We start from the raw sequence: 57671 nt of genomic DNA, 5'->3' as shown, positions 1-57671 counted from the left end.
GCTGAAAGTGCTGGGCTGCTATCCCGGTGAAAATGTAGTTCCGGTTGAACCCCGTATATAAGCAGAAAGGGCACCGCTAAAGGTGCCCTTTTTTTATTGCCGGCTATCGTTAGCCGAGCGTAACAGGCTGCGGCTCTCAACCAGAAAACGCTGAGCGTGATCGCCAAACCACTGTTCCACGCGTTCAAAGCTGCTGATAAACGCCTGCTTATTGCTCTGCTCCAGCAGCGAGATAGCTTCACCAAACCGCTGGTGGTAACGCTTTATCAGCGCCAGGTTACTTTCTGAAGACATAATGATATCGGCATAGAGCTGCGGATCCTGCGCAAACAGCCGCCCCACCATGGCCAGCTCCAGCCGGTAGATAGGCGAAGAGAGCGCCAGCAGCTGATCCAGATTAACATTCTCTTCGGCCAGGTGCAGACCATAAGCGAAGGTCGTAAAATGGCGCAGCGCCTGAATAAAAGCCATGTTCTGATCGTGTTCTGTGGCACTGATGCAGTGCAGCCGTGCGCCCCAGACCTGAATCTGTTCCAGAAACCACTGATACGCTTCCGGTTGCCGACCGTCACACCAGACTACCACCTGTTTTGCCAGACTGCCGCTGTCAGGCCCAAACATCGGATGCAGGCCCAGTACCGGCCCGGTGTGCGCGGCAAGCATGGCCTGTAGCGGCCTGTTTTTCACCGATGCAAGATCCACCAGAATGCAATCGTCCGGCAACGCAGGCAGATCGGCAATGATCTTCTCAGTGAGATGGATTGGTACACTGATGATCACCATGCCCGCATCCTGCAGGAGTTGATCGGCGCGATCCCAGTCCTGCTTGTCCAGAATACGCACCTGATAACCGGACAGCGTCAGCATCTTTTCAAACAGACGCCCCATCTTGCCGCTGCCACCGACGATCACTACCGGACGCAGTGAAGGACAGAGCGTTTTAAACCCTTTGTCATTTTCATGCGTATAGGATTCCCGCATCAGGCGACGCAGTACATCTTCAATCAGATCGGGAGAAACGCCGAGCGCTTCCGCTTCCTGCCGGCGCGACGCCAGCATACTTGCTTCACGCTCGGGTACATAAATCGGCAGGCCATAACGGCTTTTTACTTCGCCAACCTGGGCCACCAGCTCCAGTCGTTTTGCCAGCAGCCCAAGCAGCGCCTGATCGACTTCATCAATTTGATCGCGTAATGCGGTCAGTTCAGCCACCATGACTCTTTATACCTCGTGTGACAGACGCGCCGGCAGCACTCCCTGCAGATCCTGATGGATAGTGCGCAGCAGCGTTTCGGTGGTGTTCCAGTCAATACAGGCATCGGTTACCGAAACACCATATTTCATTTCGCTGCGCGGCTGCTCTGAAGGCTGATTGCCTTCATGAATATTGCTCTCCAGCATCAGGCCGATAATAGAGCGGTTTCCATCTTTAATCTGCGCAATAGCCGATTCGGCTACCCCAGGCTGACGACGATAGTCTTTGTTAGAATTGCCATGGCTGCAATCTATCATTAAGGCCGGGCGCAGTCCTGCTTTCAGCATCTCTTTTTCACACTGCGCGACATCATCCGGGCCGTAGTTAGGCGCTTTACCACCACGCAGAATAACGTGCCCGTCCGGGTTGCCCTGTGTCTGCAGCAGGCAGACCTGCCCAGCCTGGTTAATCCCGACAAACCGGTGTGGCATCGCTGCCGCACGCATGGCATTAATCGCCGTGCCAAGACTGCCATCGGTGCCGTTTTTGAAACCCACCGGCATAGAGAGGCCTGATGCCATCTCACGGTGCGTCTGCGATTCCGTTGTGCGCGCACCAATCGCTGACCAGCTGAAAAGATCGCCGAGGTATTGCGGGCTATTGGGATCCAGCGCTTCTGTCGCCAGCGGCAGCCCCATTTCAACCAGATTTACCAGCAGCTGACGCGCAATGTGCAGCCCGGCTTCCATATCAAACGAGTTGTTCATGTAAGGATCGTTGATCAGCCCCTTCCAGCCTACGGTAGTGCGGGGTTTCTCAAAATAGACGCGCATGACGATATACAGCTGATCCTTCAGCTGCACAGAGAGATCTTTCAACTGACGGGCGTACACCAGGGCTGCTTCCGGATCGTGGATTGAGCAGGGACCGCAGACCACCAGCAGGCGCGGATCGCGTCCGGCAATAATATCTGCAATGGTGTTACGTGAAGCCGCAATCTGCGCCTCCTGCTCTGCCGTCAGAGGAAAGCGTGCTTTCAGCTCCTGCGGCGTAATCAAAATCTGTTCGTCAGCGATATGTACGTTGTTCAGCGCGTCTTTCTGCATGATGGCGATCCTTTTTACTCGTCTGTGCGGTTTGGATCCTCAGTGAGGATGACGCTTACTTTATCACAGGCTGTATCACATGCAATCCATGCATGTACACTATTTTTACCACCTATATTTAATTCAGCTTAAATAACCAATAAATATCATATATATCATGTAATTATATTTATATTGCAACCAAAACCGAACCAGTTATTCGTAAACTAATATTTACATCACGCGCATTCTGTATCTTTTTCGTTGCAGGCTGGCAGCATGGGCTGATTATGCTGCCGGACAAGCCAGCCAATGCAGCGGTTTATCGCTTAAAACGCCCATAAAAAAAGGGGTCAGCCTGTGGCCAACCCCTTGTTTGCTATTAACTTTAGGATGTCGCTTACGCGCCAAGACGCTCTTTGATACGAGCTGACTTACCGGTGCGCTCACGCAGGTAGTACAGTTTGGCTTTACGCACAGCACCACGACGTTTGACAGTAATGCTGTCAATTACCGGAGAGTGAGTCTGGAAGACACGCTCAACGCCTTCGCCGTTGGAAATTTTGCGAACAGTGAATGCAGAGTGCAGACCGCGGTTACGAATAGCGATAACCACGCCCTCGAATGCCTGCAGACGTTTTTTAGAACCTTCAACGACCCATACTTTCACTTCCACGGAATCACCCGGACGGAATGAAGGTACATCCTGTTTCAGCTGTTCTTGTTCAATTTGCTTGATAATGTTGCTCATAATTAAATCTCATATCCTGGGTAAACTGATAGTCAGGGAAGATTACTCTTCCGCTTCATCGTTTTGTTGCTGCTGCTGTTCCCGCTGGAACTCAGTCAGCAACCTTGCTTGCTCTTCAGTCAGAGCCAGGTTTTCCAGAAGTTCAGGTCTTCTTAGCCAGGTACGGCCTAGCGACTGTTTCAGGCGCCAGCGGCGAATATCGGCATGGTTGCCCGACAGCAGAACTGACGGTACTTCCATCCCCTCTAACACTTCAGGCCGGGTATAGTGCGGGCAATCCAGCAAACCATCCGAAAATGAGTCTTCATCGGCGGACGCCTGCTTGCCCAGTACGCCGGGAATAAACCGGGCGACGGAGTCAATCAGCGTCATGGCTGGCAGCTCACCACCACTGAGAACGTAATCGCCGATTGACCACTCTTCGTCAATCTCTGTATGGATCACGCGCTCATCAATACCTTCGTAGCGACCACAAACCAGAATCAGCTTCTGGTTAGTCGCCAGTTCGCAAACGCCCTGTTGGTCAAGTTTGCGTCCCTGAGGTGACAGATAAATCACCTTAGCACCTTCTCCCGCCGCTGCTTTCGCTGCGTGGATCGCATCCCGTAAGGGTTGCACCATCATCAACATTCCCGGTCCGCCGCCGTAAGGACGATCGTCCACGGTACGGTGCCGGTCGTGCGTGAAGTTACGAGGACTCCAGCTCTCAATGTTGAGCAGGCCATTTTTAACTGCCCGGCCAGTTACCCCGTACTCGGTAATAGCGCGAAACATCTCTGGAAACAGGCTGATAACACCAATCCACATCGCGTTCGCCGTTACGTTACCGGATTGTCCGGAGATCAAAAACCAGGATCCCAGTCTACTTCAATAGTGCCAGTAGCGAGATCGACTTTCTTGATAACCTGTTCATCGAGAAACGGTATTAACCGCTCCTGTACACCGAATGCATCTTTCAGGTTCGCCTTAACGACGAGTACGTCGTTTGAGCCGGTTTCCATCAAATCAATGACTTTGCCCATCTCATAGCCGTCGAGGTTCACTACTTTGCAACCCATAAGGTCTTTCCAGTAGTAATCACCCTCTCCCAGCGCAGGCAGCTGCGTGGAGTCAACCGTGATTTCACAATTGGTCAACTGCGCCGCCGCGTCCCGATCGTCAATGCCGTTGACTTTGATAATCAGGTCCTGATTGTGGTGCTTCCAACCTTCCAGTTCTACCTGCTGCCATTTACCGGCGCGCTGGATAAACCAGGGTTGATAGTCGAAGATGCTTTCAGCGTCTTCAGTGGAGGAAAACACTTTGAGCCAGCCCCGAATTCCGTAAGCGGCACCCATTTTACCCAAAACGATGGGATTAACAGGAGGCTGTGCGGCAGGTTTACTGGTCATGCTCACCACCGTGACAGATTAAGCTGCTTTTTTTGCTTCTTTGATCAGCGCGTTAACGCGATCGGAAAGCGTTGCGCCCTGGCCAACCCAGTGCTCAATACGGTCCAGGTCCAGACGCAGACCTTCAGCCTGACCAGATGCGATCGGGTTGAAGAAACCAACGCGCTCAATGAAGCGACCGTTGCGTGCATTGCGGCTGTCAGTGACGACGACCTGGTAGAACGGACGCTTTTTCGCGCCGTGACGTGCCAAACGAATTGTTACCATAACATCCTCTTTAGTTAATAAAACAACCGGACCCCATCGAGGAACGGGGTCCGGGTGCAATATAAAAAGCCCGAAAATTTTACTCATTTTGGCGCAAAAAGCAACCGCAGTAGCATACTTTTCTGGCTGTGTAGTGATCTCTTAACGGCTCGGGAACCCTGGCGGCATCATACCCTTCATGCCACGCATCATTTTGGCCATGCCGCCTTTCTTCATCTTTTTCATCATGCGCTGCATATCATCGAACTGCTTCAGCAGCCGATTGACATCCTGCACCTGCATGCCGGCGCCAGTTGCGATGCGACGCTTACGCGAGCCCTTGATGATTTCAGGCTTTTCACGCTCTTTGCGCGTCATGGAGTTGATGATGGCTTCCATACGCACCAGCACCTTGTCGTCCATTTGCGATTTGACGTTATCCGGTAGCTGCCCCATTCCCGGCAGTTTACCCATCAGGCTGGCCATGCCGCCCATATTGCGCATCTGCTTGAGCTGCTCAAGGAAGTCATTGAGATCGAAACCGTCACCGGTTTTCAGCTTTTTCGCCAGCTTTTCCGCCTGATCGCGGTCAACCTTGCTCTCAATATCTTCAATCAGCGACAGGACATCGCCCATGCCCAGAATGCGCGAAGCGATACGGTCGGGATAAAATGCTTCCAGCGCCTCGGTTTTTTCACCCATCCCCATAAACTTGATCGGTTTACCGGTGATGTGACGAATCGAGAGCGCGGCACCGCCGCGTGCATCACCATCAACCTTGGTCAGGATCACCCCGGTCAGCGGCAGCGCTTCATTAAAGGCTTTCGCCGTGTTCGCGGCATCCTGACCGGTCATGGCATCGACAACAAACAGCGTTTCCACCGGATTAATCGCGGCGTGCACCTGTTTGATTTCGTCCATCATCGCTTCGTCTACGTGCAGACGACCTGCGGTATCGACCAGCAGCACGTCGTAGAACTTCAGCTTCGCCTCTTTCAGCGCATGCTTAACGATATCGACCGGCTTCTGGCTGAGATCGGAGGGACAGAAATCCACGCCCACCTGCTGCGCCAGCGTCTCCAGCTGTTTAATCGCCGCCGGGCGATAAACGTCAGCCGAGACCACCAGCACCTTTTTCTTGTGCTTTTCGCGCAAAAATTTACCGAGTTTACCCACGCTGGTGGTTTTACCGGCACCCTGCAGACCCGCCATCAGCACCACGGCTGGCGGCTGAGCATTGAGGTTCAGGGTGTTATTTTCAGCACCCATGGCCGCAATCAGTTCGTTGCGGACAATCTTGATAAACTCCTGACCCGGCGTCAGGCTTTTATTGACGTCGTGTCCGACCGCTGCTTCTTTTACGCGGTTAATAAATTCACGTACCACCGGCAGCGCAACGTCCGCCTCCAGCAGCGCCATGCGCACTTCGCGCAGGGTATCTTTGATGTTCTCTTCGGTCAGCCTTCCGCGGCCGCTGATGTTGCGCAGGGTTTGCGACAAACGATCGGTTAAATTATCAAACATGCTCTCTCACTTAATACCGTAGCGAGGCCGCCTGAGCGACACAATGCGCCGGATTATAACACGAAGCCTCAGCGATCTCTGCAATTGACCGTGAGATCGTTTGGAGCATACTGCCGCTGACGCTATACTGCTTTTTTCCTTATCTCATCATTCTCAGAAAGGATCTATGTTCGTTTTCGCGATCGTGGCGCTGTTCGCCTACTCCCTCAGTCTTGCCCTTATCATCCCCAGCTTACTGAAACGTAACAGCGGCTGGCGGCGATTTGCTGTTCTCTCAGCCTGCGTTGCGCTGATTGCGCACGCTGTCGCGCTGCAGCAGCGGATATTTGCTATTGATAGCGGGCAGAATCTCAGCTTACTTAATATTGGATCGCTGGTAAGCCTGCTGATTTGCGCCATCATGACTATTGTCGCTTCACGCAACCGTGGCTGGCTGCTGCTGCCGGTAGTGTATAGCTTTGCGTTAATTAACCTGGCTTTTGCCACGTTTGTTCCGAATGCCTTTATTACGCATCTGGAGACCACGCCGGGCATGATGGTGCATATCGGTCTGTCGCTGTTTGCTTATGCCACGCTGATTATTGCCGCGCTCTATGCGCTGCAGCTGGCGTGGATAGATTATCAGCTGAAAAATAAAAAACTCGCTTTCACGCAGGACATGCCGCCGCTATTAAGCATTGAGCGCAAAATGTTTCATATCACGCAGATTGGCGTGGTGCTGCTGACGCTGGTGCTCTGCACCGGGCTTTTCTTCATGGATAACCTGTTCAGTGCAGAAAATATTGATAAGGCAGTGCTCTCTATTCTCGCGTGGTTTGTCTATATCGTGCTGCTCTGGGGGCACTACCGTGAAGGGTGGCGCGGACGGCGCGTGGTGTGGTTTAACTGCGGCGGTGCGCTGCTGCTGACCATGGCCTACTTCGGCAGTCGCGTACTGCAGCATCTTCTCACTTCCCATTAAGGAATTTCTCGTTGGAACATGTTTCAACCACCACGATGATCATCATCCTTGTCATCATGGTGCTGGTCTCAGCGTACTTCTCCGGATCTGAGACCGGCATGATGACGCTCAACCGCTACAAGCTGCGGCACAAAGCCAAAAGCGGTAACCGTGCAGCGCGACGCGTTGAGAAACTGCTGCGCCGGCCAGATCGCCTGATTAGCCTGGTTTTAATCGGCAATAACCTGGTCAATATTCTCGCCTCCGCGCTGGGCACGATTGTAGGGATGCGCCTGTATGGTGATGCCGGCGTCGCTATCGCCACTGGCGTGCTGACCTTCGTTGTTCTGGTTTTTGCCGAAGTTCTGCCTAAAACCATCGCGGCGCTCTACCCTGAAAAAGTGGCCTATCCCAGCAGCGTTTTGCTGGCCCCGCTGCAGTATGTGATGCTGCCGCTGGTCTGGCTGCTCAATACCATTACGCGCATGCTGATGCGTATGGTGGGGATCAAAGCAGAAGGCTCCGTAAGCTCCGCGTTAAGCAAAGAGGAGCTGCGTACCATTGTCTACGAATCGCGCTCGCTGATGTCTCGCCGTAATCAGGATATGCTGCTGTCCGTGCTCGATCTGGAAAAAGTCAGCGTGGATGACATCATGGTGCCGCGCAATGAAATTGTTGGCATCAATATCAATGACGACTGGAAATCGATTGAGCGCCAGCTGAGTAACTCACCGCATGGCCGTATTGTGCTGTTTCGTGACTCCCTTGACGATACCGTAGGCATGCTGCGCGTGCGCGAAGCCTGGCGCATGATGACAGAGAAAAAAGAATTCAATAAGGAACGCCTGCTGCGCGCGGCAGATGAGATCTACTATGTTCCGGAGGGTACACCGCTGAATGTGCAGCTGGTTAAATTCCAGCGTAATAAGAAAAAAGCGGGTCTGGTGGTGGATGAGTATGGCGATATCAAGGGTCTTATCACCATCGAAGATATTCTGGAAGAGATAGTCGGCGACTTTACCACTTCGATGTCCCCTTCTCTGGCTGAAGAGGTGATGCCGCAGAATGATGGCTCGGTGCTGATTGAAGGCAGTGCTAACGTGCGCGAAATCAATAAGGCGTTCAACTGGACGCTGCCGGAAGAGGAAGCGCGCACCATTAATGGCATGCTGCTCGAGGTGCTGGAGGAGATCCCGCAGACCGAAACGCGGGTACAGGTCGGCAGCTATGACATCGATATTCTTGATGTGCAGGACAACATGGTGAAGCAGGTGCGGGTTACACCGCAGCAGCCGCTGAAAAGCTCAGTGGGTTCGTGATATAAAAAACGCCGCAGACTATGCGGCGTTTTTACAGAAAGACCTAATCAGATATGCAGTTCTTTCAGCTTTTCCGCTGGCAGCTTCAGATCGTCGTTACGATTAACGCCAATCTCATGTGACAGAACATTACGCGCAATCTGCTGCGCTTCATCCAGAGAGTGCAGCTTATAGCTGCCACACTGATACTCATTAAGCTCCGGGATCTGATTCTGATCTTTCACTTTCAGAACATCTTCCATCGCCCCTTTCCACGCCTGCGCCACGCGCTGCTCATCTGGCGTGCCAATCAGGCTCATGTAGAAGCCGGTACGGCATCCCATTGGAGAGATGTCCACGATTTCCACACCGTCACCGTTGAGGTGATCGCGCATAAAACCGGCAAACAGATGCTCCAGCGTATGGATCCCGCGCTCGGTCAGAATGTCGATATTTGGCCGGCAAAAACGCAGATCGAAAACGGTGATCGTATCGCCATGCGGCGTTTTCATGGTCTTTGCCACGCGTACTGCCGGCGCGGCCATGATGGTGTGATCAACGGTAAAACTGTCCAGTAGTGGCATACGTCACCTCCTGTTTAAAAATTTTTTTCTGAACGATGAAACTTTTCTCGTCGTTCTGCGTCTGAATATATGAAAGACGCGCATTTGTTATCATCATCCCTGACAACAGAGATGTTAATTTTGGCCACAGTGATGTGGCCATTTTCTTTTTCAGCCTTCCCGACCTGCCAGATAATCTTCAAAACTTGTGCTATCACTCGCTTCCAGCGCCTGCTGTGCAGCAACAGACTCCTGCGCCTGCTGAGTGAAATCCGCTTCGGTCAGAATTTCCAGCGGCTCTGCGCAGAGCATCTGTCGGTATTGCTCCGCCAGCGCGACACCGGCTCCGGTCAGGCCGTTCTCTTTAATAGCGTGAAGAATGCGCGCCGAGTAGGTTAGCTCAGGATCGTCAAAAGAAGCTACCAGTTGATCGCATACCTGCTGATATTGCGTGCTGCCTTCATTGCTATCCAGCACTTCCGCGACGCGACGCAGATCGGCGAAGAGCGCTTTACCTACATCAACCAGCGGATGTTCTGTGTCACTGCAGCCAACGCCAATAACCTGCCCTGGCTTGCGTCCTTCCATTACCACACGGTTCCAGTTTTTACGGCTGCAGAGCAGCTCGCTGGCGCTCAGTTCAGGCGCATCGGCCAGCGTACACCAAATCAGGAAGAGATCGAGGAAGCGCGCCTGGTCAGCGTCCACACCCACCGGTGAGAACGGATTGATATCAAGTGAGCGAACTTCAATATATTCAATGCCGCCGCGCAGCAGTGCGTCAGAAGGGGCTTCACCGGAACGGGTAACGCGTTTCGGACGGATAGGCGCATACAGCTCATTTTCAATCTGCAGCACGTTAGTATTGAGCTGCAGCCAGTTACCTTCAGCGTCTTTAACCCCCATGGCAGCATACTCTTCAGAAGGCGTCTTAATCGCGGCTTTCAGCGCGTTAACATACCCTTCCAGCGAGTTAAAGGTGATGCCGAGATTACTTTGCGACTTATTGGTATAGCCCAGGTCGCTCAGGCGCAGAGAGGTCGCATACGGCAGCCACAGCGTATCTTTACCGTCGGTTTCAAACGGCAGCTGGCTTTCACGGCCCTGCAGAAATGAGGAGCTGATCGCCGGGGAGGCGCCAAACAGATAAGGGATCACCCAGCCAAAACGATAATAGTTGCGGATCAGGCGCAGATAGCCCGCAGAGATAGTCTCTTTACCGCTCTCAGCATCTTTCACATCCGCCCACTCCTGCCAGAAAGAGAGCGGCAGTGAGAAGTTATAGTGCACGCCAGAGATAATCTGCATCAGCGCGCTGTAGCGGTTTTTTAATCCCTGCCGGTAGAGGGTCTTCATCCGGCCCACGTTTGAACTGCCATACTGCGCCAGCTCAATTTTATCGGTATCGTCAACATGACCAGGCATACTGAAGGGCCACATACGCTCTTCACCCAGCTGCTTAGCCACATGGCGATGGATATCGCGCAGGAAGGTAAGCGAACGATCGATATTTTTATCAACCGGCGTGATGAACTCCAGCAGCGTTTCCGCAAAATCCGTGGTGATCCAGTCATGCTTCAGCGCCGAGCCAAGCGATGCCGGATGGCCGGTAGTTGCCAGATGACCATCAGGCCCGACGCGCAATGTTTCGCGTTCGATGCCACGGCCGATACCCTTTAACGCGTCGGGATGCGCTTCCAGCCAGGAGAGCGCTTTTGATACGTCCGGGATCACATTAACCTCCCGCTGTGAGAATAATTTATTTTTGTTCAGCATAATGTTAACCGTAGCCTCGAATCTGTGCGAATCAATGCCACCACTCCATACCCTGTATTGTGGCGATCGCGATAAAGATATAACGCAGCGTTTTACCGAGAGCGAGAAACAGCACGCAAGGCAGCCAGCTGAAGCGCAACCAGCCTGCGAGAACGCAAAGCAGATCGCCAGCGACCGGCAGCCAGCTAAAGATCAATGCCGCAGGGCCCCATCGGTGTAACCACGTCAATGCTGTGTCATGCCATCGCCCCTGCCCGTTTTGCGGCATCAGGCGACCAAGAAAAATGTTGGTCAGGCCACCCAGCGTGTTTCCCACTGATGCAGCCAGCAGTAAGCCATACACCGATCCTTTCTGAGCAATCAGCAGCGCTATCAGTACGGCCTCGGAACTGCCCGGAAGCAGAGTGGCGCTCAGAAAGCTGCTGCCCAGTAGCGAGCCATAAATCAGGAAATCATTCACGGTAATGGCATATCGCACGTACGACAAAATGAGCCATTACTTTAGCTTAATGCGCTCAGGTTGTCGCCAGGCAGGCTTAACCGCAAATGCTTTGAAAGCATTAGCAATTTTCGTTTTCAGAAAAAGGTCAGGGACTAAAACCGGGGATAAATGGCGGTAAATGCAGCATTTTTCATATCAGCGTACAAAAGAGAGTCAGCATTCTTATTAACGCCTGTGAACTCTGACAGTGGAAAAATCACTGAATTGAGATCGGCTTATCGCAAAAGCTGCTGGTACTGCCGGAGAGATTTAAGGGATATAACACGGTACTAAAGCTGTCTGTCACAGACTCACTGAAGCATACGGAAACAGAAACAGAGAATGGTGCATCCAGGAGGATTCGAACCTCCGACCGCTCGGTTCGTAGCCGAGTACTCTATCCAGCTGAGCTATGGATGCATTGAGACGTAGCCTGCTAACAAGCGACGCTGATAAAACTGAGAGGGTATGAAGAATGGTGCATCCAGGAGGATTCGAACCTCCGACCGCTCGGTTCGTAGCCGAGTACTCTATCCAGCTGAGCTATGGATGCATTGAGGTATTTCTTACGATGGACTGACTGCAACAAGCCTGAAATGATACAAAGAATGGTGCATCCAGGAGGATTCGAACCTCCGACCGCTCGGTTCGTAGCCGAGTACTCTATCCAGCTGAGCTATGGATGCATTGAGGTAATTCTTGTATTACGCAGGGTGCTAACAACTCACCATGAAAGGAACTGCTCGTTCACTCTTTAACTTTTTCCGCTACCATCTGAAAGATGGTGCATCCAGGAGGATTCGAACCTCCGACCGCTCGGTTCGTAGCCGAGTACTCTATCCAGCTGAGCTATGGATGCATCGGAAATGGCGGTGAGGCGGGGATTCGAACCCCGGATGCAGCTTTTGACCGCATACTCCCTTAGCAGGGGAGCGCCTTCAGCCTCTCGGCCACCTCACCTTACGCGTTCTTCCGAACCGTGCTTCTGAACTTGTTTCTGCTCATCGGCACTGCGTGGCGCACATATTACTTTCCCGGACTTATAAGTCAAACAATTTCTCCCGACTTTTTTCACTCACGCGTCTGATTGCACAAATGACGCACAATTCGGCTGATTTAGCGGCGAAAAGAGTGATTTATCAACAGCAAAAGCCAGGAGAGCAATGAAAAAACAGAGACGGGTAAAACAGAAATAAATGAGCGGAGGAAGCAGAAAGGTAGCGTCTCGCCCATGAGCGAGACGCTGAAAACGTTAGTAACCCGTGGTTTGCGTTTTTTCAGCCTGAATACGCTGATAAATCTCTTCACGATGTACTGATACTTCTTTTGGCGCATTAACACCAATGCGGACCTGGTTACCTTTAACACCCAGCACCGTTACAGTCACCTCATCGCCAATCATGAGGGTTTCACCAACTCGACGAGTTAGAATAAGCATTCTTTGCTCCTTGAAAGATTAAAAGAGTCGGGCCTGTTCGGGTTCCCGGCCATATCCATCATATACCGCTGAACAATGCCTATGACAAATACACCATTGCGATTTGTCACGCCAATACATTCTGCTGATAATTAGTTTAGCCGAAATACACTACATCGACCGGACTTTGTCATTACCTGGTGTCCATTGCACTAAAAAGCGCCGGAACAGACGTTCCCGGCGCTATACAACGCTTAATTTTAATTGTTACAGCCGGCTGCTTACCCACTCCTGTACGCCTGCCAGCGCGCCTGCCAGCGCCTGCGGATTGGTTCCACCCGCCTGCGCCATGTCAGGACGTCCACCGCCTTTACCGCCCACCTGAACGGCCAGTTCGCCAATCAGCTCGCCTGCCTTCACGCGATCGGTCAGATCTTTGGTTACGCCCGCAATCAGCGAAACCTTACCTTCTGCGACCGTTGCCAGTACGATAACGGCAGACCCAAGCTGATTTTTGAGGTCATCCATAATCGTACGCAACATTTTAGGCTCAGTGTTGCTCAGCTCACTCACCAGCAGCTTAGCACCTTTGATTTCGATGGCGTTGCTGCTCAGCGATGCGCTCTCCTGTGCCGCCTGCTGATCGCGTAGCTGCTGCAGCTCTTTCTCCAGCGCACGGACGTTATCAACCAGACCGCGCACCTTCTCATTGAGATTGCTGCTGTTGGCTTTTACAACCTGGGCAATATCAGCCAGCTGATCGCTCTGCGCATGCAGCTGCGCAATAGCAGCCTCGCCGGTCAGTGCTTCAATACGGCGAATACCAGCAGCCGTGCCCGACTCAGACTGAATGCGGAACAAGCCGATATCGCCAGTGCGCGCAGCGTGCGTACCGCCACACAGCTCTACTGAATATTCACCCATGCTGACCACGCGTACACGCTGATCGTATTTCTCACCAAACAACGCCATTGCACCGCGCGCTTTGGCCTCTTCCAGATCCATGATATCGGTCTGAATCAGCAGGTTGCGGCGGATCTGTGCGTTGACAATATCTTCCACCTCACGGATCTGCTGCGGTTTCATCGCTTCAGAGTGCGAGAAGTCAAAACGCAGATATTTATCGTTATTCAGCGAGCCTTTCTGACCAACGTGATCGCCCAGTACCTCACGCAACGCTTCATGCATCAGGTGTGTCGCCGAGTGATTCAGGCGAATACGCGCCCGGCGCGCTTCGTTTACCTGCGCCTGCAGCGCATCACCGATACGCAGCTGACCGTGGGTGAGCTTACCGATATGTCCCAGTGCTTTGCCATACTTTTGCGTATCCTGCACGCTAAATTCAGCATTCTGCCCTGTCAGTACGCCGGTATCACCCACCTGCCCGCCTGATTCACCGTAGAATGGCGTGGCGTTCAGGATCACGACTGCATCCTGACCAGCTGTAATCTGCTCTACAGGCTGACCATCAACAAACAGCGCTTCAATGGTGGCATTCAGCGTAAGCGCTTCATAACCTTTAAAATCGGTTACGGCATCAACGCGAATAACGCTATTGTAGTCTGCGCCAAAGCCACTGGCTTCGCGCGCGCGCTGGCGCTGCTGCTCCATGGCGGCTTCAAATCCTGCCTCATCAATCTTGAGATTGCGCTCGCGGCAGACGTCAGCGGTCAGGTCCGCCGGGAAGCCAAAGGTGTCATAAAGACGGAATACGGTTTCACCATCCAGCGTATCGCCACTGACTTTTGCCAGCTCGTCATCCAGCAGTGCCAGGCCGCGCTCCAGCGTTTTAGCAAACTGCTCCTCTTCAGCCTTCAGCGCATTTTCGACCAGCTTCTGCTGACGCTTCAGATCTTCACCTGCAGCGCCCATGACCTCAATCAGCGGTGCAACCAGCTTATAGAAGAACGCCTCTTTGGCACCGAGCATGTTGCCATGACGGACCGCACGGCGAATGATGCGACGCAGCACGTACCCGCGGTTTTCATTCGATGGCATGACACCATCGGCAATCAGGAAAGCACAGGAGCGGATGTGATCCGCAATAACACGCAGCGATTTGTTATTGAGGTCGCTCGCGCCCGTGACCTGAGCAACGGATTTAATCAGCCGCGCAAACAGATCAATCTCATAGTTGGAATTTACATGCTGCAGTACCGCGGCAATACGCTCCAGCCCCATGCCGGTATCCACTGACGGCTTAGGCAGCGGTTGCATGGTGCCGTCAGCCTGACGGTTAAACTGCATAAACACGATATTCCAGATCTCAATATAGCGATCGCCATCCTCTTCCGGGCTACCCGGCGGGCCTCCCCAGATATGGTCGCCATGATCATAGAAAATTTCAGTGCAGGGACCGCAGGGGCCGGTATCGCCCATCTGCCAGAAGTTATCAGACGCGTACGCGCTGCCCTTGTTGTCGCCAATACGGATAATGCGCTCACGCGGGACGCCGATCTGGTCAGCCCAGATATCAAAGGCTTCGTCATCAGTTTCGTAGACGGTTACCCATAAACGCTCTTTGGGCAGGCTGAACCACTGCTCACCCGTCAGCAGTTCCCAGGCATAAGCAATCGCTTCCTGTTTGAAATAGTCGCCAAAGCTGAAGTTGCCCAGCATTTCAAAAAAGGTGTGATGGCGTGCGGTATAACCCACATTTTCCAGATCGTTATGCTTACCGCCTGCGCGTACACAGCGCTGCGAGGTAGTGGCACGCGTGTAGTCACGCTTGTCCTGACCAAGGAAAACGTCTTTGAACTGCACCATGCCGGCGTTGGTAAACAGCAGCGTTGGATCGTTATTCGGTACGAGGGAGCTGCTGGCTACAACCTGATGTCCCTTGCTATGAAAAAAGTCGAGAAACGCTTGACGGATCTCAGCAGTGCTCTTGCTCATAAAATTCCTGGAATCACGCTAACGAACGTTCCCTTTCGCTGACAAACCCTGTCTATCCGGTCCGTCGCTGACTGAGGAACAAAAAGTGGGAATAAGATAAAATTTCTGCAATAGGAAGTAAAATCACATTGCCTTTCAGTCGTCACTATTTCTGAAAACCGCCTGAATATCTTCCATCATAAAGCCTTTTGTCATGAGAAAGCGCTGTACTTTGCTTTTTTCTGCCCAGGTCTGCGGCAGCGGCTCGCCGAACTTCCGTCTGGCAAGCTCAGCAGCACACGCCGCCCAGTCCATTTCACTTTCTGCCAGCGCCTGATTAATTTCGTCGCGTCCGATACCTTTTTGCTGCAGCTCCATCCTGACGCGCTGCGGACCATACCCTTTACGCGCCCGACTCTGAATAAAACGCTCGGTGAATCGATTATCGTTCAGCCAGCCATTTTCCTGACACCAGTCGAGCACTTTTTCCAGTAGCTCATCCGGGATGGGAATATTTTCCTGCTGCTGCAGGTAGGCCGCGCGCTGACCCGACAGCTGCAATTTGCGCTTCAGTTCGCTGCGACTGTGATCGCGCTGTGACAGCAGCCGCATAGCGCGGTCGAGTAAACGGGAAAAGTCAGGTACCGGGGCCTGTGAGGATGTTGATGACATACGTATTAGCCTTACTGTTAGTAACGGGCAGGGTAAAGCATGAGGGCAGAGAGCGGAAGGCGTACAGAGGAGTATAAAAGAAAACGGGAGCATTGCTGCTCCCGCTGATATTAAAAGTCTTCGTTGATGTCGCCGGCTTTTTCCAGCTCAGCGTCAGAAGGCTCTTTGGTATTCGCTTCCGCTGTCGCACCTGTCAGCAGCGACTCACGCAGCTTGCTATCAATCTCATTAGCAATTGCCGGGTTCTCTTTCAGGAAGTTAGTCGCGTTCGCTTTACCCTGACCAATCTTGTCGCCGTTGTAGCTGTACCACGCACCGGCTTTCTCCACCAGCTTGTGCTTCACGCCCAGGTCTACCAGCTCACCAAAGGTGTTGATACCTTCGCCATACATAATCTGGAATTCAGCCTGCTTAAACGGTGCAGCAATTTTGTTCTTCACCACTTTCACACGCGTTTCACTACCAACGACTTCATCACCCTCTTTGATCGCGCCGATACGACGGATATCAAGACGGACAGAAGCGTAGAACTTCAGCGCGTTACCGCCGGTAGTGGTTTCCGGGTTACCGAACATCACACCAATTTTCATACGGATCTGGTTGATGAAGATCAGCAGCGTGTTGGACTGTTTCAGGTTACCCGCCAGCTTACGCATCGCCTGGCTCATCATACGTGCCGCCAGACCCATGTGCGAGTCACCGATTTCACCTTCGATTTCCGCTTTAGGCGTCAGCGCCGCAACGGAGTCAACGATGATGACATCAACAGCACCTGAACGTGCCAGTGCATCACAGATTTCCAGCGCCTGCTCACCGGTATCTGGCTGTGAACAGAGCAGATTATCGATATCTACGCCCAGTTTTTTCGCATAGACCGGATCCAGCGCATGCTCAGCATCAATAAAGGCGCAGGTTTTGCCTTTACGCTGTGCAGCTGCAATAACCTGCAGCGTCAGCGTGGTTTTGCCAGAAGCTTCCGGTCCGTAGATCTCTACGATACGACCCATCGGCAGGCCACCCGCACCCAGTGCGATGTCCAGCGACAGGGAGCCGGTAGAAATGGTTTCTACATCCATCGAGCGGTCTTCACCCAGACGCATGATGGAGCCTTTACCAAATTGTTTTTCAATCTGGCCCAGTGCGGCAGCTAAAGCCTTCTGTTTGTTCTCGTCGATCGCCATTTACACTCCTAATCATGCCGGGTGAGCAAACACTGGCTGTGTCCGCCCGTTCTGTTGCCAATAATTATACTGTATAATCATACAGTATCAAGCCTAATTTATCAGAAATTGATCAAGCAGCGTCTGCAGCGCCCACGCCACCGACTGACGTCGTACCGCCTCACGATCGCCAGTAAAAACACAGCGTTGCGTGAGAATGCGCGCCGGTCCGGCAAGGGCAAACCAGACGGTGCCCACCGGCTTATCCGGGCTGCCGCCACCGGGTCCGGCAATTCCACTGACCGCGATCCCGTAGGGCGCCTGCGCCGCCTGACATGCACCTGTCACCATCTCACGCACTGTCTGCTCACTCACCGCACCGTAACGCGCGAGCGTCGCTGCCTGTACGCCTGCCATCTGCTGCTTGGCACTATTACTATAGGTGACAAATCCGCGCTCAAACCAGGCAGAGCTGCCGCTGATATCAGTGAAAACTTTGGCTATCCAGCCACCGGTACAGGACTCAACCGTCGTCACGCTGGCGTGCCGCGCGATCAGTTTTTCGCCGATCTGATGGCTTAACTGCTGCAGCTGTTCATCATTCATCGCTTTCTCCTTTTGCGGCGCAACGATAGCAGTAAATGGAGCGGCTGGCGGGGCTTTTCAACCAGCGGCAGCGAAATTTGCGGCCCCGCTTCCGCTGCCGCTGGCCTGGATTTATTCCCATCCTGAACGGATGCGGGAAAGCGCACAGCAGGGTGCCGCCGCTGCGTGACGGATTAGCCAGCGTCAGCGCCGCCTGATCAATCATAGTCGTTATCTGCGCCAGGCAGGCGCGGGCGTTTAGCCGCGAGTGAGACTGAAGCTATTGTCAGAGAGAATGGTGCAATGAGAACCGAAAGCGTGGAGCGTAAATACGCGCACAAGGAGAAGCAGGACGGCCTGTACCGTCCGGCTGTCAGCTCTTCTTCACAAACTCAGATTTGAGTTTCATCGGGCCAAAGCCCTCAATTTTGCAGTCGATATTGTGATCGCCTTCGACCAGACGAATACTTTTGACTTTGGTACCGATTTTCAGCACCGAAGAGCTGCCTTTCACCTTTAAATCTTTGACTACGGTGACGCTGTCGCCATCTGCCAGTACGTTGCCATTGGCATCACGTACCAGCAGCGTATCGCCTGCTTCCGCACCGCTGGCCGACCAGATATGGCCACACGACGGACAGTTCAGGTTGTCGCCATCCTGCCAGGTGTAATCAGCCTGACACAGCGGACAGGCGGGTAAATGTTCCATGAGTGCTCCTGATAATCTGCATGCGGTGAAACGGCACCGCAAAGAGGGTGCCATCTTATATCCTCACACTTTATAAGGACAGTACTAAAGCAGATTACCCTGACGCGCTTTGGCAACCGCGTCTCCCAACTGCCACACCGCCATGGCGTAGTGCGTGCTGTGGTTATAACGCGTAATCACATAGAAATTAGGCAGACCGTACCAGTACTGATAGCTGGTGCCGAGATCGAGCCGCAACAGGCTGGCTTCATTGTTACCGTCCAGTGAGCCCTGCGGTGTCAGACCGCTGGCGGCCAGCGTAGCAACCGGATAACGCGTCTTGAAGCCATTCTCCAGCGCGGGTGCCTGCCCACTGGCCGGGACAGCGACCGACTCACCGCTGCGCCAGCCGTGCGCTTTGAAATAGTTTGCTACGCTGCCAATCGCATCAACCGGATCCCAGAGGTTAGTATGGCCATCTCCGTTAAAATCCACGGCGTACTCTTTATAGGATGAGGGCATAAACTGGCCATAGCCCATTGCCCCGGCAAACGATCCGCGCAGATCCAGCGGATCATCCTGCTCGGTGCGTGCCATCAGCAGAAACGTTTCCAGCTCGCTGCTGAAATAGGCGGCGCGACGCGGATAGTTGAAGGAGAGCGTCGCCAGCGCGTCCAGCAGACGCGTTTTGCCCATTACCCGACCCCAGCGCGTCTCAACGCCGATGATGCCCACAATAATTTCCGGTGGTACGCCATAAACCTGCTGCGCCCGCTGCAGAGCATCCTCATACTGATTCCAGAACGCCACGCCATTCTGTACGTTATCAGGCGTTATGAATTTTTTCCGGTAGCGCAGCCAGGCACCGTTTGGCCCTGCGGGCGGCGTATAGCTCGGCGCCTGCTGATCCATCAGGCGCAGCACGTAATCAAGCCTTTTTGCCTGGCCGATAACCGCATGCAGCTGATCGCGGTCGAAACCGTGCTTCGCTACCATCTGATCGATAAACTGCTCCGCCGCCGGGTTGCCGGCAAAGTCACCGAACATCGGCTGAACCGCATGCGAAGTGTCCAGCAGAAAGCCACCTTTAGGCGCCGGCACAACATCGCCTTGCTGGTGAGAAGCAGGCTTACTGCTGCAGGCAGCAAGCAGGAAAAAGAACGGAATGAGGGCAACCTTAATACGCATTAGATATCCATAAGCGAGCAAAAAACCTAAACGCTTATGGTAGACGTTCAGCGCATTGACGGACAGAATAATGTCGTAACTTTACGCGCTGCGTGCGCCCCCTCAACGCGAGGTTGCGCACGCAACAGGTTCAGGGTACCAGCAGCACTTTGATCGATTCACGACCTGATGCCATCGCAAAGCCCTGCTCCCACTCCGCCAGCGGAAAACTGTGCGTGACAATGCCTTCTGCGGTGAACCATTTTTTCTCAAAAAAGCTGATGACTGTTTCATAACAGTGCGGGCCAAGGTGCGAGCCGCGCACATCCAGCTCTTTGCGGTCGCCGATAATTGACCAGTCCACCGTGGCAGGCTTGCCAAAGACGCTGAACTCGACATAGCGGCCCATGCGCCGGATCATCTGCAGTCCCTGATTAACCGCCAGCGGGTTGCCGGTCGCCTCTATATAGATATCACAGCCGTAGCCGTCAGTGAGTTTGCGCACCTCCGCATCCACATCCTGCTCCAGCGGGTTGAAAACCAGATCGGCCCCCAGCTTTTTCGCCAGCGCCAGACGTTCCGGAATGGTATCCAGCACAATAAACAGTTTGGGATTTTTCAGTCGGATAGCCTGAATCATGCCGGTACCAAGCGGGCCGGCACCCGCCAGCACCACCACATCATTGAATTCAATCGCCGCGCGATTCACCGCGTGAACGGCACAGGCGAATGGCTCAATCAGCGCACACTCTTCGTGCGTCAGCGTATCAGGGATTTTATGTACCCGGCTGTTGGCTTTAAACAGCATATATTCGGTCATGCCGCCATCAGAGTCCTGCGTCTGAAAGCCGTAGATATCATGCTTTTCGCACATCCAGTATTTGCCATCTTTGCAGAAGCGGCACTGAGTACAGGGAATGATCTGCTCAGCGATGACGCGGTCACCGGGCGACACGCCAAAATGTTCCAGCGCGCCTTCGCCATACCCCACTACCGTGCCATAAAACTCGTGCCCTACCACCACGGGCGTTTTAACCCAGGCTTTTTCCGGATTGCCGTCTCCCCAGTACATGGGTGCCCCGTGCCAGCAGTGGACGTCAGAGGCGCAGATACCACACGCTCCGACTTTTACCAGCAGCTCACGTGCTTTCGGCTCAGGAAGCGGTAACGTTTCCAGGCGATAATCGCGCGGGCCGTAGTTCACCAGGCTTTTGATCTGTTGCGGCAGAATATTCATAGCATATCCTTTTCGATAAATGTTAACGTCAACATTGAATGATATAGAGATGACCCGCAGGTCATCTTAACGGTGTGCTTTACGCTTAACGGAACTCAGCCAGATTGCGCCCAGAATGATCCCGCCTTTAATCACAATCTGCACATAAGGTGAAACGCCCATCAGATTCAGACCATTGTTGAGAATGCCGAGCATCATCGCGCCCACTAATGTGCCAAGAATGGCGCCTTTTCCGCCGGCTATTGCCGCCCCACCCAGCACCACAGCAGCGATCGCATCCAGCTCAAAACCATTACCGGCGTTTGGCTGCCCGCTCATCAGACGCGAACTGAGCACAATGCCGGCCACGGCCGCCGTGAGGCCGCTGATGATATAGACCCAGAGCTTGGTGCGGGAGACGCGGATACCACTCAGGCGCGCAGCCTCTTCATTGCCACCGAGGGCGTAGACGTGGCGACCAAAGGGTTTCTGGTGCAGTAAGATCCACGCCAGTAAATAGACCACCAGCATGATTAAAATAGGCACCTGAATACCCAGCAGGCTGACACGGCCAAACATCATGAAGCTTTCCGGCAGGCCGGAGATGGGATACCCCCCGGTATACATCAGCGCCAGTCCCCGTGCGATCCCCATACTGGCGAGCGTAACGATAATGGGCGGCATACGCAGCCAGGCGATACAGCCGCCATTTAAAGCGCCAAAGCCCATACCGATCAGTAATCCGGCCAGCACCGCCAGCGGCATCGGAATACCCGCCACCATCAGACCGGCAGCAACGGTACCGGAAAGCGCCATTACCGATCCTACCGACAGATCAATCCCGCCGGTTAAAATGGCACAGGTCATTCCCACAGCAATAATGGCGTTGATAGAAACCTGACGCGCCACGTTACTGAGGTTGTTCGCCGTCAGAAAGCTGTCGTTAAGAAAAATCATCACAATAAACAGCAGCACAAAACCCACAAACGGCAGAAAGGCGGGATGATGCAGGCATCGGTCAAGCCGGCCGCGCCTGCGCGACGTTTGTGACAGCATGGAATTAGACAGAATACTCATGATGCGTTCCCCGTAGCGTGTAGCATGATGGTCTCAGCGTTGATTGCGGTATCGTGAAGCTCCTGCGCGATGTGTCCGTTGCGAAACACCAGCACCCGGTGACAGAGGCCAATAATCTCCGGCAGCTCAGAAGAGATGACGATGATGGCGATGCCTTTACGCGTCAGCTGCTGCATCAGCTGATAAATTTCCATTTTTGCGCCCACATCGATACCGCGTGTGGGCTCGTCAAAAATCAGCACCTTACAGTCATTGTTCAGCCAGCGCGCAATGACCACCTTTTGCTGATTGCCGCCGCTAAGCGTATTGACCTCCTGCTCCGCTGACGGCGTCTTCACGCCAACCCTGCGGATAAGATCGCTGACCACTTCACGCTCGCGCACATGGTGCAGAAATCCGCCGTGGGTGATCTGCCGGTTCAGGGTAATGTTATGCGCGACGCTAAACGGCAGTACCAGCCCTTCGGTTTTCCGGTTTTCCGGCAGCAGCCCAATCCCCTGCTCTAAAGCATCGGCCGGACTGCGCAGCCGCAGCGGCTCGCCATTCAGCCGCACCTGCTTTTGCCAGCACGCCTGCGCTCCCAGCATCGCGCAGGCGGTTTCAGTGCGACCCGACCCCACCAGCCCGGCAAAGCCGAGAATCTCCCCAGGCCAGAGCTGAAAGGCGTCTGCCGGCCCCTGACGCTGACGCTGCAGGTTAACCTCGAGCAGCGGTAGCGTTGCCGCCGGTAGCGGCAGCTTGTCGGGAAAATGCTGTGCTACCTGACGGCCCACCATCATTTTTACCAGCTGCTCGCTGCTGCATTCGCTCACCGGGATGGTGCCAACATAGCCTCCGTCACGCAGTACCGTAATGGTGTCGCACACGGCAAAGATCTCCTCCAGATGATGCGAGATGAACAGCATGCCCACCCCCTGCTGCCGCAGGTCGCGCATCACCCGGAACAGATGCTCAGCTTCACCCGGCGTCAGCGTCGCCGTAGGTTCATCCAGGATCAGGATCCGTGCATCCAGCGCCAGCGCTTTGGCAATCTCAACAAATTGCTGCTGCGCCACGCTGAGATGCGTCACTGCAATGTCCGGATCGAGCTCAACCCCCAGTCGCGCCAGCAGCGCCAGCGTACGATCACGCATCGTCTTGCGATCCAGCCATCCCCAGCGGGTACGCTGTTCGCGATTCAGAAAGATATTCTCTACTGCATTAAGGCCGGGTATCAGCGAGAACTCCTGAAAGACAATCCCCACGCCGGCTGTTATCGCCTGACGATAGCCAGCGAACTGCTGTGGCCGATCGTTGATACAGATCTCGCCGCTGTCAGGCTGATAAATTCCGCTCAGAATCTTCATCAGCGTGGATTTACCCGCTCCGTTTTCACCGAGCAGCGCATGAATTTCACCGGCTTGCAGCGTCAGATTAATGTTATTTAACGCGCGTACGCCTGGAAATGATTTACTGATTCCGTTGAGTTGCAGTAACGGCATGACAGCGCCTCCCCGGAGTGATTACCAGCTAAAGCCGCTGGCGTTCTCTTTCGTGATCAGTTTTACATCAAGCGGTACCGCAGCCGGCACCTGACTTCCCCAGTGCTTCGCCATCGCTACACCCAGCCCAAGCCGTACCATGTCGCGTGGGAACTGCGCAGAGGTGGCAATAAACGGCGAGCCCGCTTTTTCAATCTCTTTAACCGCTTCCGGCTGACCATCGACGCTGACCAGTTTCACATCTGCGCCATTAGCCTGAATCGCCGCCAGGGCCCCAAGCGCACCGGTATCATTGACGCTAAATATGCCTGCCAGATCCGGTGCCGCCTGCAGCATATTCTCGGTAACGCTCAGTGCGGTATCGCGCTCCTGCTTGCCGTTCTGACGGTTAACGATTTTGATGCCGGGATACTTCTTCATCGCATCTTCAAACCCTTTGACGCGTTCAATAATCGGCACTACCGGAATACCATCAAGAATGGCGACTTTACCTTTACCGCCCAGCGCTTTGGCCAGAAACTCTCCGGCCTGCAGGCCGGCATCATAATTTTTAGAGCCGACAAAGGAATCGATAGGGCCTTTGGCCTGAGCGTCAATCGCTACCACCACCACTCCCGCTTTTTTCGCCTCATTAACTGCGTTTTCAACACCATTGGTATCTGCCGGATTAATCAGCAGAATGTCGACTTTTTTCTGCAGCATGTCTTCAATGTCGTTGATCTGCTTTGAAACATCATGACGGGCATCTGCCTCAATAACCGTGGCCCCCATGCTGCCGGCGGCGTCCTTGAGCGCTTCCTGCATCGTGACAAAATAGGGATTATTCATTTCCTGGAAGGACATGCCGATGGTCAGCGGTTTCGCTATTGCTAACGCAGATGCCAGCATTAAAGGGGTTGTTACACAGAGCGCCAGCAGGGTATTCAGTTTGCCTTTCATAGTTTTCTCCGGGTCTTTTCAGTTAACTGCTTGTCGTCGTTACGAAATAAAGCCGGTACACGAAACACTGCGCAACCACACCTGAAATGTTGACGTTAACATAGGAGCAAAAACGTCTTATCTGCCAGGAATACGCCCTGTGAGGATGAATAAATTCATTCCGCCAGAAGTGAGATCAAAATTTAAACACCAAGAATGACAACGTCAACATCCGCTGACGAGCAAGTTTGAGATTCTTGCGGCATGTCACATCTTCTTAACATCGCTTTCAGTGCTGTTACAGAAAAAACCACCAGGCATCTGAAACTAAAGGTTTTTCAGGAAGCCATTGATCATCACGCGGGTTTCATAGGGGCGGCCCTCAATGGCAGAGATGATATTTTCTGACACTACCCGCGCCCACTGCCCGGTATCATGGGCGACATAAGGAATAACCTGATTAAAATCGTCGGCACAGGGGACTTCATCGACAGAGATGAAGCGGGTGTCATGCATCCCCCACTTATTGGCCAGAGCGATCGCCGCCAGCGTGATCATGCCATTTAATCCCACGATGGCATCGTAGCGTTCAGTAGTGGTAGAGAACCATGACTGGATCATCGCCTTAGCGTGTTCGTAACGGTAGTCGGTATAAAGCGCGTGCAGATTAACATGCGCATTAATGCCGCTACGGATACCGGCAATACGCTGCTGTGTGATATGGGAATGTTCACTGCCGCCGATCACCAGCACATTACGATATTCTTTTTTCATTATCGCGTCTGCGACCAGTTCACCGGCGCGACTGTTGTTGATATAAACTGCCGGCAGCGAAGTATCAAACTGACGATCCAGCTGGATAAGCTGGCTCGAAGAGTGACGCACCACGTCAATATGGCTTTTGTCGTAGCGGTCAGAATCCTCTACCACCGACAGAATAATCCCTGCCGCTTTGTAACTGACCAGCGTCTGCAGCGCGCGCGCCTCAATCTGCCGGTTACCGTTCGTGGTAAAGAACATGACCGAATAGCCTTTAGCATCCGACAGACGGCACACCTCTTTAATGATGTGGGAATAGACAATATTGAAGGTGTCGTCAGTGACCACGCCAATAATACGGCTCTGGCTGGCCTTGATAGTGCGGGCAAAGGCGTTGGGAACATAGTTAAGCTTGCGCGCGGCGGCAAGGATCCGCTCGCGCGTTTCGGGTTTGACCTTATCAGGCGCAGTAAACACGCGCGAAACGGTGATATTGGTTACGCCTGCAATCTGCGCAATATCTTTAATGGTGGCCGCTTTGGTGCTTTTTCGGGTCATAACATTCGCTATCGGCAGTATCAGCAAGAGTAACGCGATGGTAGCAGCTTTAATGAAATGTTGACGATGACATTTTACGTGCTCAGTGCAGAAACAGGGCCGGCGTAGTGTGCAATTCTGAAGCGCCCCCGAAGAAACAGCCCTGCGCGCCGGTTTTCCTGCTATACAGACTTCGTTATCATAATCAGCACACAGTCGTGAACACATTCAGGTTAATGGCCGCCCTTCAGCTATCATCGGGCAACAAGTTGAGCCTTAAACGGGTTTTACGCCGTAATACAGCGCTGAAAGGCAGATAAATGACAATCAACATCATGTATCGCGCTGCTTATGTTTAAACATGGAAACCCTAATACTATGAGTACATTAGAGAATATCAGCGCTCACACGCCAATGATGCAGCAGTATCTGCGCCTGAAAGCCGATCACCCTGACATCCTGCTTTTTTACCGTATGGGCGATTTCTACGAGCTGTTCTTTGATGACGCAAAACGCGCCTCGCAGCTGCTGGAAATCTCCCTGACCAAACGTGGCGCCTCCGCTGGCGAGCCGATTCCAATGGCGGGTGTGCCCTATCACGCCGTAGAGGGCTATCTGGCAAAGCTGGTGCAGCTGGGCGAGTCGGTGGCGATTTGCGAACAGATCGGCGATCCGGCGCTGAGCAAAGGGCCGGTTGAGCGCAAGGTGGTGCGGATTGTTACTCCCGGCACTATCAGCGATGAGGCGTTGCTGCAGGAGCGCCAGGATAACCTGCTGGCTGCTATCTTCCAGAGCCAGCGCGGCTTTGGTTACGCCACGCTGGATATCAGCTCCGGGCGTTTCCGCCTGAGCGAACCGGGCGATGCTGAAACCATGGCCGCTGAGCTGCAGCGCACCAATCCCGCTGAGCTGCTCTACCCTGAAGACCTGCAGGCAATGTCACTGATCGATCAGCGCCGCGGGCTGCGGCGGCGCCCGCTGTGGGAGTTTGAAATCGATACCGCGCGCCAGCAGCTGAATCTGCAGTTTGGCACGCGCGACCTCAGCGGGTTTGGCGTGGAGCAGGCGCATCTGGGGCTGCGGGCAGCAGGCTGTCTGCTGCAGTACGCTAAAGATACCCAGCGCACCACCCTGCCGCACATCCGTTCTCTGAGTATGGAGCGCCAGCAGGACAGCGTAATCATGGACGCAGCCACGCGCCGGAACCTTGAAATCACGCAAAACCTGGCCGGCGGAATCGATAACACGCTGGCGGCAGTACTGGACAAAACCGTCACGCCCATGGGCAGCCGCATGCTGAAGCGCTGGCTGCACATGCCGCTGCGCGATATTGCGGTGATCACCCGACGTCAGGATGCCATTGCAGAACTGCAGTCGCTGAGCGACGCGCTGCAGCCGGTACTGCGCCAGGTCGGCGATCTGGAGCGCATACTGGCACGTCTGGCGCTGCGCACTGCCCGCCCGCGCGATCTGGCGCGCATGCGGCATGCGTTTCAGCAGCTGCCGGAAATCAATCAGCTGCTGACCGGCGCTGAGGCCGGGCAGCTGGTCACTCTGCGCACGCAGATGGGCGAATTTGCTGAGCTGCGCACGCTGCTGGAGCAGGCGATCATTGAATCACCGCCGGTACTGGTCCGTGACGGCGGCGTCATTGCGCCGGGCTATAACGCTGAACTCGATGAGTGGCGGGCGCTGGCCGATGGTGCCAGTGACTATCTCGACCGGCTGGAGATCCGCGAGCGGGAAAAACTGGGGCTGGATACGCTAAAAGTCGGCTTCAATGCGGTGCACGGTTACTATATTCAGGTCAGCCGTGGGCAGAGTCACCTGGTGCCCATCCACTATGTTCGCCGCCAGACGCTGAAAAACGCTGAGCGCTACATCATCCCTGAGCTGAAAGAGTATGAAGATAAAGTTCTGACCTCCAAAGGCAAGGCGCTGGCGCTGGAAAAAGGCCTCTATGAAGAGCTGTTCGATCGCCTGCTGCCGCATCTGGAAGCGCTGCAGCTGAGCGCGGCCGCGCTGGCCGAGCTGGATGTACTCGCCAGCCTGGCAGAGCGCGCCTGGACGCTGAACTACTGCCGGCCGGTGCTGCAGGAGAAAGCGGGGATCCGCATTACCGCAGGCCGGCATCCGGTGGTTGAACAGGTGCTGAAAGAGCCCTTTATTGCCAACCCACTCTCGCTGTCGATGCAGCGGCGCATGCTGATTATCACCGGACCCAATATGGGCGGTAAAAGCACCTATATGCGCCAGACCGCGCTGATAGCGCTGATGGCGTGGATCGGCAGTTTTGTGCCGGCTGAAGAGGTGGTGATCGGCCCGGTGGATCGTATCTTTACCCGCGTCGGCGCAGCAGACGACCTCGCCTCCGGCCGCTCCACGTTTATGGTTGAGATGACAGAAACCGCAAACATTCTGCATAACGCTACGGAAAATAGTCTGGTACTGATGGATGAAATAGGCCGCGGGACCTCAACCTATGATGGTCTGTCCCTTGCCTGGGCGTGCGCCGAAAATCTTGCCAGCCGGATTAAAGCGATGACGCTGTTTGCCACCCATTATTTCGAGCTGACCACGCTGCCGGAAAAAATGGAGGGCGTCGTGAATGTTCATCTGGATGCGGTTGAACATGGCGATACTATCGCGTTTATGCACAGCGTGCAGGAGGGTGCCGCCAGCAAGAGCTATGGCCTGGCGGTAGCGGCGCTGGCAGGCGTGCCTAAAGAAGTGATCAAACGCGCGCGGCAGAAGCTGAAAGAGCTGGAGACGATCTCCATGAGTCAGAGCGCTTCGTCAACCGGAGGAGCGCAGCTGCCACTGCTGGTGGCAGAAACCTCACCCGCAACAGACGCGCTGGAAGCGCTGGATCCTGACAGCCTGACGCCAAAACAGGCGCTGGAGTGGATCTACCGGCTGAAAAGCCTGGTCTGATACACGGGCAAAAAAAAACGGTGACCTGACAGGTCACCGTTTTTGCTGCTGATTATGGCTTATTCGCGAAACAGTGCTTCGATATTGAGGCCCTGTGTCTGCAGGATTTCCCGCAGGCGACGCAGCCCTTCAACCTGAATCTGACGAACGCGTTCACGGGTTAACCCGATTTCACGACCCACATCTTCCAGGGTTGCCGCTTCATAGCCTAACAGGCCGAAACGACGCGCCAGTACTTCACGCTGCTTGGCATTGAGTTCAAACAGCCACTTAACGATGCTCTGTTTCATGTCATCGTCCTGCGTGGTGTCTTCCGGACCGTTGTCTTTTTCATCGGCCAGGATGTCCAGCAGCGCTTTTTCGGAATCACCACCCAGCGGGGTGTCAACCGAGGTAATACGTTCATTGAGACGCAGCATACGGCTTACGTCATCAACTGGCTTATCCAGCTGCTCGGCAATCTCTTCCGCACTCGGCTCATGATCGAGCTTGTGTGAAAGTTCACGCGCGGTACGCAGATAAACGTTCAGCTCTTTAACAATATGAATCGGCAGGCGAATTGTACGGGTTTGGTTCATGATAGCCCGTTCAATAGTCTGGCGAATCCACCAGGTAGCGTACGTTGAAAAACGGAACCCGCGCTCCGGGTCAAATTTTTCTACGGCACGAATCAGGCCAAGGTTACCCTCTTCAATCAGGTCCAGCAGGGCCAGACCACGATTGCTGTAACGACGGGCAATCTTCACTACCAGGCGTAAGTTACTTTCAATCATGCGGCGGCGAGAAGGAATATCGCCTCGTAAAGCACGACGCGCAAAGAAGACTTCTTCTTCTGCTGTCAGCAACGGAGAATAACCGATCTCTCCGAGGTAGAGCTGCGTCGCATCCAGTACTCGTTGCGTCGCACCCTGTGACAACAGCTCTTCTTCTGCTACTTCGCTATCACCAGGTTCGTTCTCAACAAGAGCTTTCTCATCGAAAACTTCAGCTCCGTTCTCCTCGAATTCCGCATCTTCATGTAACTCATTAACTTTCAGCGTATTCTGGTTCATAAGCGGCTCCTACCCGTGATCCAAGGGCAGAACACCAAAGGTTCTGCCGGATTATCGCTGCGGTAAATAACGCAACGGATTTACGGATTTCCCCTTGTAACGAATTTCAAAATGCAATCTAACTGAACTGGTACCGGTGCTACCCATGGTAGCTATCTTTTGCCCCGCCTTAACTTCCTGTTGTTCCCGGACCAGCATTGTATCGTTGTGGGCGTAGGCGCTCAGATAATCATCATTATGCTTAACGATGATCAAATTACCGTACCCGCGCAACGCGTTACCTGCGTACACCACCCTTCCCGATGCGGTAGCGACAACAGATTGTCCGCGAGACCCGGCGATATCGATACCTTTGTTTCCGCCTTCCGCAGCAGAGAAGTTATCGATGATCTTGCCATCAGTCGGCCAGCGCCAGCTCCCCACCGGGGTTGAGCTATTTGTAGTGCTGCTGACTGTAGGCGGTGCGGTAACCGGAGCTGTGGTCGTTGCCACATTAGTTGCTCCTTTCGACGGTAGCATTTTCCCACCTGTCGAACCTGAATCATCAGAATACGTAATAACAGGTTGCTGTGCAACAGCCGGGGATTTAATTTGCGTTTGAGTATTGGTTCCAGGGGTGCCGCTCTGGCTGGCATCGGCCGCTGTAATCGCATTTCCACCGGTAATTGTCTGACCGTTACCGTTGCCAACCTGGAGGGTTTGGCCGGCGCTCAGGCCGTACGGCGCGGGAATATTGTTGCGCTGAGCCAGATCGCGGAAATCGTTGCCGGTAATCCAGGCGATATAAAACAGCGTGTCGCCACGCTTAACGGTATAGGTTTCACCGCCGTAACTGCCTTTCGGAATATTCCCGTAATTTCGGTTGTAAACAATTCGTCCGTTTTCAGTCGCTACATTATTACTGGTACTAATCATTCCGCCCGCAGGCGCGGCAGAAGGTGCATTATTGCTTAACATTCCACCTTGTGGCATAGCGGGTACCGGGGAACTCTGCCCGGCGACCATCCCCCCTCCTTGTGGAGCGGCCATGCCGCCGCCCTGAGGTGTCAGCATACCGCCGCCGTTGCTGCTGCCGACCTGACTGATAGGCGCCTGCGTGTTATCGCCAGAGCTACAGCCAGCCAGCCAGAAACCTACCAGTGAGACTGCCGCCAGACGGCGTAATTGAAATGCGGTGCTTCCTGTGCTCATTGCTCCCCCGTGATGGCAATACTGGTCAGAACTCTCTTGCGGCCTGAACCGCATAATTCTCTACGCGTATGGTTTCAAACGCGCATCGGTATCGAAAAAGAGGATAGTAACAATATCACCTGCGCCATGCCACGCCGGGATTGTGAAGAAATACGTAAGATCGCCCTTACGCCAGGTCGCCCTGCACCAGCGGAACAAAGCGTACCGGCTCGATAATCTCTTCGGTCAGCTCGCCTTTACGGCGGCGCAGACGCTTAAGCACCTGATGGTCCTCCCCCACCGGCAGCACCATTCTGCCGCCTTCCCCGAGTTGTGCTATCAGCGCAGTCGGAATTTCAGGCGGTGCCGCGGTAACAATGATGGCATCAAACGGCCCGCGCGCGGGCCAGCCGAGCCAGCCGTCGCCGTGCCGGGTAGAGATGTTGTGCAGGTCGAGCTGTTTCAGACGGCGCTTAGCCTGCCACTGCAGCCCTTTGATGCGCTCAACGGAGCAAACGTGATCGACCAGGTGCGCAAGAATCGCGGTCTGATAGCCGGAGCCGGTACCAATTTCCAGTACGCGTGAGTGCGGGTCCAGCTCCAGCAGCGCGGTCATACGCGCCACCATATAGGGCTGAGAAATGGTCTGTCCGCTGCCGATGGGGAGTGCCGTGTTGTCCCACGCCTTGTGCTCAAAGGCTTCATCTACAAAGCGCTCCCGCGGTACATCGGCAATCGCCTGCAGCAGACGCTCATCAGTAATGCCCTGCGCCCGCAGCTGGGCTAACAGCGTGTCGATGCGCCGGTTTATCATGCCAGTGAGACCTCTGCCTGCAGCAGCCAGTCCTGCAGAACGCTCTGCGCGGGGTGGGCGGTGAGATCGACATGCAGCGCCGTCAGCGAAACATAGCCGGCGTCAACGGCTGCAAAATCGGTGTCAGGTCCGGCATCAAGCTGTTTACCAAGTGGACCGATCCAGTAGAGCGGCTGGCCGCGTGGATCTTCAGTGCAAATCACCTGATCCGCCGGGTGGCGGCTGCCACAGCGCGTAACGCGAAAGCCTTTAATCTGCGCCAGCGGTAAATCGGGCACATTAATATTGAGGATGCGTCCGGTGCGCAGCGGTGCCCGGGAGAGCGCGCGCAGCAGCACACAGGTTACGGCTGCAGCAGTGTCATAATGCGTATGGCCATTCAGCGACACCGCCAGCGCCGGCAGGCCGAGATGCCGGCCCTCCATCGCAGCCGCGACGGTACCGGAATAGATGACATCATCGCCCAGATTGGGGCCGGCATTGATGCCTGAAACCACAATATCGGGACGCGGCTGCATCAGCTTATTCACGCCAAGAAAGACGCAGTCGGTGGGCGTGCCCATCTGTACAGCGATATCGCCGCTGGCATGCGTAAAGGTACGCAGCGGCGTTTCCAGCGTCAGTGAATTAGAGGCGCCGCTGCGGTTGCGGTCAGGTGCCACCACCTGGACCTCAGCAAATTCCCGCAGCGCATGCGCCAGCGTCTGAATGCCAGGCGCATGGATTCCATCATCGTTACTGAGCAATATCCGCATCTGTTTCTGACCTTTGTTCATTAACCGGTCCCCGCCAGCCTGTGCCGGCTGTGCGAAAAATCGGGCGCAACTACGCCAGTGGCCGGTGAGACAGGGATAGGTGCATTCTAGCGATGAGGCGCAGGAAGTGGTAGACGTAAATCGCGATACAGAGAGGGTTTGTCAGTGCAGTGGTGAGAACCCGGCCAGCGGCCGGGTGGAATAATGCGCCGGAGGTCAGCGCAAGGGAACCAGCACTACTCGTCGCCGAGCGGTGCCGCAGCGCCGTTGCTCAGCAGCTCGCGCACCAGGCTGGTAGCGAAGCTGCCGGCGGGCAGCCAGAACTGCAGCGCCAGCGTGGCGTCATCCTGCCACTGCCACTGCAGATTGTCTGGCACTACCAGCATGGCGCGGCGGGAGGCATCAACCCTTTCACGCGTCAGCAGCGTCAGCAGGGCTGGCGATTGCGCCAGCTGCTGCTGCTCAAATGAGGCGACTTCACCCTGTGTGCCCGCTTCACCCCGTCCCGCCAGCGGTGCCGTGATGCGCAGCTCATGCGCGGCCACGCGCTGCTGCAGCACCGGCAGCTCATCGGCGGCAGCCACAAACCAGCTGCCGCGTCCGGCAAGCTGCAATGCATCGCCTGCCTGCACCTGCTGCAGCGAACCGTCGCGCTGCAGACGCGCGCTGGTTACCTGATTAAACAGGTAGCTGCGCGCGGCTGACAGCAGCAGACTTTTCATGTTGCGATCGCGCGGATGAAACTGCTCTTCTGCCCAGCGCTGCGCTTGCTGAAGATTATTACCGCCGCGGCCAAAGCGCTGCTCGCCAAAATAGTTGGGCACGCCCTGCGTCTGGATCTGCTGCAGGCGTGCGTCAACGTCTGCACGGTCAGACACGTCACGGATCACCAGACGAAAGGCATTTCCTGCCAGCGCGCCGGTCCGCAGCTTACGCCTGTGCCGGATCACCTGCAGGATCTCAACCCCTTCAAGGTGAAAGCCGCTCATGACCGGCATTGCATTACCCGGCAGGCGAAAACAGAGCGTCTGTTCAGTCACGGCGTGGCGGTCTTTCATGCCGGCATAGCTCAGGTCGCGCGCCGGCACCCCCAGATACTTTGCCAGGGCTTCAGCAACAAACCGCGTGTTGCAGCCGGTTTTACGGATGCGCACCAGCAGCTGCTCGCCGTCACCGTCATAGGGATAACCGAGATCTTCGATCACCACAAAATCATCCGGACGCGCTTTAATGATGCCAGTGGCAGCGGGCACGCCGTGCAGAAAGTGCAGCTCACTCATGCGTCAGCCTTTACCAGCAGTGCCACTGCCTCGCAGGCGATACCCTCACCGCGTCCGGTAAAGCCCAGCTTTTCGGTGGTGGTGGCTTTCACGTTAACCGCATCCATGTGGCAGCCCAGATCTTCGGCGATATTGACGCGCATCTGCGGCACGTGCGGCAGCATTTTAGGCGCCTGCGCGATAATCGTGACGTCAACGTTGCCAATGACGTAGCCTTTTGCCTGAATACGGCGCCACGCCTCACGCAGCAGCCCGCGGCTGTCCGCCCCTTTAAACGCCGGATCGGTATCCGGAAAGAGCTTGCCAATATCGCCCATCGCTACCGCGCCCAGCAGGGCATCGGTCAGCGCATGCAGCGCAACGTCACCGTCGGAGTGGGCGATAAAACCGTGCTCAAACGGGATACGCACCCCGCCAATCACCAGGGGACCTTCACCGCCAAAAGCGTGAACGTCGAAGCCGTGACCGATACGCATCATGCGTTCTCCTGTCGTTGAATCTGAGTAAGGTAAAAGGCCGCCAGCGCCAGATCTTCCGGTCGCGTGACCTTGATGTTGTCGCTGCGCCCGCTAATCAGCTGCGGATGATAGCCGCAATACTCCAGCGCTGACGCCTCATCAGTAATGGTGGCACCTTCGCTGAGCGCCCGGCTCAGACAGGCAGTCAGCAGCGTATGCGGGAAAAACTGTGGCGTCAGCGCATGCCAGAGATCGTCACGTTCAACGGTATGCGCCACCGCGGTTTGGCCCGGCTCAGCGCGCTTCATGGTATCGCGTACCGGTGCGGCCAGAATGGCGCCGGTTTGAGTGTGATCCCGCGCGGCCAGCAGCCGTGCCAGGTCGTCAGCATGGAGGCACGGGCGCGCGGCGTCGTGCACCAGTACCCACGCGCTCTCTTTGATGTGCTGCAGGCCTGCCAGCACCGACTCGGCGCGCGTTGCGCCGCCGGTAACCCGCACCACGCGCGGATCGTGCGCCAGCGGCAGCGAATCAAACCAGCCGTCGTCAGCACTGACGGCGACAATAACCTGCTGCACCGCGGCGTTAGCCAGCAGGCGCGCCACGCTGTGTTCAAGCAGCGTCATGGTACCAATAGTGAGATATTGCTTGGGAAACGCCGCCTGCATGCGGCTGCCGACACCGGCAGCCGGCACGACGGCAATCACATCCGCAGCGTGAGAGTGGTGAGTCATGTTGTTATCGTTGCTGATTTTGCGCAGATTGCTGCGCATTACGTTTGTTCTGGTCTGCCACCAGGCGATAGAAAGTCTCGCCGGGTTTAATCATACCCAGCTCGCTGCGTGCGCGTTCTTCAATCGCTTCTGAACCGCCATTGAGATCGTCAATTTCGGCAAACAGCTGATCGTTTCGCGCTTTGAGTTTGGCGTTATTCGCCTGTTGTGACACCACGTCTTCGCTGACGCGTGTGTAATCATGGATACCGTTCTTGCCCAGCCACAGGGAATATTGCAACCATCCCAGTAGCGCGAGCAGCAGTAACGTCAGTTTTCCCATCCCCGCCCCCTGAAAAACGGCCCAATCATCCCATAACTTGAGTCCGGACTCCACTGCGGCAGCGAAAATGGCGCGTAAGCAGATTTATCCGGATCATTTATAGCAGGCGGACGCGGAAAACAGCAGGCAAACTTTTGTAACCAGCCGATGCGTTTGCACATCTCTGCGCTTACCAGCCGGACAGATAAGAGAACAGCAGCCAGAACAGGCAGATGACCAGCAGGCCAGTCGCAACGGCGCACCAGAACAGGTGCCCGCGCATCATCAGGCTCAGCACAATGCCGGCCAGCACCGATACCGGCAGCAGCGCGAGGAAAAAAGGCCAGGTATAGAGAAAAAAGAACAGCGTATTAGAGCCGTAGAGCAGAAAGGGGATTGCCAGCGCACACCAGTAGGCGAAAAAGCCAATGACGCCGCCGGGTAACGAAGAGCGCGGCTCTTCAGGCAAGCTGTCGTCTTTGCGTGCGAGCATGGGAGTGACGTTCTGCATAGAGATCCTGTTGACGCTAAAATGCGGCAAACCCGGTGAAGGCATTTGCCGCGTCGGTTCAGGATCTGATGATATCGCGGCGGCGCAGCAGGTCTAACAATTGGGCCGCGAGTTTTGTAACCAATTGTTCGCCATCCAGCGTGATATCAGCGGCCTCTGGCGCCTCATAGGCGCTGTCGATACCGGTGAAATTGCGCAGTTCGCCGGCGCGCGCTTTTTTATACAATCCTTTCGGATCGCGCGCTTCGCATACCGCCAGCGGCGTATCGACAAAGACCTCAATAAACTCGCCCTCGCCCAGCAGATCGCGCACCATCTGCCGTTCAGCGCGGTGCGGCGAGATGAACGCGGTCAGTACCACCAGCCCGGCATCGACCATCAGCCTGGCAACCTCACCTACGCGCCGGATATTCTCCCGGCGATCGTCATCACTGAAACCCAGGTCGCGGCACAGGCCGTGTCGCACGTTGTCACCGTCCAGCAGATAAGTGCTGACGCCAAGCTGATGCAGCGCCTGCTCCAGCGCACCCGCTACGGTGGATTTACCCGAGCCGGACAGCCCGGTAAACCACAGTACGACACCCTGATGACCATGCTGCTGCTCACGCGCCGTCCGGGTGACCGGATGGTCGTGCCACACCACGTTTTCATCATGCTGCGCCATTACGCACCGCCCAGCAGATCGCGTGCGTTCCAGTGCGGGAAGTGGCGACGTACCAGCGCATTCAGCTCCAGTTCAAAGGCGCTATAGGTACCCGCTGTAGCAGGTGCAGCGCTCTGCGGCTGATTGATCATACCAGCGCCTACGGTGACGTTGCTCAGGCGGTCGATAAAGATCATGCCGCCGGTCACCGGGTTTTGCTGATAAGGATCCAGCACCATCGGCTCATCAAAAGTGATCTCCACCAGCCCGATACCGTTCAGCGGCAGGCTGTCAACGGTGTGCGTTGCCAGGGTGTTGATCTCCACCTGATGCAGAATTTTTTCCACCCGCCCACGCGCTTTTTTACCGGCAATTTTAATTTCATAGCTCTGCCCTGGCTGCAGCGGCTGCTCCGCCATCCAGACCACGTCAACCGTAGCGGACTGTACCGCCTGCAGATCGGCATCGGCAGCAACCAGCAGGTCGCCCCGGCTGATATCGATCTCATCGTTCAGCACCAGGGTAATCGCCTCCCCCGCTGCCGCTTCCGGCAGATCGCCGTCAAAGGTCACGATGCGGGCGATAGTGGACTCCACGCCAGAAGGCAGTACTTTTACCCGCTGTCCCGGTCGCACGGTACCGGACGCCAGCGTCCCGGCGTAGCCGCGGAAGTCGAGATTAGGGCGATTAACGTACTGTACCGGGAAACGCATTGGCTGGTGATCGACCACGCGCTTCAGTTCAACCGTTTCCAGCACGTCCAGCAGCGTCGGACCGCTGTACCACGGCATGGTGGTACTCGGGGTGGCGACATTGTCCCCTTCCAGCGCGGACATCGGCACAAAGCGAATATCCAGATCGCCCGGCAGCTGAGCCGCGAAGTCGAGATAATCCTGTTTGATCTGCTCAAATGTCTCCTGGCGATACTCCACCAGATCCATTTTGTTGATCGCCACCACCAGATGTTTGATGCCCAGCAGCGTAGAGATAAAGCTGTGGCGCCGGGTCTGATCCAGCACGCCTTTGCGCGCGTCGATCAGCAGAATAGCCAGATCGCAGGTTGAGGCGCCGGTGGCCATATTACGGGTGTACTGCTCATGCCCCGGGGTATCCGCAATAATAAATTTGCGTTTTTCCGTCGAGAAGTAGCGATAAGCGACATCGATAGTAATGCCCTGCTCGCGTTCCGCCTGCAGGCCATCGACCAGCAGCGCCAGATCGAGTTTTTCACCCTGGGTACCGTGCCGTTTGCTGTCGTTATGCAGGGAAGAGAGCTGATCTTCATAAATCTGTCGCGTGTCGTGCAGCAGGCGACCAATCAGGGTGCTCTTGCCGTCATCAACGCTGCCGCAGGTCAGGAAACGCAGCAGGCTCTTATGTTGTTGCGCCGTCAGCCAGGCTTCTACGCCACCCTGCTCGGCAATCTGTTGTGCAATAACGGTATTCATCTGCGTCTCCTTAGAAATAACCCTGGCGTTTTTTCAGTTCCATCGATCCCGCCTGGTCGCGGTCAATCATACGTCCCTGTCGTTCGCTGGTGGTGGAGACCAGCATCTCTTCGATAATCTCCGGCAGCGTCTGCGCTTCAGACTCTACGGCGCCGGTCAGCGGCCAGCAGCCCAGCGTACGGAAACGCACCATGCGCTCGATGATCTCTTCGCCTGGCTGCAGATCGATACGATCGTCATCAATCATCATCAGCATGCCGTCGCGCTCCAGAACCGGGCGCAGCGCAGCAAGGTAGAGCGGCACGATTTCGATGTTTTCCAGGAAGATATACTGCCAGATATCGAGTTCGGTCCAGTTAGAGAGCGGGAATACGCGAATGCTTTCGCCCTTGTTGATCTGGCCGTTGTAGTTGTGCCACAGCTCAGGGCGCTGATTTTTAGGATCCCAGCGATGAAAACGGTCGCGGAAAGAGTAGATGCGCTCTTTCGCACGCGACTTCTCTTCATCACGACGCGCGCCACCAAAGGCGGCATCAAAACCGTACTTGTTCAGCGCCTGCTTCAGTCCTTCCGTCTTCATAATATCGGTGTGTTTGGCGCTGCCGTGGACAAACGGGTTAATCCCCATCGCCACGCCTTCCGGATTACGGTGCACCAGCAGCTCGGCACCCATGTTTTTCACCGTGCGATCGCGGAACTCATACATTTCGCGGAATTTCCAGCCGGTATCAACGTGCAGCAGAGGAAACGGCAGCGTTCCCGGGAAGAATGCTTTACGCGCCAGGTGGAGCATCACCGAAGAGTCTTTACCGATGGAGTACATCATCACCGGATTGCTGAACTCGGCCGCCACCTCGCGGATGATATGGATACTCTCTGCTTCCAGCTGACGCAGATGAGTAAGACGATTTTGGTCCATAGTTTTTCCTCAAGCCAAATTGACAACGGCGGACTCGCGAGCCCCCTGCTGTGCAGAATGTTGAAACCAGGCTAATTGCCCGTGCAAGTTCACCACTTCGCCAATCACTAACAGCGCAGGCGTCGGCGCGGCGGCTGCCAGCACCTCAAGTTGATTCAGGGTTCCGGTCAGCACCTGCTGATCCTGACGCGTGCCGCGCCCGATTACCGCCACGGGCGTTAGCGGATCGCGGCCGTGGTCAATCAGTCCGGCGGCAATCTCTGCTGCTTTGACGGTGCCCATATAGATAGCCAGCGTCTGGCGCGCACGCGCCAGTGATGGCCAGTCGATGCCATCGCCGTCGGCGCGGCAGTGACCGGTAATAAACATCACGCTCTGGGCATGATCGCGGTGTGTCAGCGGGATGCCGGCGTAGGCGGTCGCGCCTGCGGCAGCGGTAATGCCTGGCACCACCTGGAACGGAATGCCTGCCGCTTTCGCCGCCTGCAGCTCTTCACCGCCGCGGCCAAAGATAAAGGGGTCGCCGCCTTTCAGCCGCACCACGCGCTTGCCCTGCAGCGCCAGCGATACCAGCAGCTGGTTGGTCTCTTCCTGCGGCACCGAATGGGCACCGGCGCGTTTTCCGACGCAGATGCGATCGGCATCGCGCCGCACCAGATCCAGCACCTCATCGCTGACCAGATGGTCATACAACACCACATCCGCCAGCTGCATCACCTGCAGGCCGCGCAGCGTCAGCAAGCCGCTGTCGCCAGGCCCTGCGCCAACCAGCGCAATTTCACCCTGGTTATCGCTGATGTGTTCCAGCTCACGATCGAGCGTCTGGCGCGCTGCGCTGACATTGCCTGCCGCCATCTGACTGGCAAACAGACCATTAAAGGCGCGCTCCCAGAAACGGCGGCGATCGGACATTTTGCGATAGCGCTGTTTGACTTTGTCGCGCCACTCTCCTGCCAGTGCGGCCATCTGGCCCAGGTTCGCCGGCAGCAGCGCTTCGATTTTTTCCCGCAGCAGCCGCGCCAGCACCGGCGCGGTGCCGCTGGATGAGATCGCAACGACCAGCGGTGAGCGATCAACAATAGAAGGGAAGATAAAGCTGCATTTAGGCTGGTCATCCACTACGTTAACCAGCTTGTGCCGCGCATTGGCGGCGTCAAATACCTGCGAATTAAGCGCGTTATCATCGGTAGCGGCAATCACCAGAAATACGCCGTCAAGCTGAGACGGCTCAAAACTGCGGGCTATCCACTCAACGGCCTGCTCTGCCTCCAGCGCCTGCAGTTCATGCCCCAGCTCGCGGGCGGCCACCAGGATGCGTGCGCCAGCCCGGCGCAGCAGTTCAATTTTACGGGCAGCGATTTCACCACCGCCGACGACCAGCACCGGACGCTGTCTGAGATCGGCAAAGAGGGGCAGATAATCCACGATAACCTTGCTAGTTTTACAATAAGTTATCGCGACTATACGTCGCGCTATTCCGCCAGATGAAATTACGATTTCGCATGAGTAGTTACCAAATGGAATATAGCGGTGGCAAAGCTGATGCGTTTTTCTGCTTAAGAACTGATTTTATAACGCTTTTTTCAGGCGGGACGATTCTGACCGAAGCCAGGCGGGGATCACTTTAGGAATTAGCAGAGGTGGGCCAGAGAGGAATAAAAAAACAGGGCGAAAATTCGCCCTGTGGATTGGGGTTAGCCTTCGTGCAGACCGCACTCGCGCTTGAGGCCAAAGAAGCGCGTCTCCTCTTCAGCCATGCCCGGTTCCCATTTACGCGTGGTATGGGTGTCCCCTACTGAGAGATAGCCCTCATCCCGCAGCGGGTGATAGCTCAGGCCATGCTCTTTCAGGTACTGATGCACCTGACGGTTATCCCAGTCGATAATAGGCAGGATCTTAAAGACACCGCGCTGGACCGCCAGCACCGGCAGACTGGCCCGGCTGCCTGACTGGTCGCGCCGCAGTCCGGCAAACCAGGTCTGCGCGCCCAGCGTGCTCAGCGCCCGGTTCATCGGTTCCACTTTATTGAGCTGGTTATACTGCTCAATGCCGTCCACGCCCTGCTCCCACAGTTTGCCGTAGCGCGCTTCCTGCCATGCAGGCGAGGTCTCCGCGCGGAAAATCTGCAGGTTAAGGTTGAGCTTTGCCGTTAACTCATCGATAAAGCGATAGGTTTCCGGGAACAGATAGCCGGTGTCGGTGAGGATCACCGGAATATCCGGCCGCTGCTGCGTGACCATATGCAGCAGCACTGCCGCCTGGATACCAAAACTGGAGGAGAGCACAAACGCTCCCGGCAGCTGTTCCAGCGCCCAGCTGACGCGCGCTTCAGCAGAGAGTTTCTCCAGCTGCACATTGCTCTCAGCCAGCGCCATAATACGATCAACTTTGCTGCCGCTGTTCAGTACGGCGAGATCGGGCAGGGTCATACAGCCTCCGCGTCCCAGAAATCACGAGCCGGATCCGTCACCGCTTTAACGATACCGGTGCGGATCGTGAAGTCACCAAAACCTTCGCCAGCCTCGCGCTCATTTGCCCAGCGCGCCACCAGTTCATCAATCGTGGCAAGAATTTCGCTCTCGGTGATATTTTCACGGTACATACGCGGAATGCGCGTACCCACCCGGTTACCGCCGAGATGCAGGTTGTAGCGGCCTGGCGCTTTGCCGACCAGTCCCAGCTCTGCCAGCAGCGCACGACCGCAGCCGTTCGGACAGCCGGTTACGCGCAATACGATATGCTCTTCGCCCACGCCGTGACGATGCATAATCTCTTCAACTTTGGTGACAAAGGACGGCAGGAAACGCTCTGCTTCTGCCATCGCCAGCGGACAGGTCGGAAACGCTACGCAGGCCATTGAGTTTTCACGCTGCGGGGTCACGCTTTCCATCAGTCCGTGCTCGCGGGCAATCGCTTCAATCTGCGCTTTCTGCGCTTCCGGCACACCGGCCACAATCAGGTTCTGATTAGCGGTGAGACGGAAATCCCCCTGGTGTACTCTGGCGATTTCGGCGATGCCGCTTTTCAGCGGACGGCCCGGATAATCAAGCAGGCGGCCATTTTCGATAAACAGCGTCAGGTGCCACTTGTTATCGATGCCTTTAACCCAGCCGATACGATCGCCGCGCGTGGTAAATTCGTACGGACGCGCCGGCGCAAAAGTCAGACCGGCACGCTTTTCCACTTCCGCTTTGAACGTCTCAACGCCCACCCGCTCAAGGGTGTATTTGGTTTTAGCGTTTTTACGATCGGTACGGTTACCCCAGTCGCGCTGCGTAGTGACGACTGCCGCCGCCACATCCAGGATCTTCTCTACCGGCAGGAAACCAAACTCACTGGCGGTACGGGCGTACGTCGCTTTATTGCCATGTTCGATAGAGAGACCGCCACCCACCAGCACATTAAAACCGACCAGCTTGCCGTGCTCGGCGATGGCAATAAAGTTAAGATCGTTGGCATGCAGATCAACATCATTGTGCGGCGGTACCACCACGGTGGTTTTAAACTTACGCGGCAGATAGGTTTCGCCAAGAATCGGCTCTTTATCTGTGGTCGCAACTTTTTCCTTATCCCACCAGATTTCCGCATAGGCGCGGGTCTGCGGCAGCAGGTGCTCAGAGAGTTTTTTCGCCCACTCGTAAGCCTCCTGATGCAGCTCAGACTCCACCGGGTTTGAGGTGCAGAGTACGTTGCGGTTGACATCATTGGCGGTCGCCAGCGCGTCGAGTCCCACTTCATGCAGCATCTGATGCGTGGGTTTCACATTCTTTTTCAGAATGCCGTGAAACTGGAACGTCTGCCGGTTCGTCAGGCGGATGCTGCCATAGAGCGTTTTTTCAGCCGCAAACTTATCAATCGCCAGCCACTGCGTCGGGGTAATGATGCCGCCCGGCAGACGGCAGCGCAGCATCATGGCGTGACGCGGCTCCAGCTTCTGCTCAGCTCGCTCAGCGCGAATATCGCGATCGTCCTGCTGATACATGCCGTGAAAGCGGATCAGCAGGAAGTTATCGCCGGTGAACCCACCGGTCAGGCCATCGTCGAGATCGTCTAAGATGGTGCCACGCAGATAGTTGCTCTCTTTTTTCAGACGCTCGGCGTCAGAAAGTTTACCTTCAACCACCAGCGGTCCAGGGTGTTTTTCGCTCATTAGTAAACGTCTCGCTGATAACGGCGCTCAATGCGCAGCTCACTCAAAAATTCATCAGCCGTTTCACGATCCATGCCGCCGTGTTCGACCACCACATCCAGTAATGCCTGCTCCACATCTTTCGCCATGCGATTCGCATCGCCACAAACGTAAAGGTGAGCGCCCTCTTCGATCCAGCGCCAGACCTCTGCGCCTTTCGCCCGGATTTTATCCTGTACATAGACTTTCTCAGCCTGATCGCGTGACCAGGCGAGATCGATATGGGTCAGCAGCCCCTGCTTAACATACTTCTGCCACTCTACCTGATAGAGAAAATCTTCGGTGAAGTGCGGGTTGCCGAAAAAAAGCCAGTTTTTACCGCCGGCACCGTCATTATCACGCTGCTGCATAAACGCGCGGAACGGCGCAATACCGGTGCCCGGACCAATCATGATCACTGGTGCATCCGGATTAGCCGGCAGGCGGAAATTGTCATTATGTTCAATGAAGACGCGGATGGCGCCCTCTTCTTCCAGCCGATCGGCGAGCCAGGTTGAGGCGCCGCCACCGCGCTGACGGCCATCGATCTCATACCGCACCGCCCCCACCGTGATATGCACCTCGGTGTCGTTCTCCGCCTGGGAAGACGCAATTGAGTAAAGGCGCGGCGTCAGCGGACGCAGTAAGCCCGTCAGCTGCTCGGCATTCAGTTCAGTGGGCGCCTGGCGCACCATATCCACAATCGGGAAACTCTGGGCATAGCTCTGCAGCTTCTGCTTATCTTCTGCCAGCGACAGCAGCGCCTCATTGCGCGACAGCGCGGCGTAGCGCTCCACTATCTGCGGCGTGTTGACCGTGAGTTCAAACTGCGTCTGCAGCGCTTCAGTCAGCGGCAGCGTTTTGCCCTGTACCGTTACCTGCTCATCGCCTTTCAGCCATACCAGCTGCAGCAGCTCCTGCACCAGCTCAGCATCATTCTCATACCAGACGCCCAGCGCGTCGCCCGGCTGATAGCGCAGGCCGGAGTCACCGAGATCGATTTCAATATGGCGCACATCTTTATCAGAGAGGCGGCCGGTGATTTTCTGATTCAGCGCAAAGCTGGCGGTCAGCGGCAGCTCTTTCGTGTAAGGGCTGCTGTCAACCAGGTTAACATTGCCGGTGCTGCTGGCCGCAATCTGCGCCGCAGGTGCGACCGGCACGCGCGCTTTCAGCAGATCGGTCAGCTGCAGGCGCCAGGCGCTGGCCAGCTCGCTGTATTCAACGTCGGCATCAACGCGATCCAGCAGGCGCTCTGCACCCAGCTCTGCCAGACGGCTGTCGAAATCTTTACCCGCCTGGCTGAAGAACTCGTAAGAGGTGTCGCCGAGACCAAACACGGCAAAGGCCGCGCCGTCCATTTTCGGTGCTTTCTTCGACAGCAGGAATTTATGCAGCGCGACCGCCTCTTCCGGCGGCTCACCTTCGCCCTGCGTCGAGGTGACGATAACCAGCAGCTTTTCCTGGCCAATCTGCTTGAACTTATAGTCACCGGCGTTAACCAGATTGACATTCAGCTTCGCTGCCAGCAGGTCGTCACGCAGCTGTTCTGCCAGGCGACGTGCATTGCCGGTTTGCGAAGCTGAAATCAGCGTCACGCCCGGGGTTTCCGCTGGCGGAGCAGCAGGTGCTGCAACCGCACCGGGCGTCTGGTTGACCATGCCCCAGAAGTAGCCCGAAAGCCAGGCCAGCTGAGTCGTATTGAATTCCGTGGTCGCCGCCTGTAAGCGCGCAAGTTGCTCCGGAGAGAGCGGCAGCATGGAGCCTGGGGGTGCCTGAGTCGTCATCGCGTTAAAAATTCCAGTGTCAGAAGTCCGGACCGAGAAGCGGTGGAAGAGGAGGTAGGTTACCGAGCTGTATATTAACGATTAAATAAGGGTTCGACATAATAAATAACCAAAATGACTAAGCGGTTTTTCGGGTATCAGTAACCGCCAAAAGTGGTAAATTATCCCTTTGTTAAATATGGGTTTTATCTTCAGGTACCCTGCCGGATAGCGTTAAATGCGCTTTTGCGCCCCGGCGGGTGCGAAAAATCTGCTTTTGAGGTAGACTTCAGCGGTTTTTTCGTTTGAGAGTCATTATGTCTACCACGCTGTTTAAAGAGTTCCAGTTTGAAGCGGCTCACCGCTTACCTCACGTGCCTGAAGGGCACAAATGCGGTCGTCTGCACGGTCACTCCTTTCTGGTGCGACTGGAAATAACCGGTGAAGTGGATGCGTATACCGGCTGGGTTATGGATTTTGCTGAACTGAAAGCGATTTTCAGTCCGCTCTATGAGCGACTGGATCATCACTATCTGAACGATATTCCGGGTCTGGAAAATCCCACCAGTGAAGTGCTGGCGAAGTGGATCTGGGATGAGCTTAAGCCGGTGCTGCCGGTGCTGAGCGCGGTCATGATCAAAGAGACGTGTACTGCTGGCTGCGTTTACCGCGGCTGACCGGACCGGCGTTTTCCACGCTGCAGGTGCGCTGGCTGCCCTTATCCACCCCCGTCACTTACTCATGTAAGCGCCTGAGGAGGAACGCGGTTGCTGCCTTCCTGCAACGTGGGATCACGGGTCCGCACCTGAACCGCTGTCTGACCTGAATGCATCTCCGGATCGCCTATTACTGCTGATTCATCTCTTTGTAACAATCCCCCTCTACGTTGTTGTCTCCTCTGTTAAAACTCAAGAGAATCAACAATGAACCTTTTGAAATACCTTTCCCTGCTTGCTGTTTTTATCTCTGCTTCTGCTGCCGTTCAGGCGCAAAACGTGCTCGATTTTCCCCAGCCGGAGAAGATGCCGGAAGAGTTTTACGCGGTGACAGAAATTCCGGCAGGCGGAACGATCAAATATGAAACTGATGCGAAAACCGGGTTTATTGTGGCTGACCGCTTTCAGTCGATGCCGGTCGCGTATCCGGCTAACTATGGTTCCCTGACTCAGTCACTGGGCGGCGATAACGATCCGCTGGATGTGATTTTTTACACCCGTGCGCCGTTACAGCCCGGCACGCTGATTAAGCTGCGTGCGATTGGCGTGCTGAAAATGATTGATGGCGGTGAAGTGGATGACAAAATTGTCGCCGTACCCGCCAGTAAAATCGATCCGACCTATGATGATATTAAAGAGATAAGCGATCTGCCCCGCATTGAGCAGCAGCGGCTGGAGGCTTTTTTCCGGGTGTATAAACAGTTACCGGATGGCCGTAAAAAGGTCGAACTGAACGGTTTTGAGGATGCGGCTAAAGCCAGGGCGGAGATCAAGCAGGCGTTTGACGCCTATAACGCGAAGCAGTAGCTGGCCCGGGCGCGCCCCTACCGGTATGTGCGTAGGGGACGCATTAATGCGTCCCTGGCCGATGTGCGATTTCTATCCGGGCGCCATAAATGGCGCCCCTACGGATATGTGCGTAGGGGGCGCATTGATGCGCCCCTGCTGTGAATCAGGCAATATTCAGGTACTTGTGCGTCTGCATGGAGAGCCGCCAGTTACGGGCGATGCAGGTTTCAATACAGAGCCGGGTCGCGGCATCACCGCGGCTGATCGGCTGCAGCGCCACAATACGCGGTTTATCATCATGCAGCTCTGCCAGCAGCTCATCAAGCGCCTCCACGTCACGTTCGCGCGCCACCGGATGCTTGATCTCATCTGCGCGCGTCAGCGCCTGCAGCAGCACATCATAGCCACCGCGCATATTCACCTTTGGTGATACCGTGACCCAGGTCGCCGCAGAGCAGTGCACCTCATGGGTGCCGCTGGTCTCGATCTGACACTGGAATCCGTGCGCTTCCAGCCCCTCCGTCAGCGGACGCAGGTCAAAAATTGCCGGCTCGCCGCCGGTGATCACCACGTGGCGCGCGCTCCAGCCCTGTTGGGCAATAGTGTCAATCAGCGTGGCCGCGTCTGCACTTCCCCAGGCATCACTCTCCACTGTTTTGACCAGAATATCACCCAGTGAGGTCTCCCGATCCGCGCGCTTCTCCCAGGTATGTTTGGTATCACACCAGCTGCATCCCACCGGACATCCCTGTAAGCGGATAAAGATGGCCGGCACGCCGGTATAAAACCCTTCGCCCTGCAGCGTCTGGAACATTTCGTTAATCGGGTAGAACATTTTTCACTCACGTCTCTCATTCGGGGCGCAGATTATGGCAGATTTTTACTGCAGCTTCACAGCCGCTTTGTGCCCTGAAAAACAAAAAGCCCCGCTTATAGCGGGGCTTTCAGGCAAAGCGTGCTGCACGGAGCAGCACCTGCAGGCGATTACGCCTGGCCTTTCACTTCTTTCAGACCGTTGAATGGTGCTTTTTCGCCCAGCGCTTCTTCAATACGGATCAGCTGGTTGTACTTAGCAACACGATCAGAACGGCTCATGGAACCGGTTTTGATCTGGCCCGCTGCCGTACCTACCGCCAGGTCAGCGATAGTGGCATCTTCTGTCTCGCCTGAACGGTGAGAAATAACGGCCGTGTAGCCTGCATCTTTCGCCATCTTGATCGCAGCCAGCGTTTCGGTCAGAGAGCCGATCTGGTTGAATTTGATCAGGATAGAGTTCGCGATGCCTTTATCAATACCTTCCTTCAGGATTTTGGTATTGGTGACAAACAGATCGTCGCCTACCAGCTGGATTTTGTCGCCCAGCACTTTGGTCTGGTAAGCGAAGCCGTTCCAGTCAGACTCATCCAGGCCATCTTCGATAGAAACGATTGGGTACTGTTTGGTCAGATCTTCCAGGAAGTGAGTGAACTCTTCAGAAGAGAACGCTTTGTTGCCTTCGCCAGCCAGAACATATTTGCCATCTTTATAGAATTCAGACGCGGCACAGTCCATCGCCAGGGTGATATCTTTGCCCAGCTCATAGCCCGCTGCTTTTACCGCTTCAGCGATAACCGCCAGCGCTTCAGCGTTGGAGCCGAGGTTAGGCGCATAGCCACCTTCATCACCGACTGCAGTGCTCATGCCTTTGGCTTTCAGCACTTTAGCCAGGTTGTGAAAGACTTCAGAACCCATACGGATGGCTTCTTTGATATTTTTCGCGCCCACAGGCTGGATCATGAACTCCTGGATATCCACGTTGTTATCCGCGTGCTCACCGCCGTTGATGATGTTCATCATTGGCAGCGGCATAGAGTATTTGCCTGGGGTGCCGTTCAGCTCAGCAATGTGTGCGTAAAGCGGCAGGCCTTTTGATGCTGCAGCAGCTTTCGCTGCGGCCAGAGAAACAGCCAGGATGGCGTTTGCACCGAAGTTGGATTTGTTATCAGTACCGTCCAGCTCGATCATGATCTTATCGATGTTCGCCTGGTCTTTGGCATCTTTGCCTTTTACCGCGTCAGCTATTGGGCCGTTAACCGCTGCAACCGCTTTGGTTACGCCTTTGCCCAGGAAGCGAGACTTATCACCGTCGCGCAGCTCCAGTGCTTCACGTGAACCGGTAGAAGCGCCTGATGGAGCTGCCGCCAGACCAACGAAACCGCCTTCCAGATGCACTTCTGCTTCTACAGTCGGGTTGCCACGGGAGTCGATGATTTCGCGACCAATGACTTTAACGATTTTGGACATTCGATTTTCCTCAGTACAAGTTAGTCAATCCTAAGACAAACAACGCGCGAAAAGTTCGCGCGTTGTTCGTAAACTCTTACTTCGCTAAACGCTTCTGGTGCTCCTGCGCGGCTTTCACAAAGCCGGCAAACAGCGGATGACCATCACGTGGTGTTGACGTGAACTCCGGATGGAACTGGCAGGCCACAAACCACGGATGGTTCGGGATTTCAATAATCTCAACCAGTTGATCATCGCCGGAACGGCCCGCAATATGCAGCCCCGCTGCTTCAATCTGCTTCAGCAGCAGATTGTTGACTTCATAACGGTGACGGTGACGCTCGGTAATCACATCAGAACCGTAGAGCTGGCGTACTTTGCTTTCCGGCGTCAGCTGACACTGCTGGCTACCCAGACGCATAGTACCGCCCAGATCGCTCTGCTCAGTACGCTGCTCAACGTTGCCATGTTCATCACGCCATTCCGTGATCAGCGCGACCACCGGATATTTACAGTCTGGCACAAATTCGGTGGAGTTGGCGCCTTCCATCCCGGCCACATTACGTGCGAACTCCATCAGCGCAATCTGCATACCGAGGCAGATGCCGAGATACGGAATGTTATTTTCACGCGCGTACTGTGCCGTCATCAGCTTGCCTTCCACGCCGCGATAGCCGAAACCGCCGGGAATGAGAATCGCATCGAGATCTTTCAGGATCTCAACGCCGCGCGTCTCCACATCCTGTGAATCGATCAGTTTGATGTTCACGGTGACGCGGTTTTTCAGGCCGCCATGCTTGAGCGCTTCAATCACTGACTTATAGGCGTCCGGCAGCTCAACATATTTGCCGACCATACCGATGGTCACTTCTCCGCCCGGATTCGCTTCTTCATAGATAACCTGCTCCCACTCGGCGAGGTTAGCTTCCGGTGCGTTCAGATTAAAGCGTTTACAGATATAGTCATCCAGACCCTGCGACTTCAGCAGGCCCGGGATTTTATAAATGGAGTCGACATCTTTCAGCGAGATAACGGCTTTTTCCGGCACGTTACAGAACAGCGCAATTTTTGCCCGCTCGTTGGCAGGTACCGCGCGATCGGAACGGCAGATCAGTACATCAGGCTGAATACCAATCGACAGCAGCTCTTTAACTGAGTGCTGAGTAGGCTTGGTTTTTACCTCACCCGCTGCGGCCATATACGGCACCAGCGTCAGGTGCATGTACATGGTGTGTTCACGGCCAACGTCTACCGCCATCTGGCGAATCGCTTCCAGGAACGGCAGGGATTCGATATCGCCTACGGTGCCACCAATCTCAACCAGCACGACATCATGACCTTCGCCACCTTCGATGATGCGCTCTTTGATAGCGTTGGTGATGTGTGGAATAACCTGGATCGTGGCACCCAGATAGTCACCGCGACGCTCTTTGCGCAGCACTTCTGAGTAGATACGACCGGTAGTAAAGTTGTTACGACGCGACATTTTGGTGCGAATGAAACGCTCGTAGTGACCTAAATCCAGATCGGTTTCGGCCCCGTCATCGGTGACAAATACTTCACCATGCTGCGTCGGGCTCATGGTACCCGGATCAACGTTAATATACGGATCGAGTTTCATGATGGTCACATTCAGACCACGTGCTTCGAGGATAGCTGCGAGGGAGGCTGCGGCAATGCCTTTGCCCAGAGAGGAAACGACCCCGCCGGTCACAAAAATATAATTCGTTGTCATGCTGAACCTGAGAGTTTAGGTTTAAAGACGATGGAATAACCAGGACGGGAAAGCAGTATACCCGAAGTCGTCCCCAGCCACAATTGATGAATCACACCATCCTCCCGCGCCGTGCAGCGGCTAACATAACGGATAGTCAGCCAGAAAATGTTGACGCATGTCACAAAGTTGCCGGATGGCTGAATCGAGTAAGCGCAAGCGGATGAATTATGCGCACTGCTGGAATAACCAGCAGTATAACGCTGCACAAGCTAGTGATTGTTCTCACTCAGTTTTACCTGCTGCCATGCCGCTTCCATCTGCTCCAGCGTTGCTGCCGGCATACTCAATCCCTGCGCCGTAATAATCTGCTCTACGTGGCGGAAGCGACGCTCAAATTTGTCATTGGCTTTCTGCAGCGCGATTTCCGCTTTACTGCCGAGATGGCGTGACAGATTTACCGTCGCAAACAGCAGATCGCCAATCTCCTCCTCCAGCTTGTCGCTGTCGACAGTGGCCTGCTGCGCTTCATGCATGACTTCATCAATCTCCTCATGCACCTTATCCAGCACCGGTCCGAGGCTGTCCCAGTCAAAGCCTACACTGCTGCAGCGCTTCTGGATTTTATGCGCCCGCATCAGCGCCGGCAGCGCGCGCGGAATATCATCCAGCGCCGAGTGCTGCGCTTTCGCCGCGCGTTCATCCTGTTTAATCGCTTCCCAGTTCTGCAGTACCTCTTCGGCGCTCTCAGCCTCAGCGCTGCCAAAGATATGCGGATGACGGCGCTCGAGCTTGTCGCCGATTGCGTTGCAGATATCGTCGAAGTTAAAACGCCCTTCTTCTTCTGCCATACGGGCATAGAACACAATCTGAAACAGCAGGTCGCCCAGCTCATCGCGCAGATCGGTAAAATCTCTCCGCTGGATAGCATCAAGCACTTCATACGTCTCTTCCAGCGTATAAGGCGCAATAGTGGCAAATGTCTGCTGGCGATCCCACGGGCAACCGCGCACCGGATCGCGCAGGGTTTGCATCAGGGTAAGCAGACGGTTCAGGGCTGTCATGGAGAATCCTCTAAAAAACAGTATAAAAAGGGCCGCCGTTAAGGGCGACCCTGAAGGGCAGCGGGCCAGTGCCGGCTGCGCGTTAATTCAGACGACGGGCGTCGATAATATCCGGCACCTGGTTAAGCCGCGCCAGCACGCGACCCAGCACCTGCTGGTTATAAATCTCAATATCCATATCAATGGTCGCCAGCTGTTTTTTGGTATCGCTGCGGCTGGAGACGCCCAGTACATTGACCTTTTCATTCGCCAGTATGGTCGTGATATCGCGCAGCAGACCGCTGCGGTCGTTGGCCGTCACGCGCACCACCAGCGAATAGCCGCTGGAGTAGCTTTCACCCCATACGGCATCAACGATACGCTCCGGCGCATGAGAGATCAGTTCACTGAGCTGATCGCAGTCGGCACGGTGAATTGAGATGCCGCGTCCCTGAGTAATAAAGCCGGTGATATCGTCGCCGGGAATAGGCTGACAGCAGCGGGCAATGTGATGCATCAGGTTCCCGACTCCCTCGACCACCACGCGACCACTCTCTTTACGTACGCTGGAGGCGTGATGCGACTTCTGCGTCAGCTGGCGCAGCGCTTCACGATCTTCCTCTTCGGCGCTCGGCTTATTGAGCTTTGCCTGCAGGAAGTTAATCATCTGGTTAAGACGAATATCGCCGCCGCCAATCATTGCCAGCAGCTCATCCTGCGAGCCAACGTTGTAACGCGGCAGCAGGATCTTTTCCGCTTCACGCATGCTGATATCAAGCTGGCTCAGCTCATTATCGAGGATCTGGCGGCCCGCCACGATATTTTTATCGCGATCCTGTTTGCGGAACCAGGCGTGTACTTTGGAGCGCCCGCGACTGGTGGTGATATAGCCCAGGTTCGGGTTGAGCCAGTCGCGGCTGGGATTAGGCTGCTTCTGGGTGATGACCTCAATCTGATCGCCCATCTGCAGCTGATAGGTAAAGGGCACGATGCGTCCACTGATCTTCGCACCAATACAGCGGTGCCCGATATCGCTGTGGATATGATAGGCAAAATCGAGCGGCGTGGAGCCGGCGGGCAGATCCACCACGTCGCCTTTCGGCGTAAAGACATAAACGCGATCGTCGAACACCTGACTGCGCACTTCTTCCAGCATCTCGCCGGAGTCCGCCATCTCTTCCTGCCAGGTAATCAGCTTGCGCAGCCAGGCGATACGCTCTTCGTGTCCGGCCGCCCCGCGCGAGTTGCTGACGCCCGGTCCCTCTTTATATTTCCAGTGTGCCGCTACGCCAAGCTCGGCATCTTCATGCATTTGACGGGTGCGGATCTGGATCTCAACGGTTTTGCCCTGTGGTCCCAGCACCACGGTATGAATGGACTGGTAGCCGTTGGGTTTAGGGTTTGCGACATAATCGTCAAATTCGCTGGGCAGATGCCGGTAAAGGGTATGCACCGTACCGAGTGCGCCATAGCAGTCCTGCAGGCGCTCTGCCACGATACGCACCGCGCGCACGTCGAACAGCTCATCAAACGCCAGTGACTTCTTCTGCATCTTGCGCCAGATGCTGTAGATATGTTTCGGCCGCCCGTAAACCTCTGCCCGTACGCCCTCTTTCTGCATCTCCTGGCGCAGGTTGGTCACGAAGTTATCGATATATTGTTCGCGATCGATACGCCGCTCATGCAGCAGCTTAGCGATGCGCTTATATTCATCCGGGTGCAGATAGCGGAAACAGTAATCCTCCAGCTCCCACTTCAGCTGGCCAATACCGAGCCGGTTAGCCAGCGGTGCATAGATGTTGGTGCTCTCTTTTGCCGCCAGCACGCGCTCATCTTCTGGCGCATCTTTCATTTCGCGCAGGTGCGCAATCCGCTCGGCCAGCTTAATGACCACACAGCGGAAATCCTCCACCATCGCAAGCAGCATACGGCGGACATTATCCACCTGGGCTGACGCCATAGAATCATTATGAATCGCTTTCAGCTGGCGAATGGCATCCATATCGCGTACGCCGTGTACCAGGGAGACAATCCCTTTGCCAAACGCCTGCTCCAGCTTCTCTTCGCTGACCACATCTGCGTTGGCCAGCGGAAACAGCAGCGCCGCGCACAGGCTATCGCAATCCATACTGAGCATGGTGAGAATTTCCACCATCTCAATACCGCGCCACAGCAACAGAGTCTGATCGGGGTGCTCGCGCGTTTCGGCTTCACAGTAGCGCCAGGTCTCTGCCAGTCGCTCACAGGATTGAGGATTACCAATAGTCAGGCTGGCAATCCACTGATCGAGGGCAAACTCCCCTGCCGTATTTAAATGCGCACTTCTGACCGCAACCATATCCTCTCCTGCCACAGCGACATAACTGTCGCTTATGTTTTGCTAAACAACACCATGGATTCGAGATGACTGGTATGTGGGAACATATCCAGCATCGCGACCCTTTCCAGATGGTAGCCCGCAGTCAGAAGCACCTGACTGTCGCGCGCAAGCGTCACCGGGTTACAGGAAACATAGACCACGCGTTCCGGCGCAAGTTTAACAATATGCGACATCACGCCCGCCGCCCCGGCTCGCGCCGGATCCAGTAACACCTTATTAAATCCCTGCGCCGCCCACGGCTGACGCGAAACCTCTTCTTCCAGATTATGCTGGAAAAAGCGCACATTGCTTAGATTGTTAAGCGCGGCATTATACTCTGCCTGCTTAACTAATGCTGCTACCCCCTCCACACCCACAACATTTTGTACAAATTTTCCTGCCGGCAGGGTGAAATTTCCCATGCCGCAGAAAAGATCCAGTAGGCTGTCGTCGGGTTGCAAATCGAGCCACGCCAGCGCTGTTGCCACCATCTGCTGATTAACGCGATCGTTAACCTGAATAAAATCCTGTGGACTAAAGGTTAGCGTTAAATCCTGCGAGCGGTAGTAAGGCATAGTGCTGTTGATCGCCTGCAGCTCGCCGCTGCCGTCAGCCAGATAAAGCATAAGCGAGTGCTGATGCGAAAAGCGTTCCAGGTCTGCGCGATCGCGGGCAGAAAGCGCGTCGAGATGGCGCAGCACCATCAGCGGGCCGTTGTCTGCCAGCACCAGCTCCACATGCCCGAGCCGCCTTACCCCCTGCAGGGCACTCAGGCAGTGGTGCAGCGGCTGAAGCAGTGCTTCAAGTTCGGGCACCAAAACAGGGCACTGCTGCAACGCCACCAGCGCATGACTGGCCGCCTGGCGAAATCCCATCACCAGCCGCTGCTGCTTCGGCTGCCACTGCAGCCCAAGCCGGGCGCGACGCCGATATCCCCAGCTTTCACCGCGGATAATCTCCTCAACCGCCACCGGGGAGGCGGCGTCGCGGCTCAGCAGGCGACTCAGCGCATGCGCCTTGCTGCTCTCCTGCAGTGCAACAGCAGCATGCTGCTGCTGGCAGCCACCGCAGACGCCAAAATGGCGGCAACGCGGTATTTCCCGCTGCGGACTGGGCTGCGCGATCTTTATCGCTTTACCCCGGGCAAACTGCCGTTTATCTTCCAGCAGCGTGACTTCTGCCTGTTCGCCCGGCAGCGCGCCGCTGACAAACAGGGTTTTTCCCTGATAGCGTGCGACGCCCTGTCCGAACGGATCGAGTTCATCAACAGTGACGGCGATCCGCTGCTTTGTCGTCGGCCGCTGTTTTGCGGCGTAAAATTGCGCCATAGTAATCGTATTCTCTTTTAATCAGGTTGTGCCGCCCGCCACGACGCGTGCACAGGGAAACGGCAATCGCCAGGGCATCGTAATGACCAAATACAGCCTGCGGGCGCGGATGATGATTTTAATACTGGCGCCAACGCTGCTGATTGGCCTGCTGCTCAGCACCTTTTTTGTCGTCCACCGCTATAACGAACTGCAGCGCCAGGTCTACGATGCCGGCGCCAATATTATCGAACCCCTGGCGGTATCCAGTGAGTATGGGATGAGCTGGCACGATCGCGATGCGATCCACGAGCTGGTCAGCCTGCTGCACCGGCGTCATTCCGATATTGTCCGTGCCATTACGGTTTTCGACAACCAGAATCGCGTTTACGCCACCTCGAACAGTAAGCAGAACCTGGCGCTGCTGCAAAAAGAGGATATGACGCATCTGCGTGAGGGCGTCACGCATGAACGCCAGGGTAACCTGCTGGTGCTGCGCACGCCTATCATATCTGAACGCTATTCTGCTGATGAGCAGCCGGATGAACAGACCAAACCCGGCGGTAATCCCCTGGGCTACGTCGCCATTGAACTGGACCTGCAGTCGGTCCGGCTGGCGCAGTATAAAGAGGTTTTTGTCGCGACGCTGCTGCTGCTGTTCTGCCTCTGCCTCGCCATGCTGTTCGCTTATCGTCTGATGCGTGATGTGACCGGCCCGATACGCAACATGGTTACCACCGTCGATCGCATCCGGCGCGGCCAGCTCGACAGCCGGGTGGAGGGCTACATGCTGGGAGAACTCAGCATGCTCAAAAACGGCATCAATGCGATGGCGATGTCGCTCACCGCCTACCACGAAGAGATGCAGCAGAATATCGACCAGGCCACCTGGGATCTGCGCGAAACGCTGGAGCAGCTGGAGATTCAGAACGTCGAACTGGATCTGGCAAAGAAACGTGCTCAGGAAGCGGCCCGCATTAAATCAGAATTTCTGGCGAATATGTCCCACGAGCTGCGTACGCCGCTCAACGGCGTGATCGGCTTCAGCCGTCAGATGCTGAAAACCGGGCTGAGCACCAGCCAGCGCGACTATATGAGCACGATTGAGCGCTCCGCCAACAATCTGCTGAGCATTATCAACGATGTGCTCGATTTCTCGCGTCTGGAGTCGGGTAAGCTGGTACTGGAATCCATACCGTTTCCGCTGCGCGCCACGCTGGATGAGATGCTGGTGCTGCTGGCGCCGTCCGCGCATGAGAAAGGGCTGGAGATCACCGTCTGCCTGCAAAACAGCGTGCCTGACAATGTCATCGGCGATCCGCTGCGGCTGCAGCAAATTCTGATCAACCTGATAGGTAACGCTATCAAATTTACCGAGCAGGGGCATATCGATCTGCGCGTTGAGCTGCAGCATCTCAGCGCCACGCAGGCGGAACTGGAGATTCAGGTGCATGACACCGGCATCGGCATTCCGGATATTCAGCAGCCGCAGCTGTTTCAGGCATTTCGTCAGGCGGATGCCAGCATTACCCGCCGGCATGGCGGCACCGGACTTGGGCTGGTGATCACCCAGAAACTGGTTCAGGAGATGGGCGGTGAGATCGCTTTTCACAGTCAGCCTGGCCAGGGGTCGGTTTTCCGGGTGCGCGTCCGGCTCAACCTCAACCCGAATGCCCCTGCCATCCCGCGCGTGCTGGATGACCTGCATGCCACAACGCTGGCCTACGTGGAAGCCCATCCGGCGGTGGCGCGGGTTGTGCAGGAGATGCTGAGTATCACTCCGCTGAAAGTAGAGTATTACCCCAGTCTGGCTGCGCTGCCGGAACGCCACTATCCCCTTCTGCTGCTGGGAATGCCGGTCGCTAAACCGCATCCGGCAACGCTGACGGATGCGGAGATCCAGCAGCTGTGCGCCCGGGCGGATGCCGTACTGCTGGCGCTGCCGAGCGAGATGATGCTGTTTGCCGACGAGCTGCGCGCCAGGGGCATTGCTGGCTGTATTACCAAACCGGTTTCGCTGACGCGTTTTATCCCGCTGCTGCTGGACATTGACAGCCGTCAGCATCGCCTGGCCGCCCCGATGCCGCGTCAGCCGCTGACGGTGATGGCGGTGGATGACAACCCGGCTAACCTCAGGCTGATTGGCGCACTGCTGGAGGAGCAGGTTGAAAATATCATTTTGTGTGACAACGCAGAGCAGGCAATCCGCGCTGCGCAGCAGCAGCGGCTGGATGTGATCCTGATGGATATTCAGATGCCCGACATGGACGGTATTCAGGCCAGCGAGATTATCCGGCGGCTGCCGCTGCACGCCAGCACGCCCATCGTTGCGGTTACGGCGCATGCGCTGGATGGCGAGCGCGAGCAGCTGATTGCCGCCGGCATGAACGATTATCTGGCGAAACCGATTGATGAAACCCGGCTGGCCCGGCTGCTGCAGCGCTATCTGCCGGTTGCGCTGGCCGCTCAGCTGCCCGCACCGGCGGTGGCTGTTTCACTCGACTGGTCACTGGCGCTGCGTCAGGCGGCCGGCAAACCAGCGCTGGCGCGCGATCTGCTACAGATGCTGCTCGATTTTCTGCCCGAGGTGGAGGAGCGCGTGACGCACTGTATAGCTGAAAGTGATGTAAACGGACTGCGCGAAATTATTCATAAGCTGCACGGCAGCGCCAGTTACAGCGGTGTTCCCCGCCTGAAGCAGCTCTGCCAGCAGCTGGAGAGCAGCCT

At 55.5% G+C, this 57671-nt stretch carries 51 protein-coding genes and 5 tRNA genes (2 of these 56 cut by a window edge); 7 read left to right on the top strand and 49 right to left on the bottom strand.

Annotation, left to right across the window (positions count from 1 at the left end; genetic code table 11):
* Positions 1-61, top strand: partial view of a bifunctional chorismate mutase/prephenate dehydratase gene (gene pheA / locus BBA90_RS06020; protein ID WP_065648351.1) — the final stretch only. The gene continues 1103 nt to the left of window position 1, outside the view; the window shows 61 of its 1164 coding nt (coding positions 1104-1164); its start codon lies beyond the left edge, outside the window; its stop codon occupies positions 59-61.
* Between the two features lie 32 nt (positions 62-93).
* On the opposite strand, the gene tyrA is transcribed toward pheA, so the two are convergent.
* From tyrA to ffh, 7 genes are all read right to left on the bottom strand, one after another.
* The gene (tyrA, locus tag BBA90_RS06015; protein ID WP_065648350.1) at positions 94-1215 is read right to left on the bottom strand and encodes a bifunctional chorismate mutase/prephenate dehydrogenase; all 1122 of its coding nucleotides are present in this window, start codon (positions 1213-1215) and stop codon (positions 94-96) included.
* 6 nt (positions 1216-1221) lie between these two features.
* Positions 1222-2301, bottom strand: a complete 1080-nt coding sequence (locus BBA90_RS06010; protein ID WP_065648349.1) for a 3-deoxy-7-phosphoheptulonate synthase — start codon at positions 2299-2301, stop codon at positions 1222-1224.
* 379 nt (positions 2302-2680) lie between these two features.
* The gene (rplS, locus tag BBA90_RS06005; RefSeq protein ID WP_039379805.1) at positions 2681-3031 is read right to left on the bottom strand and encodes a 50S ribosomal protein L19; all 351 of its coding nucleotides are present in this window, start codon (positions 3029-3031) and stop codon (positions 2681-2683) included.
* 42 nt (positions 3032-3073) lie between these two features.
* Positions 3074-3838, bottom strand: coding sequence for a tRNA (guanosine(37)-N1)-methyltransferase TrmD (gene trmD / locus BBA90_RS06000; protein ID WP_065648348.1), 765 nt, complete (start codon positions 3836-3838; stop codon positions 3074-3076).
* A gap of 35 nt (positions 3839-3873) precedes the next feature.
* Positions 3874-4422, bottom strand: coding sequence for a ribosome maturation factor RimM (gene rimM, locus BBA90_RS05995; protein WP_039379809.1), 549 nt, complete (start codon positions 4420-4422; stop codon positions 3874-3876).
* Positions 4423-4440: 18 nt separating this feature from the next.
* The gene (rpsP, locus tag BBA90_RS05990) at positions 4441-4689 is read right to left on the bottom strand and encodes a 30S ribosomal protein S16 (protein WP_007893313.1); all 249 of its coding nucleotides are present in this window, start codon (positions 4687-4689) and stop codon (positions 4441-4443) included.
* A gap of 141 nt (positions 4690-4830) precedes the next feature.
* Positions 4831-6192 carry a signal recognition particle protein gene (ffh, locus tag BBA90_RS05985; RefSeq protein WP_065648347.1) on the bottom strand — a complete coding sequence of 454 codons (1362 nt, stop codon included), beginning with the start codon at positions 6190-6192 and terminating at the stop codon, positions 4831-4833.
* Positions 6193-6358: 166 nt separating this feature from the next.
* On the opposite strand from ffh, the gene BBA90_RS05980 reads away from it, so the two are divergent.
* Together BBA90_RS05980 and BBA90_RS05975 are read left to right on the top strand one after the other, a co-directional pair.
* Positions 6359-7153, top strand: a complete 795-nt coding sequence (locus BBA90_RS05980; protein WP_039379815.1) for a cytochrome C assembly family protein — start codon at positions 6359-6361, stop codon at positions 7151-7153.
* A gap of 11 nt (positions 7154-7164) precedes the next feature.
* Positions 7165-8451 (top strand): HlyC/CorC family transporter, encoded by a 1287-nt coding sequence (locus tag BBA90_RS05975; protein WP_065648346.1) that lies wholly within the window; start codon positions 7165-7167, stop codon positions 8449-8451.
* Between the two features lie 47 nt (positions 8452-8498).
* On the opposite strand, the gene luxS is transcribed toward BBA90_RS05975, so the two are convergent.
* The 20 genes from luxS to BBA90_RS05870 all read right to left on the bottom strand — a co-directional run bounded on the left by luxS (position 8499) and on the right by BBA90_RS05870 (position 25822).
* On the bottom strand, positions 8499-9014 hold the full coding sequence (luxS, locus tag BBA90_RS05970) for an S-ribosylhomocysteine lyase (RefSeq protein WP_065648345.1): 516 nt from the start codon (positions 9012-9014) through the stop codon (positions 8499-8501).
* Between the two features lie 150 nt (positions 9015-9164).
* The gene (gene gshA / locus BBA90_RS05965; RefSeq protein WP_065648344.1) at positions 9165-10769 is read right to left on the bottom strand and encodes a glutamate--cysteine ligase; all 1605 of its coding nucleotides are present in this window, start codon (positions 10767-10769) and stop codon (positions 9165-9167) included.
* 31 nt (positions 10770-10800) lie between these two features.
* A complete protein-coding gene (locus BBA90_RS05960) occupies positions 10801-11229 on the bottom strand; it encodes a YqaA family protein (protein WP_065648343.1) in 429 nt (142 codons plus the stop codon).
* A 364-nt stretch (positions 11230-11593) separates the two neighbouring features.
* Positions 11594-11670, bottom strand: a tRNA-Arg gene (locus BBA90_RS05955).
* Between the two features lie 56 nt (positions 11671-11726).
* A tRNA-Arg gene (locus BBA90_RS05950) sits at positions 11727-11803 on the bottom strand.
* Between the two features lie 56 nt (positions 11804-11859).
* Positions 11860-11936 (bottom strand) — tRNA-Arg (locus BBA90_RS05945).
* A 96-nt stretch (positions 11937-12032) separates the two neighbouring features.
* Positions 12033-12109, bottom strand: a tRNA-Arg gene (locus BBA90_RS05940).
* 8 nt (positions 12110-12117) lie between these two features.
* A tRNA-Ser gene (locus BBA90_RS05935) sits at positions 12118-12210 on the bottom strand.
* A 292-nt stretch (positions 12211-12502) separates the two neighbouring features.
* Positions 12503-12688, bottom strand: coding sequence for a carbon storage regulator CsrA (gene csrA / locus BBA90_RS05930; RefSeq protein ID WP_039379826.1), 186 nt, complete (start codon positions 12686-12688; stop codon positions 12503-12505).
* A 246-nt stretch (positions 12689-12934) separates the two neighbouring features.
* Positions 12935-15562 carry an alanine--tRNA ligase gene (gene alaS, locus BBA90_RS05925; protein ID WP_065648342.1) on the bottom strand — a complete coding sequence of 876 codons (2628 nt, stop codon included), beginning with the start codon at positions 15560-15562 and terminating at the stop codon, positions 12935-12937.
* Positions 15563-15697: 135 nt separating this feature from the next.
* On the bottom strand, positions 15698-16213 hold the full coding sequence (locus BBA90_RS05920; RefSeq protein ID WP_206099889.1) for a regulatory protein RecX: 516 nt from the start codon (positions 16211-16213) through the stop codon (positions 15698-15700).
* A 110-nt stretch (positions 16214-16323) separates the two neighbouring features.
* On the bottom strand, positions 16324-17394 hold the full coding sequence (gene recA, locus BBA90_RS05915) for a recombinase RecA (RefSeq protein WP_065648341.1): 1071 nt from the start codon (positions 17392-17394) through the stop codon (positions 16324-16326).
* Positions 17395-17487: 93 nt separating this feature from the next.
* A complete protein-coding gene (pncC, locus tag BBA90_RS05910; protein WP_065648340.1) occupies positions 17488-17979 on the bottom strand; it encodes a nicotinamide-nucleotide amidase in 492 nt (163 codons plus the stop codon).
* Positions 17980-18331: 352 nt separating this feature from the next.
* Positions 18332-18667, bottom strand: a complete 336-nt coding sequence (locus tag BBA90_RS05900) for a zinc ribbon domain-containing protein YjdM (RefSeq protein ID WP_065648338.1) — start codon at positions 18665-18667, stop codon at positions 18332-18334.
* 84 nt (positions 18668-18751) lie between these two features.
* Entirely contained in the window at positions 18752-19834 is a 1083-nt protein-coding gene (mltB, locus tag BBA90_RS05895) for a lytic murein transglycosylase B (RefSeq protein WP_065648337.1), read from the bottom strand.
* A gap of 130 nt (positions 19835-19964) precedes the next feature.
* Positions 19965-21050: an alcohol dehydrogenase catalytic domain-containing protein gene (locus tag BBA90_RS05890; RefSeq protein ID WP_065648336.1), complete on the bottom strand. Its 1086-nt coding sequence runs from the start codon at positions 21048-21050 to the stop codon at positions 19965-19967.
* A 66-nt stretch (positions 21051-21116) separates the two neighbouring features.
* Positions 21117-22106 carry an ABC transporter permease gene (locus tag BBA90_RS05885; RefSeq protein WP_065648335.1) on the bottom strand — a complete coding sequence of 330 codons (990 nt, stop codon included), beginning with the start codon at positions 22104-22106 and terminating at the stop codon, positions 21117-21119.
* Positions 22103-23587, bottom strand: a complete 1485-nt coding sequence (locus tag BBA90_RS05880; RefSeq protein WP_065648334.1) for a sugar ABC transporter ATP-binding protein — start codon at positions 23585-23587, stop codon at positions 22103-22105. Before BBA90_RS05880 ends, BBA90_RS05885 begins: the two co-directional genes overlap by 4 nt.
* A gap of 21 nt (positions 23588-23608) precedes the next feature.
* Positions 23609-24475 (bottom strand): ABC transporter substrate-binding protein, encoded by an 867-nt coding sequence (locus BBA90_RS05875; RefSeq protein WP_412159524.1) that lies wholly within the window; start codon positions 24473-24475, stop codon positions 23609-23611.
* A 357-nt stretch (positions 24476-24832) separates the two neighbouring features.
* Positions 24833-25822: a LacI family DNA-binding transcriptional regulator gene (locus BBA90_RS05870; protein ID WP_065648332.1), complete on the bottom strand. Its 990-nt coding sequence runs from the start codon at positions 25820-25822 to the stop codon at positions 24833-24835.
* Between the two features lie 357 nt (positions 25823-26179).
* On the opposite strand from BBA90_RS05870, the gene mutS reads away from it, so the two are divergent.
* Positions 26180-28735, top strand: a complete 2556-nt coding sequence (gene mutS, locus BBA90_RS05865) for a DNA mismatch repair protein MutS (protein WP_065648331.1) — start codon at positions 26180-26182, stop codon at positions 28733-28735.
* A gap of 59 nt (positions 28736-28794) precedes the next feature.
* On the opposite strand, the gene rpoS is transcribed toward mutS, so the two are convergent.
* From rpoS to cysJ, 16 genes are all read right to left on the bottom strand, one after another.
* On the bottom strand, positions 28795-29787 hold the full coding sequence (gene rpoS, locus BBA90_RS05860; protein ID WP_039330767.1) for an RNA polymerase sigma factor RpoS: 993 nt from the start codon (positions 29785-29787) through the stop codon (positions 28795-28797).
* 51 nt (positions 29788-29838) lie between these two features.
* Positions 29839-30978, bottom strand: a complete 1140-nt coding sequence (gene nlpD, locus BBA90_RS05855) for a murein hydrolase activator NlpD (protein ID WP_065648330.1) — start codon at positions 30976-30978, stop codon at positions 29839-29841.
* 166 nt (positions 30979-31144) lie between these two features.
* Positions 31145-31771 (bottom strand): protein-L-isoaspartate(D-aspartate) O-methyltransferase, encoded by a 627-nt coding sequence (locus BBA90_RS05850; RefSeq protein ID WP_065648329.1) that lies wholly within the window; start codon positions 31769-31771, stop codon positions 31145-31147.
* Positions 31768-32526 (bottom strand): 5'/3'-nucleotidase SurE, encoded by a 759-nt coding sequence (gene surE, locus BBA90_RS05845; RefSeq protein WP_065648378.1) that lies wholly within the window; start codon positions 32524-32526, stop codon positions 31768-31770. The genes BBA90_RS05850 and surE overlap by 4 nt, the downstream gene beginning before the upstream one ends.
* Before the next feature lie 236 nt (positions 32527-32762).
* Positions 32763-33806, bottom strand: coding sequence for a tRNA pseudouridine(13) synthase TruD (truD, locus tag BBA90_RS05840; protein ID WP_065648328.1), 1044 nt, complete (start codon positions 33804-33806; stop codon positions 32763-32765).
* Complete coding sequence (ispF, locus tag BBA90_RS05835) at positions 33803-34282, bottom strand: 2-C-methyl-D-erythritol 2,4-cyclodiphosphate synthase (protein ID WP_065648377.1); 480 nt, start codon at positions 34280-34282, stop codon at positions 33803-33805. The genes truD and ispF overlap by 4 nt, the downstream gene beginning before the upstream one ends.
* On the bottom strand, positions 34282-34998 hold the full coding sequence (gene ispD / locus BBA90_RS05830) for a 2-C-methyl-D-erythritol 4-phosphate cytidylyltransferase (protein ID WP_065648376.1): 717 nt from the start codon (positions 34996-34998) through the stop codon (positions 34282-34284). The genes ispF and ispD overlap by 1 nt, the downstream gene beginning before the upstream one ends.
* Before the next feature lie 4 nt (positions 34999-35002).
* On the bottom strand, positions 35003-35320 hold the full coding sequence (ftsB, locus tag BBA90_RS05825; protein ID WP_039379853.1) for a cell division protein FtsB: 318 nt from the start codon (positions 35318-35320) through the stop codon (positions 35003-35005).
* 169 nt (positions 35321-35489) lie between these two features.
* Entirely contained in the window at positions 35490-35810 is a 321-nt protein-coding gene (locus tag BBA90_RS05820) for a DUF3561 family protein (protein ID WP_065648327.1), read from the bottom strand.
* 58 nt (positions 35811-35868) lie between these two features.
* Positions 35869-36474, bottom strand: coding sequence for an adenylyl-sulfate kinase (gene cysC / locus BBA90_RS05815; protein ID WP_065648326.1), 606 nt, complete (start codon positions 36472-36474; stop codon positions 35869-35871).
* Positions 36474-37901, bottom strand: coding sequence for a sulfate adenylyltransferase subunit CysN (gene cysN / locus BBA90_RS05810; RefSeq protein ID WP_065648325.1), 1428 nt, complete (start codon positions 37899-37901; stop codon positions 36474-36476). Before cysN ends, cysC begins: the two co-directional genes overlap by 1 nt.
* A gap of 10 nt (positions 37902-37911) precedes the next feature.
* Positions 37912-38820 (bottom strand): sulfate adenylyltransferase subunit CysD, encoded by a 909-nt coding sequence (gene cysD, locus BBA90_RS05805; RefSeq protein ID WP_065648324.1) that lies wholly within the window; start codon positions 38818-38820, stop codon positions 37912-37914.
* A gap of 9 nt (positions 38821-38829) precedes the next feature.
* Positions 38830-40245, bottom strand: a complete 1416-nt coding sequence (gene cysG / locus BBA90_RS05800) for a siroheme synthase CysG (protein ID WP_065648323.1) — start codon at positions 40243-40245, stop codon at positions 38830-38832.
* Positions 40246-40514: 269 nt separating this feature from the next.
* Positions 40515-41249, bottom strand: a complete 735-nt coding sequence (locus BBA90_RS05795; RefSeq protein WP_065648322.1) for a phosphoadenylyl-sulfate reductase — start codon at positions 41247-41249, stop codon at positions 40515-40517.
* A complete protein-coding gene (cysI, locus tag BBA90_RS05790) occupies positions 41246-42970 on the bottom strand; it encodes an assimilatory sulfite reductase (NADPH) hemoprotein subunit (protein ID WP_065648321.1) in 1725 nt (574 codons plus the stop codon). The genes BBA90_RS05795 and cysI overlap by 4 nt, the downstream gene beginning before the upstream one ends.
* Positions 42970-44775, bottom strand: a complete 1806-nt coding sequence (gene cysJ, locus BBA90_RS05785; protein WP_065648320.1) for an NADPH-dependent assimilatory sulfite reductase flavoprotein subunit — start codon at positions 44773-44775, stop codon at positions 42970-42972. The genes cysI and cysJ overlap by 1 nt, the downstream gene beginning before the upstream one ends.
* A 293-nt stretch (positions 44776-45068) precedes the next feature.
* On the opposite strand from cysJ, the gene queD reads away from it, so the two are divergent.
* Complete coding sequence (gene queD, locus BBA90_RS05780; protein WP_104085513.1) at positions 45069-45431, top strand: 6-carboxytetrahydropterin synthase QueD; 363 nt, start codon at positions 45069-45071, stop codon at positions 45429-45431.
* A gap of 246 nt (positions 45432-45677) precedes the next feature.
* Positions 45678-46277 (top strand): inorganic diphosphatase, encoded by a 600-nt coding sequence (locus BBA90_RS05775; RefSeq protein ID WP_065648319.1) that lies wholly within the window; start codon positions 45678-45680, stop codon positions 46275-46277.
* A gap of 145 nt (positions 46278-46422) precedes the next feature.
* On the opposite strand, the gene queE is transcribed toward BBA90_RS05775, so the two are convergent.
* The 6 genes from queE to rlmD form a co-directional block, all read right to left on the bottom strand.
* On the bottom strand, positions 46423-47094 hold the full coding sequence (queE, locus tag BBA90_RS05770; RefSeq protein ID WP_065648318.1) for a 7-carboxy-7-deazaguanine synthase QueE: 672 nt from the start codon (positions 47092-47094) through the stop codon (positions 46423-46425).
* A 149-nt stretch (positions 47095-47243) separates the two neighbouring features.
* A complete protein-coding gene (gene eno, locus BBA90_RS05765) occupies positions 47244-48542 on the bottom strand; it encodes a phosphopyruvate hydratase (protein ID WP_065648317.1) in 1299 nt (432 codons plus the stop codon).
* A 76-nt stretch (positions 48543-48618) separates the two neighbouring features.
* Positions 48619-50256, bottom strand: coding sequence for a glutamine hydrolyzing CTP synthase (pyrG, locus tag BBA90_RS05760; RefSeq protein ID WP_065648316.1), 1638 nt, complete (start codon positions 50254-50256; stop codon positions 48619-48621).
* Between the two features lie 251 nt (positions 50257-50507).
* Positions 50508-51299: a nucleoside triphosphate pyrophosphohydrolase gene (gene mazG / locus BBA90_RS05755; RefSeq protein ID WP_084798750.1), complete on the bottom strand. Its 792-nt coding sequence runs from the start codon at positions 51297-51299 to the stop codon at positions 50508-50510.
* 82 nt (positions 51300-51381) lie between these two features.
* Positions 51382-53616 carry a GTP diphosphokinase gene (gene relA, locus BBA90_RS05750; protein ID WP_065648314.1) on the bottom strand — a complete coding sequence of 745 codons (2235 nt, stop codon included), beginning with the start codon at positions 53614-53616 and terminating at the stop codon, positions 51382-51384.
* Between the two features lie 32 nt (positions 53617-53648).
* Positions 53649-54965 carry a 23S rRNA (uracil(1939)-C(5))-methyltransferase RlmD gene (rlmD, locus tag BBA90_RS05745; protein WP_065648313.1) on the bottom strand — a complete coding sequence of 439 codons (1317 nt, stop codon included), beginning with the start codon at positions 54963-54965 and terminating at the stop codon, positions 53649-53651.
* A gap of 82 nt (positions 54966-55047) precedes the next feature.
* On the opposite strand from rlmD, the gene barA reads away from it, so the two are divergent.
* Positions 55048-57671: the 5' portion of a two-component sensor histidine kinase BarA gene (gene barA / locus BBA90_RS05740; protein ID WP_065648312.1), read on the top strand. Its footprint extends 106 nt past the window's final position; 2624 of the gene's 2730 nt are visible here — the first part of the coding sequence; its start codon is at positions 55048-55050; its stop codon lies off the right edge, out of view.

The organism is Pantoea eucrina, assembly GCF_001691555.1.
Classification (GTDB): Bacteria; Pseudomonadota; Gammaproteobacteria; order Enterobacterales; family Enterobacteriaceae; genus Pantoea; species Pantoea borealis.
This window is presented reverse-complemented; position numbering and strand designations above follow the sequence as displayed.

Excerpts from the sequence above, each read along its gene's own strand:
- mazG (WP_084798750.1), bottom strand. The coding sequence starts at position 51,299 with ATGACAGCCCTGAACCGTCTGCTTACCCTGATGCAAACCCTGCGCGAT.
- alaS (WP_065648342.1), bottom strand. The coding sequence starts at position 15,562 with ATGAGCAAGAGCACTGCTGAGATCCGTCAAGCGTTTCTCGACTTTTTT.
- tyrA (WP_065648350.1), bottom strand. The coding sequence starts at position 1,215 with ATGGTGGCTGAACTGACCGCATTACGCGATCAAATTGATGAAGTCGAT.
- mltB (WP_065648337.1), bottom strand. The coding sequence starts at position 19,834 with ATGCGTATTAAGGTTGCCCTCATTCCGTTCTTTTTCCTGCTTGCTGCC.
- cysD (WP_065648324.1), bottom strand. The coding sequence starts at position 38,820 with ATGGACCAAAATCGTCTTACTCATCTGCGTCAGCTGGAAGCAGAGAGT.
- BBA90_RS05880 (WP_065648334.1), bottom strand. The coding sequence starts at position 23,587 with ATGCCGTTACTGCAACTCAACGGAATCAGTAAATCATTTCCAGGCGTA.
- BBA90_RS05875 (WP_412159524.1), bottom strand. The coding sequence starts at position 24,475 with ATGCTGGCATCTGCGTTAGCAATAGCGAAACCGCTGACCATCGGCATG.
- cysN (WP_065648325.1), bottom strand. The coding sequence starts at position 37,901 with ATGAATACCGTTATTGCACAACAGATTGCCGAGCAGGGTGGCGTAGAA.
- BBA90_RS05850 (WP_065648329.1), bottom strand. The coding sequence starts at position 31,771 with ATGATAAACCGGCGCATCGACACGCTGTTAGCCCAGCTGCGGGCGCAG.
- BBA90_RS06010 (WP_065648349.1), bottom strand. The coding sequence starts at position 2,301 with ATGCAGAAAGACGCGCTGAACAACGTACATATCGCTGACGAACAGATT.
- nlpD (WP_065648330.1), bottom strand. The coding sequence starts at position 30,978 with ATGAGCACAGGAAGCACCGCATTTCAATTACGCCGTCTGGCGGCAGTC.
- rlmD (WP_065648313.1), bottom strand. The coding sequence starts at position 54,965 with ATGGCGCAATTTTACGCCGCAAAACAGCGGCCGACGACAAAGCAGCGG.
- rplS (WP_039379805.1), bottom strand. The coding sequence starts at position 3,031 with ATGAGCAACATTATCAAGCAAATTGAACAAGAACAGCTGAAACAGGAT.
- ftsB (WP_039379853.1), bottom strand. The coding sequence starts at position 35,320 with ATGGGAAAACTGACGTTACTGCTGCTCGCGCTACTGGGATGGTTGCAA.
- BBA90_RS05890 (WP_065648336.1), bottom strand. The coding sequence starts at position 21,050 with ATGAATATTCTGCCGCAACAGATCAAAAGCCTGGTGAACTACGGCCCG.
- truD (WP_065648328.1), bottom strand. The coding sequence starts at position 33,806 with ATGAGTGAGCTGCACTTTCTGCACGGCGTGCCCGCTGCCACTGGCATC.
- eno (WP_065648317.1), bottom strand. The coding sequence starts at position 48,542 with ATGTCCAAAATCGTTAAAGTCATTGGTCGCGAAATCATCGACTCCCGT.
- queE (WP_065648318.1), bottom strand. The coding sequence starts at position 47,094 with ATGTTCTACCCGATTAACGAAATGTTCCAGACGCTGCAGGGCGAAGGG.
- BBA90_RS05920 (WP_206099889.1), bottom strand. The coding sequence starts at position 16,213 with ATGTCATCAACATCCTCACAGGCCCCGGTACCTGACTTTTCCCGTTTA.
- csrA (WP_039379826.1), bottom strand. The coding sequence starts at position 12,688 with ATGCTTATTCTAACTCGTCGAGTTGGTGAAACCCTCATGATTGGCGAT.
- ispD (WP_065648376.1), bottom strand. The coding sequence starts at position 34,998 with ATGACTCACCACTCTCACGCTGCGGATGTGATTGCCGTCGTGCCGGCT.
- cysC (WP_065648326.1), bottom strand. The coding sequence starts at position 36,474 with ATGGCGCAGCATGATGAAAACGTGGTGTGGCACGACCATCCGGTCACC.
- gshA (WP_065648344.1), bottom strand. The coding sequence starts at position 10,769 with ATGCTGAACAAAAATAAATTATTCTCACAGCGGGAGGTTAATGTGATC.
- BBA90_RS05775 (WP_065648319.1), top strand. The coding sequence starts at position 45,678 with ATGAACCTTTTGAAATACCTTTCCCTGCTTGCTGTTTTTATCTCTGCT.
- pyrG (WP_065648316.1), bottom strand. The coding sequence starts at position 50,256 with ATGACAACGAATTATATTTTTGTGACCGGCGGGGTCGTTTCCTCTCTG.
- BBA90_RS05795 (WP_065648322.1), bottom strand. The coding sequence starts at position 41,249 with ATGACCCTGCCCGATCTCGCCGTACTGAACAGCGGCAGCAAAGTTGAT.
- luxS (WP_065648345.1), bottom strand. The coding sequence starts at position 9,014 with ATGCCACTACTGGACAGTTTTACCGTTGATCACACCATCATGGCCGCG.
- cysI (WP_065648321.1), bottom strand. The coding sequence starts at position 42,970 with ATGAGCGAAAAACACCCTGGACCGCTGGTGGTTGAAGGTAAACTTTCT.
- BBA90_RS05870 (WP_065648332.1), bottom strand. The coding sequence starts at position 25,822 with ATGACCCGAAAAAGCACCAAAGCGGCCACCATTAAAGATATTGCGCAG.
- rpoS (WP_039330767.1), bottom strand. The coding sequence starts at position 29,787 with ATGAACCAGAATACGCTGAAAGTTAATGAGTTACATGAAGATGCGGAA.
- trmD (WP_065648348.1), bottom strand. The coding sequence starts at position 3,838 with ATGTGGATTGGTGTTATCAGCCTGTTTCCAGAGATGTTTCGCGCTATT.
- BBA90_RS05980 (WP_039379815.1), top strand. The coding sequence starts at position 6,359 with ATGTTCGTTTTCGCGATCGTGGCGCTGTTCGCCTACTCCCTCAGTCTT.
- mutS (WP_065648331.1), top strand. The coding sequence starts at position 26,180 with ATGAGTACATTAGAGAATATCAGCGCTCACACGCCAATGATGCAGCAG.
- BBA90_RS05900 (WP_065648338.1), bottom strand. The coding sequence starts at position 18,667 with ATGGAACATTTACCCGCCTGTCCGCTGTGTCAGGCTGATTACACCTGG.
- BBA90_RS05885 (WP_065648335.1), bottom strand. The coding sequence starts at position 22,106 with ATGAGTATTCTGTCTAATTCCATGCTGTCACAAACGTCGCGCAGGCGC.
- pncC (WP_065648340.1), bottom strand. The coding sequence starts at position 17,979 with ATGAATGATGAACAGCTGCAGCAGTTAAGCCATCAGATCGGCGAAAAA.
- rpsP (WP_007893313.1), bottom strand. The coding sequence starts at position 4,689 with ATGGTAACAATTCGTTTGGCACGTCACGGCGCGAAAAAGCGTCCGTTC.
- BBA90_RS05820 (WP_065648327.1), bottom strand. The coding sequence starts at position 35,810 with ATGCAGAACGTCACTCCCATGCTCGCACGCAAAGACGACAGCTTGCCT.
- surE (WP_065648378.1), bottom strand. The coding sequence starts at position 32,526 with ATGCGGATATTGCTCAGTAACGATGATGGAATCCATGCGCCTGGCATT.
- cysJ (WP_065648320.1), bottom strand. The coding sequence starts at position 44,775 with ATGACGACTCAGGCACCCCCAGGCTCCATGCTGCCGCTCTCTCCGGAG.
- rimM (WP_039379809.1), bottom strand. The coding sequence starts at position 4,422 with ATGACCAGTAAACCTGCCGCACAGCCTCCTGTTAATCCCATCGTTTTG.
- recA (WP_065648341.1), bottom strand. The coding sequence starts at position 17,394 with ATGGCGATCGACGAGAACAAACAGAAGGCTTTAGCTGCCGCACTGGGC.
- relA (WP_065648314.1), bottom strand. The coding sequence starts at position 53,616 with ATGGTTGCGGTCAGAAGTGCGCATTTAAATACGGCAGGGGAGTTTGCC.
- ispF (WP_065648377.1), bottom strand. The coding sequence starts at position 34,282 with ATGCGTATCGGTCACGGCTTCGACGTTCACGCTTTTGGCGGTGAAGGT.
- ffh (WP_065648347.1), bottom strand. The coding sequence starts at position 6,192 with ATGTTTGATAATTTAACCGATCGTTTGTCGCAAACCCTGCGCAACATC.